This is a genomic window from Amycolatopsis sp. A133, assembly GCF_031082405.1.
In the GTDB taxonomy this organism is placed as follows: domain Bacteria; phylum Actinomycetota; class Actinomycetes; order Mycobacteriales; family Pseudonocardiaceae; genus Amycolatopsis.
Map to the genome: position 1 here is coordinate 1 of NZ_JAVHJU010000046.1, position 56,980 is coordinate 56,980.

53 protein-coding genes (1 of these 53 cut by a window edge) are annotated in these 56,980 nt (G+C 72.4%); 27 read left to right on the forward strand and 26 right to left on the reverse strand.

What is annotated here, in order from left to right; genetic code table 11:
• Positions 1-100 precede the first annotated feature (100 nt).
• From Q5425_RS28525 to Q5425_RS28535, 3 genes are all read right to left on the reverse strand, one after another.
• On the reverse strand, positions 101-889 hold the full coding sequence (locus Q5425_RS28525) for a hypothetical protein (protein ID WP_308675508.1): 789 nt from the start codon (positions 887-889) through the stop codon (positions 101-103).
• A 92-nt stretch (positions 890-981) separates the two neighbouring features.
• On the reverse strand, positions 982-2,490 hold the full coding sequence (locus Q5425_RS28530; protein WP_308675409.1) for a CehA/McbA family metallohydrolase: 1,509 nt from the start codon (positions 2,488-2,490) through the stop codon (positions 982-984).
• A gap of 90 nt (positions 2,491-2,580) precedes the next feature.
• Positions 2,581-2,907, reverse strand: a complete 327-nt coding sequence (locus Q5425_RS28535) for a hypothetical protein (protein ID WP_308675410.1) — start codon at positions 2,905-2,907, stop codon at positions 2,581-2,583.
• 143 nt (positions 2,908-3,050) lie between these two features.
• On the opposite strand from Q5425_RS28535, the gene Q5425_RS28540 reads away from it, so the two are divergent.
• The 4 genes from Q5425_RS28540 (at position 3,051) to Q5425_RS28555 (ending at position 10,845) form a co-directional block, all read left to right on the forward strand.
• Positions 3,051-3,221 (forward strand): hypothetical protein, encoded by a 171-nt coding sequence (locus Q5425_RS28540; RefSeq protein WP_308675411.1) that lies wholly within the window; start codon positions 3,051-3,053, stop codon positions 3,219-3,221.
• 144 nt (positions 3,222-3,365) lie between these two features.
• Positions 3,366-3,605, forward strand: a complete 240-nt coding sequence (locus Q5425_RS28545; RefSeq protein ID WP_308675412.1) for a hypothetical protein — start codon at positions 3,366-3,368, stop codon at positions 3,603-3,605.
• A gap of 246 nt (positions 3,606-3,851) precedes the next feature.
• Complete coding sequence (locus tag Q5425_RS28550; protein WP_308675413.1) at positions 3,852-9,320, forward strand: biotin carboxylase N-terminal domain-containing protein; 5,469 nt, start codon at positions 3,852-3,854, stop codon at positions 9,318-9,320.
• 208 nt (positions 9,321-9,528) lie between these two features.
• Positions 9,529-10,845, forward strand: a complete 1,317-nt coding sequence (locus Q5425_RS28555; RefSeq protein WP_308675414.1) for a M14 family zinc carboxypeptidase — start codon at positions 9,529-9,531, stop codon at positions 10,843-10,845.
• Between the two features lies 1 nt (position 10,846).
• Here Q5425_RS28555 and Q5425_RS28560 read toward each other — a convergent pair whose 3' ends face one another.
• The 4 genes from Q5425_RS28560 to Q5425_RS28575 form a co-directional block, all read right to left on the reverse strand.
• Positions 10,847-11,884: a methyltransferase domain-containing protein gene (locus Q5425_RS28560; protein ID WP_308675415.1), complete on the reverse strand. Its 1,038-nt coding sequence runs from the start codon at positions 11,882-11,884 to the stop codon at positions 10,847-10,849.
• 304 nt (positions 11,885-12,188) lie between these two features.
• Positions 12,189-13,001 (reverse strand): PadR family transcriptional regulator, encoded by an 813-nt coding sequence (locus Q5425_RS28565; protein ID WP_308675416.1) that lies wholly within the window; start codon positions 12,999-13,001, stop codon positions 12,189-12,191.
• 76 nt (positions 13,002-13,077) lie between these two features.
• Positions 13,078-13,326, reverse strand: coding sequence for a hypothetical protein (locus Q5425_RS28570; protein ID WP_308675417.1), 249 nt, complete (start codon positions 13,324-13,326; stop codon positions 13,078-13,080).
• A 42-nt stretch (positions 13,327-13,368) separates the two neighbouring features.
• The gene (locus Q5425_RS28575) at positions 13,369-14,271 is read right to left on the reverse strand and encodes a LysR family transcriptional regulator (RefSeq protein ID WP_308675418.1); all 903 of its coding nucleotides are present in this window, start codon (positions 14,269-14,271) and stop codon (positions 13,369-13,371) included.
• 70 nt (positions 14,272-14,341) lie between these two features.
• On the opposite strand from Q5425_RS28575, the gene Q5425_RS28580 reads away from it, so the two are divergent.
• On the forward strand, positions 14,342-15,310 hold the full coding sequence (locus Q5425_RS28580) for a putative sulfate exporter family transporter (protein ID WP_308675419.1): 969 nt from the start codon (positions 14,342-14,344) through the stop codon (positions 15,308-15,310).
• Between the two features lie 118 nt (positions 15,311-15,428).
• A complete protein-coding gene (locus tag Q5425_RS28585) occupies positions 15,429-16,913 on the forward strand; it encodes a sialidase family protein (RefSeq protein WP_308675420.1) in 1,485 nt (494 codons plus the stop codon).
• Positions 16,914-16,999: 86 nt separating this feature from the next.
• Here Q5425_RS28585 and Q5425_RS28590 read toward each other — a convergent pair whose 3' ends face one another.
• Positions 17,000-17,608: an MmpS family transport accessory protein gene (locus Q5425_RS28590; RefSeq protein WP_308675421.1), complete on the reverse strand. Its 609-nt coding sequence runs from the start codon at positions 17,606-17,608 to the stop codon at positions 17,000-17,002.
• A gap of 167 nt (positions 17,609-17,775) precedes the next feature.
• On the opposite strand from Q5425_RS28590, the gene Q5425_RS28595 reads away from it, so the two are divergent.
• Positions 17,776-18,975 (forward strand): histidine kinase, encoded by a 1,200-nt coding sequence (locus tag Q5425_RS28595; RefSeq protein ID WP_308675423.1) that lies wholly within the window; start codon positions 17,776-17,778, stop codon positions 18,973-18,975.
• A gap of 9 nt (positions 18,976-18,984) precedes the next feature.
• Positions 18,985-19,644 carry a response regulator transcription factor gene (locus Q5425_RS28600; RefSeq protein ID WP_308675424.1) on the forward strand — a complete coding sequence of 220 codons (660 nt, stop codon included), beginning with the start codon at positions 18,985-18,987 and terminating at the stop codon, positions 19,642-19,644.
• 1 nt (position 19,645) lies between these two features.
• On the opposite strand, the gene Q5425_RS28605 is transcribed toward Q5425_RS28600, so the two are convergent.
• The 3 genes from Q5425_RS28605 to Q5425_RS28615 all read right to left on the reverse strand — a co-directional run bounded on the left by Q5425_RS28605 (position 19,646) and on the right by Q5425_RS28615 (position 22,728).
• Complete coding sequence (locus Q5425_RS28605; RefSeq protein ID WP_396135263.1) at positions 19,646-20,944, reverse strand: MFS transporter; 1,299 nt, start codon at positions 20,942-20,944, stop codon at positions 19,646-19,648.
• Between the two features lie 52 nt (positions 20,945-20,996).
• The gene (locus Q5425_RS28610) at positions 20,997-21,503 is read right to left on the reverse strand and encodes a flavodoxin domain-containing protein (protein ID WP_308675425.1); all 507 of its coding nucleotides are present in this window, start codon (positions 21,501-21,503) and stop codon (positions 20,997-20,999) included.
• A gap of 91 nt (positions 21,504-21,594) precedes the next feature.
• Positions 21,595-22,728, reverse strand: a complete 1,134-nt coding sequence (locus Q5425_RS28615; protein ID WP_308675510.1) for a nitric oxide synthase oxygenase — start codon at positions 22,726-22,728, stop codon at positions 21,595-21,597.
• Positions 22,729-23,132: 404 nt separating this feature from the next.
• On the opposite strand from Q5425_RS28615, the gene Q5425_RS28620 reads away from it, so the two are divergent.
• Both Q5425_RS28620 and Q5425_RS28625 read left to right on the forward strand, forming a co-directional pair.
• On the forward strand, positions 23,133-24,164 hold the full coding sequence (locus Q5425_RS28620) for a GTP-binding protein (RefSeq protein ID WP_308675426.1): 1,032 nt from the start codon (positions 23,133-23,135) through the stop codon (positions 24,162-24,164).
• A 68-nt stretch (positions 24,165-24,232) separates the two neighbouring features.
• On the forward strand, positions 24,233-24,487 hold the full coding sequence (locus Q5425_RS28625; RefSeq protein ID WP_308675427.1) for a hypothetical protein: 255 nt from the start codon (positions 24,233-24,235) through the stop codon (positions 24,485-24,487).
• Between the two features lie 5 nt (positions 24,488-24,492).
• Here the strand turns inward: Q5425_RS28625 and Q5425_RS28630 are convergent, their stop codons facing one another.
• The gene (locus Q5425_RS28630) at positions 24,493-25,053 is read right to left on the reverse strand and encodes a TetR/AcrR family transcriptional regulator (RefSeq protein WP_308675428.1); all 561 of its coding nucleotides are present in this window, start codon (positions 25,051-25,053) and stop codon (positions 24,493-24,495) included.
• A 95-nt stretch (positions 25,054-25,148) separates the two neighbouring features.
• On the opposite strand from Q5425_RS28630, the gene Q5425_RS28635 reads away from it, so the two are divergent.
• On the forward strand, positions 25,149-26,294 hold the full coding sequence (locus tag Q5425_RS28635) for an MFS transporter (protein WP_308675429.1): 1,146 nt from the start codon (positions 25,149-25,151) through the stop codon (positions 26,292-26,294).
• On the opposite strand, the gene ligD is transcribed toward Q5425_RS28635, so the two are convergent.
• Both ligD and Q5425_RS28645 read right to left on the reverse strand, forming a co-directional pair.
• Positions 26,295-27,299, reverse strand: a complete 1,005-nt coding sequence (gene ligD, locus Q5425_RS28640; RefSeq protein WP_308675430.1) for a non-homologous end-joining DNA ligase — start codon at positions 27,297-27,299, stop codon at positions 26,295-26,297.
• Positions 27,296-28,414, reverse strand: coding sequence for an ATP-dependent DNA ligase (locus Q5425_RS28645; RefSeq protein ID WP_308675431.1), 1,119 nt, complete (start codon positions 28,412-28,414; stop codon positions 27,296-27,298). Before Q5425_RS28645 ends, ligD begins: the two co-directional genes overlap by 4 nt.
• A 71-nt stretch (positions 28,415-28,485) precedes the next feature.
• Between Q5425_RS28645 and Q5425_RS28650 the strand changes: the two genes are divergently transcribed.
• Positions 28,486-28,992 (forward strand): DinB family protein, encoded by a 507-nt coding sequence (locus Q5425_RS28650; protein ID WP_308675432.1) that lies wholly within the window; start codon positions 28,486-28,488, stop codon positions 28,990-28,992.
• Entirely contained in the window at positions 28,992-29,915 is a 924-nt protein-coding gene (locus Q5425_RS28655; protein ID WP_308675433.1) for a squalene cyclase, read from the forward strand. The genes Q5425_RS28650 and Q5425_RS28655 overlap by 1 nt, the downstream gene beginning before the upstream one ends.
• A 55-nt stretch (positions 29,916-29,970) precedes the next feature.
• On the opposite strand, the gene Q5425_RS28660 is transcribed toward Q5425_RS28655, so the two are convergent.
• Complete coding sequence (locus Q5425_RS28660) at positions 29,971-31,140, reverse strand: DUF1015 family protein (RefSeq protein ID WP_308675434.1); 1,170 nt, start codon at positions 31,138-31,140, stop codon at positions 29,971-29,973.
• Positions 31,141-31,261: 121 nt separating this feature from the next.
• Here Q5425_RS28660 and Q5425_RS28665 point away from each other — a divergent pair, with 121 nt between their 5' ends.
• The 3 genes from Q5425_RS28665 to Q5425_RS28675 are packed head-to-tail and all read left to right on the forward strand — an operon-like array spanning position 31,262 to position 34,853.
• The gene (locus Q5425_RS28665) at positions 31,262-32,776 is read left to right on the forward strand and encodes an MDR family MFS transporter (protein ID WP_308675511.1); all 1,515 of its coding nucleotides are present in this window, start codon (positions 31,262-31,264) and stop codon (positions 32,774-32,776) included.
• The gene (locus tag Q5425_RS28670; RefSeq protein WP_308675435.1) at positions 32,777-33,994 is read left to right on the forward strand and encodes a hypothetical protein; all 1,218 of its coding nucleotides are present in this window, start codon (positions 32,777-32,779) and stop codon (positions 33,992-33,994) included.
• Positions 33,995-34,052: 58 nt separating this feature from the next.
• Complete coding sequence (locus tag Q5425_RS28675; RefSeq protein ID WP_308675436.1) at positions 34,053-34,853, forward strand: hypothetical protein; 801 nt, start codon at positions 34,053-34,055, stop codon at positions 34,851-34,853.
• Between the two features lie 3 nt (positions 34,854-34,856).
• On the opposite strand, the gene Q5425_RS28680 is transcribed toward Q5425_RS28675, so the two are convergent.
• Both Q5425_RS28680 and Q5425_RS28685 read right to left on the reverse strand, forming a co-directional pair.
• Positions 34,857-35,738, reverse strand: coding sequence for a TIGR03854 family LLM class F420-dependent oxidoreductase (locus tag Q5425_RS28680; protein WP_308675437.1), 882 nt, complete (start codon positions 35,736-35,738; stop codon positions 34,857-34,859).
• Positions 35,739-35,791: 53 nt separating this feature from the next.
• Entirely contained in the window at positions 35,792-36,229 is a 438-nt protein-coding gene (locus Q5425_RS28685) for a transcriptional regulator, SarA/Rot family (RefSeq protein WP_308675438.1), read from the reverse strand.
• An 85-nt stretch (positions 36,230-36,314) separates the two neighbouring features.
• Here Q5425_RS28685 and Q5425_RS28690 point away from each other — a divergent pair, with 85 nt between their 5' ends.
• Positions 36,315-36,692: a DUF5313 domain-containing protein gene (locus Q5425_RS28690; protein ID WP_308675512.1), complete on the forward strand. Its 378-nt coding sequence runs from the start codon at positions 36,315-36,317 to the stop codon at positions 36,690-36,692.
• 31 nt (positions 36,693-36,723) lie between these two features.
• A complete protein-coding gene (locus tag Q5425_RS28695) occupies positions 36,724-37,662 on the forward strand; it encodes an RluA family pseudouridine synthase (RefSeq protein ID WP_308675439.1) in 939 nt (312 codons plus the stop codon).
• 21 nt (positions 37,663-37,683) lie between these two features.
• Here the strand turns inward: Q5425_RS28695 and Q5425_RS28700 are convergent, their stop codons facing one another.
• Positions 37,684-38,262, reverse strand: coding sequence for a hypothetical protein (locus tag Q5425_RS28700; protein ID WP_308675513.1), 579 nt, complete (start codon positions 38,260-38,262; stop codon positions 37,684-37,686).
• A gap of 219 nt (positions 38,263-38,481) precedes the next feature.
• On the opposite strand from Q5425_RS28700, the gene Q5425_RS28705 reads away from it, so the two are divergent.
• Positions 38,482-39,057, forward strand: coding sequence for a dihydrofolate reductase family protein (locus Q5425_RS28705; protein WP_308675440.1), 576 nt, complete (start codon positions 38,482-38,484; stop codon positions 39,055-39,057).
• A gap of 81 nt (positions 39,058-39,138) precedes the next feature.
• A complete protein-coding gene (locus Q5425_RS28710; RefSeq protein ID WP_308675441.1) occupies positions 39,139-39,765 on the forward strand; it encodes an alpha-ketoglutarate-dependent dioxygenase AlkB in 627 nt (208 codons plus the stop codon).
• A 234-nt stretch (positions 39,766-39,999) separates the two neighbouring features.
• On the opposite strand, the gene Q5425_RS28715 is transcribed toward Q5425_RS28710, so the two are convergent.
• Genes Q5425_RS28715 through Q5425_RS28725 form a run of 3 tightly spaced genes read right to left on the reverse strand, consistent with a single transcriptional unit; the run spans position 40,000 to position 43,647 of the window.
• Entirely contained in the window at positions 40,000-41,277 is a 1,278-nt protein-coding gene (locus tag Q5425_RS28715) for a cytochrome P450 (protein ID WP_308675442.1), read from the reverse strand.
• Positions 41,278-41,330: 53 nt separating this feature from the next.
• A complete protein-coding gene (locus tag Q5425_RS28720; RefSeq protein ID WP_308675443.1) occupies positions 41,331-41,984 on the reverse strand; it encodes a class I SAM-dependent methyltransferase in 654 nt (217 codons plus the stop codon).
• Position 41,985: 1 nt separating this feature from the next.
• Entirely contained in the window at positions 41,986-43,647 is a 1,662-nt protein-coding gene (locus Q5425_RS28725; protein WP_308675444.1) for a peptide-N4-asparagine amidase, read from the reverse strand.
• 132 nt (positions 43,648-43,779) lie between these two features.
• Between Q5425_RS28725 and Q5425_RS28730 the strand changes: the two genes are divergently transcribed.
• Positions 43,780-44,775, forward strand: coding sequence for a LacI family DNA-binding transcriptional regulator (locus tag Q5425_RS28730; RefSeq protein WP_308675445.1), 996 nt, complete (start codon positions 43,780-43,782; stop codon positions 44,773-44,775).
• A gap of 9 nt (positions 44,776-44,784) precedes the next feature.
• On the opposite strand, the gene Q5425_RS28735 is transcribed toward Q5425_RS28730, so the two are convergent.
• On the reverse strand, positions 44,785-45,402 hold the full coding sequence (locus tag Q5425_RS28735; RefSeq protein ID WP_308675446.1) for a hypothetical protein: 618 nt from the start codon (positions 45,400-45,402) through the stop codon (positions 44,785-44,787).
• A 157-nt stretch (positions 45,403-45,559) separates the two neighbouring features.
• On the opposite strand from Q5425_RS28735, the gene Q5425_RS28740 reads away from it, so the two are divergent.
• Complete coding sequence (locus tag Q5425_RS28740; protein WP_308675447.1) at positions 45,560-46,768, forward strand: MFS transporter; 1,209 nt, start codon at positions 45,560-45,562, stop codon at positions 46,766-46,768.
• A gap of 115 nt (positions 46,769-46,883) precedes the next feature.
• Here the strand turns inward: Q5425_RS28740 and Q5425_RS28745 are convergent, their stop codons facing one another.
• The 3 genes from Q5425_RS28745 to Q5425_RS28755 are packed head-to-tail and all read right to left on the reverse strand — an operon-like array spanning position 46,884 to position 52,056.
• Positions 46,884-47,819 (reverse strand): ROK family protein, encoded by a 936-nt coding sequence (locus Q5425_RS28745; RefSeq protein ID WP_308675448.1) that lies wholly within the window; start codon positions 47,817-47,819, stop codon positions 46,884-46,886.
• The gene (locus Q5425_RS28750) at positions 47,816-50,635 is read right to left on the reverse strand and encodes a glycosyl hydrolase 2 galactose-binding domain-containing protein (protein WP_308675449.1); all 2,820 of its coding nucleotides are present in this window, start codon (positions 50,633-50,635) and stop codon (positions 47,816-47,818) included. The genes Q5425_RS28745 and Q5425_RS28750 overlap by 4 nt, the downstream gene beginning before the upstream one ends.
• Positions 50,632-52,056: an APC family permease gene (locus Q5425_RS28755; RefSeq protein ID WP_308675451.1), complete on the reverse strand. Its 1,425-nt coding sequence runs from the start codon at positions 52,054-52,056 to the stop codon at positions 50,632-50,634. Before Q5425_RS28755 ends, Q5425_RS28750 begins: the two co-directional genes overlap by 4 nt.
• Positions 52,057-52,193: 137 nt before the next feature.
• Between Q5425_RS28755 and Q5425_RS28760 the strand changes: the two genes are divergently transcribed.
• Positions 52,194-53,369, forward strand: a complete 1,176-nt coding sequence (locus tag Q5425_RS28760) for an ROK family protein (RefSeq protein ID WP_308675514.1) — start codon at positions 52,194-52,196, stop codon at positions 53,367-53,369.
• A gap of 295 nt (positions 53,370-53,664) precedes the next feature.
• Here Q5425_RS28760 and Q5425_RS28765 read toward each other — a convergent pair whose 3' ends face one another.
• The gene (locus Q5425_RS28765) at positions 53,665-53,895 is read right to left on the reverse strand and encodes a hypothetical protein (protein ID WP_308675452.1); all 231 of its coding nucleotides are present in this window, start codon (positions 53,893-53,895) and stop codon (positions 53,665-53,667) included.
• 84 nt (positions 53,896-53,979) lie between these two features.
• Here Q5425_RS28765 and Q5425_RS28770 point away from each other — a divergent pair, with 84 nt between their 5' ends.
• From Q5425_RS28770 to Q5425_RS28785, 4 genes are all read left to right on the forward strand, one after another.
• Positions 53,980-55,455, forward strand: a complete 1,476-nt coding sequence (locus tag Q5425_RS28770; protein WP_308675453.1) for an MFS transporter — start codon at positions 53,980-53,982, stop codon at positions 55,453-55,455.
• Positions 55,456-55,457: 2 nt separating this feature from the next.
• On the forward strand, positions 55,458-56,015 hold the full coding sequence (locus Q5425_RS28775; protein ID WP_308675454.1) for a TetR family transcriptional regulator: 558 nt from the start codon (positions 55,458-55,460) through the stop codon (positions 56,013-56,015).
• A gap of 167 nt (positions 56,016-56,182) precedes the next feature.
• Positions 56,183-56,737 carry a snapalysin family zinc-dependent metalloprotease gene (locus Q5425_RS28780; protein WP_308675455.1) on the forward strand — a complete coding sequence of 185 codons (555 nt, stop codon included), beginning with the start codon at positions 56,183-56,185 and terminating at the stop codon, positions 56,735-56,737.
• Between the two features lie 109 nt (positions 56,738-56,846).
• Positions 56,847-56,980 carry the 5' end (the start) of an alpha/beta hydrolase gene (locus Q5425_RS28785; RefSeq protein WP_308675456.1) on the forward strand. 982 nt of this gene lie beyond the right edge of the window, so the window shows 134 of its 1,116 coding nt (coding positions 1-134); its start codon is at positions 56,847-56,849; its stop codon lies beyond the right edge, outside the window.

Sequence of the window (56,980 nt, forward strand, 5' to 3'; positions counted from 1 at the left end):
CGGCCCGACCCCGCCTGAGCGATACCACCCTCCATCACCACAGCCTGACCAGCACAAACCACGATGAAACAACCCCATTGGGGCGTTTGGGTCGGCCGGGCTACCCGCTGACCTGGGCCGCCGGGGTCTGGTGCAACGACAGGTCCTGGCCGGCGGCGGGATCCCCGGCCCACGCGCCCGACTCCGCCGTCCACGTCTGTCCGGCGAAACTCACCTTGTCCACCCCCAGCGCCTCCGCGCGGCCGACGAGCCACGCCGCGTACGTCCAGCCCCGGGCCGCCGGGTGGGGGCCGCTCACGCCCGCCGTGCCCAGCTCCTCCGTGGCCGCTCCGGCGACGTCCGCGGGGGCCGCCAGGGTCAGGTTGCGGCACGTCAGCGCCGCCGGGAACTGGCCGTTGAACGCCGCCGCCATGGCTCGGGACTGGGGCTCCCACTGCGCGTACGCGTCCGGGACGCCGGAGCGCTGGACCGCCTGGGCCGCCTCGGTGATCGGCAGCGTCTCCCAGTTCGGCAGCTTCTCGAGTTTCTCGTAGAACTCCGTTGCCGCGTAAACCGGGTCGCGCAGCTGCGCGATCGTGCCCCAGCCCTGGCTGGGCCGCTGCTGGAACAGCCCGACCGAGTCGCGGTCACCGCCCTCGAGGTTGCGCAGCTTCGACTCCTGCAACGCCGTCGCCAGCGCCACCGTCGCCGCGTGGGCGGGCAGGCCCAGCTTCGTGCCCACCGCGGCGATCGTAGCGGCGTTGTTCATCTGCTCCGGGGTGAACGTGTACGCCGACGCGTCGTCACCCGGCAACGCCACCGTGCACCCCGGCGTCCGCACCGAGCCGCGCGTCAGCGCCACCACCACGACGATCCCCGCGACCAGCACGACGACCGCCCCCAGGACCATGGCCAGCTTGAGGCCACAACCGCGCACCCTGCCTCCCCGTCACCCGTTCGCACCAGTCTCCCAAAAGGAGGACGCGGTGCACCGGGCGAGGTTCAGTGGCCGGTGCCGAGGAAGATCGGGTTGGACATCGCCACCATCGCGTTCGGGACCGTCGTGTTCGGGCCGCCGGACGGGCGGCGGACCTCGACGCGGACCCAGCGGCTGTAGCGGGGGTAGGTCGTCCAGGTGACCGTGGCCGCGCCGGAGTCCCCGATGCTTTCGGTGTGCTCCGGGCCGAGCTGGTCGAGGAACGTCACCGTCGTCCCCGGCACCCCGGCGACGACCGCCTTGACGGTCACGGGTGTTCCGGTGCCCGCGGCGAGCCGGTCGCCGATGCCCGCGCTCGTGCCGCCGCCCGAGACCGTGAAGTCGAGCTGGACCGCCGCCGACTCCGCCAGCCACGACCGGCCCGCCTTCAGCCCGGCCAGGAGCTCTTGGCGGCGCAGCCGGTCGGCGAGCACGACGGTGTGCGGCAGCGCCACGCGCTGGTCCGGGTTGTGCGCGTCGGAGTCGCCGATCGCCGGGATGAAACGGCCGCCGCGCAGCAGGCCGTCCCAGTGGGTGACGCTCGCCTCGTCGTCCTGGGTCCACGGGCCGTTCCACACCTCGACCAGGTCGGCGAGCTCGTAGGCGAATTCGTAGGTGCAGCCGAAGCAGTTGGCGAACGGGTGCGCCGCGGTGACGAGGCCGCCGACGCGGTGCACCTGGTCGGTGAAGCGCCGGAAGTCCCGCGGGTCGGCCGCGCGGTAGCGCCAGTCGATCCACGTGCCGGCGGGCAGGCCGATCGCGGGCCAGTGCCCGGACCGGGTCGTCACCTCTTCGCCGTTGAGGATCAGCAGGTCGTCGGTCGCGTGGTTCCCCCAGATCAGCTGGGAGCTGGCGGTGTTGTGGTCGGTGGAGACGATGAAGTCGAGGCCGGCGGCGCGGGCGTCGGCGACCAGCTGCTCCGGCGTGCGGCGGCCGTCGGAGTGGACGGTGTGCAGGTGGCTGTCGCCCCGGTACCAGGCGCGGCCGCGCTCACGGGCGGGCGCGGCCGGCGGCGCCGGGTTCGGCACGAAGGGTGCGCCGTCCGGGCCGAAGCTGAGCGTGATGTCCACCCGGTAGTTCAAGCCCTGCGGCGCAACGGTGTACGGCCCCAGGACGACGTGCCACCGGCCGGGCCGGATCGGGCCGGCGAGGTAGCCGGGCGTGGCCTCGGACGCGCTGATCGAGAACCGGTCGCGGAAGCCGCCCGACCAGCCGCGGAAGCCGCGCGCGTTGCCCAGGTCGTGGCCTTCGGGGCCGAAGATGCCGATGTCGCACGCGTTCCCGCGGGTGCCGGCGGGCACGGGAGGCCGGTCGTAGGAGTAAACGACGTCGATCTGCCGGACGCCCCGCGGGACGTCGACGGGCAGGTAGTACCAGTCCGGCACGTCCGGCTTCAGGGTGCCGGTGACGGTCCGGGTCTGGCTGCCGGCGCCGCCCGGCTGGTCGGCGAACGCGACGCCGGGCAGCATCCCCGCCGCCGCGGCCACCCCACCGGCGCGCAGCAGCGTCCGGCGGCTGAAGTCCCCAGCATTCATGCGTACCTCCGCATCGAAAGACACTCCGACGCTAGGCGGGCCACGCGGGGCCGGACAAGAAACCGGCGGTGAACTTTCGGCGGTTCCCGCTCAGGCCTTGGTGCGTTTCGCCAGGATCTTCGCGAGCGCGACAACGGTCAAGGCGGCGGCCAGCCCGAGCCGCGTGACGTCGACCGCGGGCACCCAGGTCACCGAGCCGGCCCGCACGACGAAGGCGCCCGCCGGCCGGGCGAGCACCCCGAACCCGGCACCCTCCCGCACCGGCAGCGCACCGGTGTCGTCCGCGCCGCCGCCCCCACCGCCGAAGACGGCCGCGGCCGGGATCACGACGACGCCGTCGCGCTCGACCGGTTCGCCGTAGACCAGCCGGGCGGAAAAGATGTCCCGCGCGGCCGACGCCACCTGCCCCAGTTTCATCCCGCCGTCCTGGCCCGGGCCGGCCCGCGTGCGCACCTCCCGCCGAGCTGTCCACTGTGGCCGGTGCCGCCCGGCCGGTTCGCCGTCCCGCGCAAGAACGTTCACGGAATCGGTGCAGCGATGTATCCGGTTTTTTCACCGCTTTGACGGCCACCGTCCGATCGCTGCATTCTGGCGCCGACGGGGAGGGACTCGACGGCGGCCGGCTACGCGCTGCGCGGCGACGACGGCACCCGGTCGTCCGCCGGACGGTCGAGGTCGACTGCGGCGCGGGGCTCGCGAAGCGGTACGTCCTGGAGGCGCCCCTGCGCTGACCCACCCGGAGCAGCGGGCCGGCACTTCGTCGGGGGGTGCCGGCCCGTCGTTTCGCACGATCGGGTGTAAATACGGGGTATCCGGGGCACCCGTCGGCAACACCTGTGCTCCACGAGGAGCGCGCCGTATGAGGGGAGACCGCGATGACCTTCGACTTTGTCAGCCGCTGGCTGGGCAGGCATCGCGACCGTCCCGGCGTCACCGTGGACCTGGCGTGCGGTGGCCGCGTCACGCTGCGTGAGATCGACGGCCGGCCGGTGCTGGCGGTCACCACCGCGCCCGGGCCGGACGGCCGCTGCGACGTCGCCGCCGTCCCGTTGTCGGAAGCCGAACGCCGCGAGCTGGGCCAGGTCCTCGAGTCGGACGTCCTGCTCGCCTCCTGATCGCCCGCGCGTCACCCGCCGTTCGCGCGTGCTTGGGGTGCTTTGTCGCAGACCTCGCGTGAAAACGGGTCAGCGCGCTGTGGCGCGGGTCGCTTTTTGTCGGGTTCCCACAACTCAGCCGCCCCGGCATGCGCCATCGCGGACATTGGTCCTCCCGCCGTCATCCACCAGGGTGTAAACAGGTGCAGGCGACGTTCCAGGACAGGTACGTCGCCTTCTGCGCGTGGTACTTGGGAGGCTCAGCCGGTGTTCAGTCGTGTCGCCATCGTCAACCGCGGAGAGGCCGCGATGCGGCTCATCCACGCCGTCCGGGATCTGTCGGCGGAAACCGGGACGCGGATCGAGACGGTCGCCCTCTACACCGACGCCGATCGCACCGCCACGTTCGTCCGCGAGGCCGACCTCGCCTACGACCTGGGCCCGGCGTCGGCGCGGCCCTACCTCGACCTGGCCAAGCTGGAGCGGGCACTGGTCGAGACGAAGGCCGACGCCGCGTGGGTCGGCTGGGGCTTCGTCGCCGAGGACCCGGCCTTCGCGGAGCTGTGCGAGAAGGTCGGCGTCACCTTCGTCGGGCCGAGCGCCGACGCGATGCGCAAGCTCGGCGACAAGATCGGCGCGAAGCTGATCGCCGAAGAGGTCGGCGTGCCGGTGGCGCCGTGGAGCCGCGGCGAGGTCGCCACCCTCGAAGACGCGCTGGCGGCCGGCGAGCGGATCGGCTACCCGCTGATGCTCAAGGCCACCGCGGGCGGCGGCGGGCGCGGTATCCGCATGGTCGCCTCCGGCGAGGACCTCGCCGACGCCTACGAACGCACGAGCCAGGAGGCCTTGCGCGCGTTCGGCTCCGGTGTCGTGTTCCTGGAGCGCCTGGTCACCGGCGCCCGGCACGTCGAGGTCCAGGTGATCTCCGACGGCGCGACGGCGTGGGCGCTCGGCGTCCGCGACTGCTCGGTGCAGCGGCGCAACCAGAAGATCATCGAAGAATCGGCGTCGCCGGTCCTCGCGCCGCCGCAGACGGCCGAGCTGAAGGCGTCGGCCGAGCGGCTCGCGGTGGCCGTGGGCTACCGCGGCGCGTGCACCGTCGAGTTCCTGTACCACCCGGGCGAGCGGCTGTTCGCCTTCCTCGAGGTCAACACCCGGCTGCAGGTCGAGCACCCGATCACCGAGATCACCACCGGCACCGACCTGGTCAAGCTGCAGCTGCACGTGGCCGGCGGCGGCAAGCTCGAAGGCGACCAGCCCGCCGAAAGCGGCCACGCCATCGAGGCGCGCCTCAACGCCGAAGACCCCGACCGCGACTTCGCTCCCTCCCCCGGCCGCATCGCGCGCCTGGCCCTGCCCGCCGGCCCCGGCATCCGCGTCGACACCGGCGTCAGCGAGGGCGACACCATCCCGGCCGACTTCGACTCGATGATCGCCAAGATCATCGCCTACGGCCGCGACCGCGACGAGGCGCTCGGCCGCCTGCGCCGCGCGATGGCCGAGACCACCGTGATCATCGAGGGCGGCGCGACCAACAAGAGCTTCGTGCTCGACCTGCTCGCCCAGCCCGAGGTGATCGACGCGAGCGCCGACACCGGCTGGATCGACCGCGTCCGCGCCGAAGGCCGCCTGGTCACCCACCGGCACTCCGCGATCGCGCTCGCCGCGGCCGCCATCGAGGCCTACCAGGACGAAGAAGAAGTTTCGGTCCAGCGGCTGCTGTCCACCGCGCACGGCGGGCGCCCGCAGGTGCAGCACGAGAGCCGCCCGCTCGACCTCAAGCTCCGCGGCGTCGGCTACCGCGTCAGCGTGGCCCGCGCCGGCCGGAGCCGCTTCCGCGTCGGCATCTCGGCGGGCGCGTCGGACGTGCACCACGCCGACATCGAGATCGACCGGTTCGATGCGCACAGCGGTCAGATCGTGGTCAACGGACGGCGGTTCCGCCTGATCTCGGCCACGCACGGCCCGATCCACCTCGTCGAGGTCGACGGCGTCACCCACCGCATCAGCCGCGACGAGGGCGGCGTCGTCCGCTCCCCCGCGCCCGCGCTGGTCGTCGCGACGCCGCTGGCCGTCGGCGACGAGGTCGAGGCGAACGCGCCGATCCTCGTGCTGGAGAGCATGAAGATGGAGACGGTGCTGCGCGCGCCGTTCCGCGCCCGGGTCCGCGAATGCCCGGTGTCGGTCGGCAGCCAGGTCGAGACCGGCGCGCCGCTGATGCGCCTGGAGCCGCTCGCCGACGACGCCGCCGAGGAAGCCGCCGACACGGGCGAGACCGTCGAAATCGAGCTGCCCACGGTGCCGGACGGCGTGTCCGCGGCCGAGCGCGTCGAACGGGGCCTGCAGGACCTGCGGAGCCTGCTGCTCGGCTTCGACGTCGACCCGGCCGAGCGCAAGCGGCTCGTCGCGACCTACCTCGAGGCGCGGGCCGAACTCGGCAACCGGCCGGTCGAGGGCGAACTGGAGCTGCTCACCGTCTTCGCCGACCTGTCCGAGCTCAGCCGCAACACCCCGGGCGGCGAGGACACCGTGCCGAACGGCGCGGTGCACAGCCCGCGCGAGTTCTTCCACAGCTACCTGCAGAGCCTCGACGTCGAACGCGCCGGCGTCACCGAGGGCTTCCAGGCGAAGCTGAAGCGCGTCCTCGCGCACTACGGCGTCGCCGACCTGGAGCGCACGGCGGAGCTCGAGGCCGCGGTCTTCCGGATCTTCCTGGCCCAGCAGCGGATGACGGCCGACGTCGCCGTCGTGTCGGACCTGCTGCGGCAGTGGCTGACCGGCGCCCCGCCCGCCGAGTCGCTGAGCGAGCGCGCCGGGCTCACCCTGGAGCACCTCGTCGCGGCCACGCAGGTGCGCTTCCCCGCGGTGTCCGACCTGGCCCGCGGCGTGGTCTTCCGCTGGTTCGCCCAGCCGCTGCTGCGCCGCAACCGCGCCCGCGTCTACGCCGCCGTCCGCACCGAGCTGAGCTACCTCGACCAGCACCCGGACGCGCCGGACCGCGCCGAGCGGATCCAGGCCATGATCACCGGCTCGCAGCCGCTCGTCCGGCTGATCGGGCAGCGGATCGGGCGGCCGGGCCGCGACCACGCGCCGCTGCTCGAAGTGCTGACCCGCCGCTACTACGGCAACCGCAGGCTCTCCGGGGTCGCCGTGCGCGACGCCGGCGGCCACCGCTGGCTGACCGCCGAGCTGAACGCCCCCGACGGTGTGCTGCCGCTGGTCACCACGGCCGCCGACATCACCGCCCTGCCCGACGCCCTCCGCGCGCTCGGCGAGGTGGCCACCGACGGGGTGGTCGCCGACCTGTACCTGCGCTGGGAGGACCAGCCCGACGTCGACGCGGCCGCCGAGCGGCTCGGCGCGCTGCTGACCGGAAACCCGCTGCCCGCGGGCGTGCGCCGGATCGTGGTCACCGTGGCCGGCACCGGCGGCGCGGTGATGCACCACCACTTCACCTTCGAACGCAGCGGTGCCGGCTTCACCGAGGACAGGCTGATCCGCGGCCTGCACCCGCAGATCGCGCAGCGCCTGCAGCTGCAGCGGCTGCACGAGTTCGACCTCACCCGGCTGCCGTCGGCGGACGAAGAGATCTACCTCTTCAAGGCCGTGGCGAAGACCAACCCGGCCGACGAGCGGCTGATCGCGATGGGCCAGGTCCGCGACCTGACCCCGCTGCGCGAAGCCGACGGGCGCCTGGTCGCGCTGCCGGCGCTCGAGGACGCGGTCACCGCCTGCCTCGACTCGATCCGCAACATCCAGGCGCAGCGGCCGCAGAACAAGCGGTTCGACACGAACCGGATCATGATGTACGTCTGGCCGACGACCGACCTGACCACCGACGAGCTCAACACGCTGGTCCAGCGGATCCTGCCGACCTCGGTGGGGGCCGGGCTGGAGGAGGTCCAGTTCCTGGCGCGGCGGCGCACGGACGCGGGCAAGCTGACCGAGCTCGCCGTCCGGATCGCCTTCGACCCCGGCCACGGCGCGCGGCTGCACGTCGAGCCGCCGTCGACCGAGCCGGTGAAGCCCCTCGACGACTACCGCCTGAAGGTGCTCCGCGCGGCGCGACGCGGGACGGTCTACCCGTACGAGCTGACCGACCTGCTCGCGGGCCCGGGCGGCCGCTTCGCCGAGCACGACCTGGACGACACCGGCGTACTGGTGCCGGTGGACCGGCCGAAGGGCAAGAACAAAGCGGCCATCGTCGCCGGCGTCGTCACGACGCCGACCGAGCGGCACCCCGAAGGCGTCACGCGCGTGGTGCTGCTGGGTGACCCGACGAAGTCGCTGGGTGCGCTGTCGGAGCCGGAGTGCTCGCGGGTCATCGCGGCGCTCGACCTGGCCGAGCGGATGCGCGTGCCGCTGGAATGGTTCGCACTGTCGTCGGGGGCCCGGATCTCGATGACCTCGGGCACCGAGAACATGGACTGGGTCGCCGCGGCGCTCAAGCGGATCGTCACGTTCACCCAGGACGGCGGCGAAATCAACATCGTGGTCAACGGCATCAACGTCGGCGCCCAGCCGTACTGGAACGCCGAAGCCACGATGCTCATGCACACCAAGGGCATCCTGGTGATGACGCCGGACTCGGCGATGGTGCTCACCGGCAAGCAGGCCCTCGATTTCTCCGGCGGCGTGTCGGCCGAGGACAACTACGGCATCGGCGGCTACGACCGCGTGATGGGCCCGAACGGCCAGGCGCAGTACTGGGCGCCGAACCTGCCGGCCGCGCGGGCCGTGCTGATGTCGTACTACGACCACACCTACGTCGTGCCGGGCGAGCCCGGGCCGCGGAAGGTGGGGACGAGCGACCCGATCGACCGCGACGTCTCGGCGTACCCGCACGCGATCGTCGGCAGCGACTTCCGGACCGTCGGGGAGATCTTCTCGGCCGAGCACAACCCGGACCGCAAGAAGCCGTTCGACATCCGCACGGTGATGCGCGCGCTGTCCGACCAGGACCACCCGGTGCTGGAACGCTGGGCGGGCATGGCCGACGCGGACACCTCGGCGGTGCAGGACGTGCACATCGGCGGCCGCCCGGTCTGCCTGGTCGGCATCGAGTCGCGTTCGGTGCCGCGCCGCGGCTTCCCGCCCACCGACGGGCCGGACACCTACACCGCGGGCACGCTGTTCCCGCGGTCGTCGAAGAAGACCGCGCGGGCGATCAACGCGGCGTCGGGCAACCGGCCGCTGGTCGTGCTGGCCAACCTGTCCGGCTTCGACGGCTCGCCGGAGTCGCTGCGGAAGCTGCAGCTGGAGTACGGCGCGGAGATCGGCCGGGCGATCGTCAACTTCAAGGGCCCGATCGTGTTCTGCGTGATCTCGCGCTACCACGGCGGCGCGTTCGTGGTGTTCTCCAAGGCGCTGAACCCGAACATGACGGTGCTGGCCCTGGAGGGCTCGTTCGCCTCGGTGCTGGGCGGTGCCCCGGCGGCGGCAGTGGTGTTCGCCGGCGAAGTGAACAACCGCACGGCGAACGACCCCCGCGTGACCGAGCTGCAGGCCCAGGTCGCGGCGGCGGCCGGCGGCGCTTCCCGTGCGGCGTTGAGCGCCCAGCTGGCGGAGGTCCAGTCGGCCGTCCGCGCGGAGAAGGTCGGCGAGGTGGCCGCGGAGTTCGACCGGGTGCACAGCATTCAGCGCGCGGTCGAGGTCGGCTCGGTGGACGCGATCATCAGCGCGGCCGAGCTGCGCCCCCGCATCATCGAAGCCATCGAACACGGCCTGAAGCGCTGACCTGAGCCGAGCTTTCACGTGAAAGCTCGGCTCACCACGCCCCCGAGGGCGGAGCTTTCACGTGAAAGCTCCGCCCTCGACGTTTCCCGGGGTTCGCGACTTTCGGGGGTATGGCCCCATCGCGGCGGGCGGACACACTGTGCGTGCCGGTACGGTGACCACGGGTTCCGACCGGACCTCCATCCGTGCGGCGTGAGGAGATCCCCCGATGGCGTCAAGGTCCCTGTCCCGGCTCGCCCTCGCGGCGACCGGGGTGCTGCTCACCACCCTGCTCGGCGGCACCGCCACCGCGCAGGCGGCGGACACGCCGGTGTTCTGGCGCGTCCCGGCCACCCCCGCCCAGGCGCAGGCGCTGGCCGCGGCCGGATTCGACGTCGAAGAAGGGGACGCCGGCAGCGTCAACGTCGTCGGCGGCCAGGCCGTCGCCGGGAAGCTGCGGGCGCTCGGCTTCCGGCCCTCGTTCTTCGACACCGTCTACAAGGAACTGCCGGCCCGGACCAACAGCCTGGCCGCGGACACCTACTACGGCGGGTACCGGACCGTCACCGCGCACGAGAACCACCTCGCGCAGGTCGCCTCGGCGCACCCCGACCTGGCCACGAAGTACACGATCGGCCAGTCGTGGAAGAAGACGAAGGGCCAGGGCGGCCACGACATCCAGGCCATCTGCCTGACGAAGAAGCAGGCCGGCGACTGCACGCTGTCGACGACGTCGGCCAAGCCGAAGTTCTTCCTGATGGGCCAGATCCACGCCCGCGAGCTGTCCACCGGCGAGCTCGCCTGGCGCTGGATCGACTACCTCGCCGACGGCTACGCCACCGACGCCACCGCGAAGTCCATTCTGGACACCACCGAGGTGTGGGTGGTGCCGATCGCCAACCCCGACGGCGTCGACATCGTCGCCTCCGGCGGGAACTCGCCGAAGCTGCAGCGCAAGAACGCCAACAACTCCCGGGGCTGCAGTGGCACGAGCATCGGCGTCGACCTCAACCGCAACTCCACGTTCAAGTGGGGCGGCGACTCCAACTCGGCCTGTTCCGAGACCTACCAGGGCGTGAGCGCGGGTTCCGAGCCCGAGGTGCAGGCACTGGAGAAGCTGGCCCGCGCGATCTTCCCGGACCAGCGCGGCACCGGCAACAACGACCCGGCGCCGTCGACGGCCAAGGGCACGATGATCACGCTGCACAGCTACGGCAACGACATCATCATCCCGTGGGGCTTCACCCAGGCCACCTCGCCGAACGACGCGCAGTACCGCCGGCTCGGCGCGAAGTACTCCGCGTCCAACGGCTACCTCGTCGGCACCAACGAGGAGACCGTCGGCTACGACACGACCGGCACCACCGACGACTTCACGTACGGCGAACTCGGCGTCGCCAGCGTGACGTTCGAGGTCGGCAGTTCGAGCGGCACGTGCGGCGGTTTCCTGCCGCGCTACACCTGCGTGGACAGCACCTTCTGGCCGAAGAACAAGGGCGCGTTCATCACCGCCGCCAAGGCCGCGGCGGCGCCGTACCAGCAGTGATTCACGGCCGGCAGGCGTAGATGCAGTTCTGCGGGCGCGGGGAGCCGAGCACTTCGACGTGCCGGAACCCCGCGTCCGCGAGCATTTCCGACGCCGTTTCCGTACCCCACATGGCCCCCAGCGCGGCACCGCCCTCGGCCAGCGACGTCGTCGTGCAGTACATCAGGCTGATCGAGTAGCACAGCGCGGCCAGCGGGTTGCCGACGTTCTTCGCCACGTCGCTGGAGAAGTTGGTGTCGACCATGAAGAACAGGCCGTCCGGCGCCAGCGCACCGCGGATCCGGCGCAGCACGACGTCCGGGCGGTCCTGGTCGTGGATCGCGTCGAACGCGGTGATGACGTCGTAGGGCGGATCGGCGGTGAGCTCGGCGGCGTCTCCGACGGCGAAGCCGGTGTTCGGCAGTCCCGCCGTGGTTTCGCGGGCTTGGTCGACCACGCCCGCGTTGATGTCCAGGCCGGTGAAGCGGGAAGCGGGAAACGCGCGGGCGGCGACGGCGATCGCGTGGCCGGTGCCGCAGCCGAGGTCCAAGACGCGGGCCCCCGCGGTGAGCCGCTCCTTGAGGTCGGGGACCGCGCCGAAGAAGCCGTCCACCAGGTGCTCGCGGTAGACGTGCTTCCAGCTGTCGCCGGTTTTCGCGCCGAGGGTCTCGAGGTAGGGCCCGTAGGCCGACCTCGGGACGCCGCCGCCTTCGGCGAACGCGCGTTCCAGGCCGGGCAGGATGCCGGTGAACGCCGACAGCGTCAGCAGCGACGGCATCAGGTTCGACGCCGTCTCGCCGAGCAGGAACTTCGCGTGCTCCGGCGGGAAGGTGTAGTCCCGGCCGTCGTAGGTGAAGATGCCACCGGTGACCATGGCGCCGAGCCACTCGCGGACGTAGCGCTCCTGGAGCCCGGCGCGTTCGGCGAGGCCCGCGCTGGTGGCGGGCCCGCGGGCGGCCGCGGCGAAGAGGCCGGTGCGGTGCCCGAGGCCGATCAGCATGGTGAGCGCGCTGCCCGTCATGGTCGCGGTCAGGTGCTCGGCGAAGTCCTTCTCCTCCATGTGGGCAGAGCGTACTCCACCGAGGATGAGTGTCCGATGTGGACGGACCGTCGGGCGGGAAGCTGCACGAACGGGCGCAAAACCAGCGCGACCGGGCGTAACCGGCACGGCCCGACGCCAGGCACGGCCAGGCAGCACGGCCCGGCCCCGCCCCGCCCCGGCGCCAGCCGGTACCACCGGCACGACCCACTGCGGCCGCAGCCCTGCCCACCCGGGCAACCACGGCGGCCGCCCAGCAGCCACAGCCCCGGGCGGCCGCGGGCCGGCGAGGTCACCCCGCCCCTGCGGCCGCCCGGGAGTGCCGTCAGGCTTCGTCGTCCTCCAAGCCGGCGTCGGCGAGGACCGCGTAAACGCGGCGGCGTGCGTCGGCGAGGATCTTCTTCACCTCGGCTACCTGCGCGTCCGTTCCGCTGTGGCCGACCTGGGCGGCCGCGCCGGAGAGCTCGCCCAGTGCGTGCCAGAGCGCGGCGAAGCGGTCGGCGCCCGGTTCCTCTTCGGGCTCCTCCCACAGCGCGGCGAACTCCGCCTCGCGCCCGGCGATGTGCTCGCGGCCCGCGTCGGTCAGCTCGGCGACGCGGCGGCCGGCCGTCTCGACCGTGTGGACCAGGCCCTCGTCCTCCAGCTGCTGCAGGATCGGGTACACCGAGCCCGGGCTGGGCCGCCACCGGTCGTGGGTGCGGCGCCGGATCTCCTGCATCAGCTGATAACCGTGCCGGGGTTCCTCGGCCAGCAGCGCCAGCACGGCCGGGCGCACCGGACGCGCCGCCGGGCGGCCGCCGCGGAACTCGCGCACCCGCTGGAAGGGGCCGCCGCCGCCGAACCAGCCGCCCGGCCCGCCGAACGACCCCGGTCCGCCCGGGAATCCGGGAAAACCGGGCGGTTGCGGCGGCTGCGGTGGGTGGGGCGGGAAGCCGCCGGGCGGCCCACCGCGGGCCAGCTCGGGGCCACCGTGCCAGTCCTCGTGCCCCGGCACCCCGTGCGGCGGCACACCGTGCCCTGGCAGACCGTGCGGCGGCCCGCCGTGGCTCGGCATGCCCTGCTCCGGGTGTCCGTGGGGGTGCCCGAAGTGCCCGCCGAACCCGGCGAAGATCCGGCCCGCTCCCGCACTCATCTCCATGATGCCCTCCAAGTCGTATCGGCGACATTCACACGATATATCGCCGCTCGATCGACGCGCAAGGCAAGCCCGGTGATCAGGTGAAGTAGTGCCCGGCTTCCAGGTCTGGCCGCTCGGGCACATTTGACGGCCCGGAGGCAGCGGGGCTCGGGCTGCCCGCGACCTGAGGCGGGGTCGCGGCTCCGGATTCCGGCTCGCCCGCGGCAAGGCCGAAGCACTCCGCCGGGCTCGATTCCGGCTCGCCCGCGGCAAGGCCGAAGCACTCCGCCGAGCTCAGCAGGCTGCGCGCCGGAAACTCGATGCCCAGCCGCACCAAGCCGCCCACCAGCGACCACCTCCAGGCCCGAAACCCGCCGGGCCACCCGGCTCAAGCCGTTCCGGACTTCACCGCCAACGTCAGCAACTCCGCCGCCGGACCCGTCAGCCGCCTCCCGGCCGGCCACACCGCGCGCAGCACCCGGCCCAGCTCCACCCCCTCCACCGGGACCGGCACCAACCGGCGCCCCGCCACTTCGCGCACCACGTCCAGGTCGCTGATCACCGCCGGGCCCGCTCCCGCGATCACCGCGTTGCGGACCGACGAGGCCGAGCCCAGCTCCAGCAACGGCTGCACCGGGCCCGCGCCGGCGCGGCGGAGCGCCGCCTCGACCGTCTCGCGGGTTCCGGAGCCCGGCTCCCGCACCACCAGCGGCGTCGCGGCCAGCTCCGCAGCCGTGAGCGGGCGGCGGCGCCTGGCCCACGGGTGCCCGGCCGGGACCACCACCACGAGCCGGTCCACCGCGACCCGGCGCGTCGCCAGGCCCGGCCACGGGCCCGGGGACTCGACGAACCCCAGGTCCACCCGGCCCCGCGCCACCAGGTCGGCGACCTGCTCGGAGTTCACCACCTCGAGCCCGACGTAGGTGTCCGGCCCGGTCCGCTTGACCTCGCCGATCCACGCGGGCACGAAGTGCTCGGCGAGCGTCATGCTCGCCGCCACCCGCAGCTGCGCGCCGCGCTGGGTGCGCAGTGCCTCCGCGCCCGTGCGCAGTCCGTCCACTTCGGCCAGCACCCGGTGGGCCCAGCCCGCGATCACCCGGCCGTCCGGGGTCAGCGCCGAGCCGCGGCGGGTGCGGTCCACCAGGGACAGTCCCAGCCGGCGTTCCAATGTGGACAGACGTTTGCTCGCCGACGGCTGGGCGATGCCGAGCGCCGCGGCCGCCTGGCCGATGCTGCCGAGGTCGTCGACGAGCACCAGCAGGCGCAGCGAGTCCAGGTCGGGTCCGGTCATAGCTTCAGTCTATGACCTCACCCCGGACTGCCGGCTACCGCGCACGCCCGGCACCGGCGACGCTGGAGGCATGGCACTGACATCGGCGAAAACCTCCGGCCTCGCGATCACCGGGCTCGGGGTCGCCGCGGCGTACGCGCTCAGCTCGGCGTGGCCGGTGGCCGGCGCGCTCACCGTCGCGGTCGTGCTGGGTGTCGTCGCCGGGAGCACGCCCTTCTTGACCGGCGAGCACCGCCGGGCCGTCGCCGCGGTCACCAAGCGCCTGCTGCGCGCGGGCGTCGTCCTGCTCGGCCTCCAGCTCGCCGTCCCGACCGTGCTCGCGCTCGGCCCGGGCACGCTCGCCGCCGTCGTGCTGACGGTCGCGGTCACCTTCCTCGGCACGCTCGGCCTCGCCCGGCTGGTCCGGGTGCCGCGCGGGCTCGCCCTGCTGGTCGCCACCGGGTTTTCGATCTGCGGTGCTTCGGCGATTGCCGCGATGGAAGGCGTGATCGAGCGCGACGACGAAGACGTCGCGACCGCCGTCGCGCTCGTCACCTGCTACGGCAGCTTCACCCTGGCCGCCCTGCCCCTGCTCGCCCGTGCCCTGGGCCTCGACGCCACCCGCACCGGCAGCTGGGCGGGGATTTCGGTGCACGAGGTCGCCCAGGTCGTCGCGGCGGCCGGACCCGCGGGCGCCGCCGCGGTCGGGATCGCCGTTGTGGTGAAGCTGAGCCGCGTCTTCCTGCTCGCCCCGGTGGTCGCACTGGTCGGCGCCGCCGAACGCGGCCGTCGCGACGGGCACGCCCCGCTCGTGCCGCTGTTCGTCCTCGGCTTCCTCGCGATGGTCGCCGTCCGGAGCACCGGGCTCGTTCCCGCGTTCGTGCTCGACGTCGCGAAGACCGCTTCGACGCTCTTGCTCGCGGGCGCGCTGTTCGGCCTCGGCTGCGCCGTCCGGCTCGGTACGTTGCTGCGCGGCGGCGGCCGGGCCCTGCTCCTGGGTCTCCTGTCCACGCTTCTGGTGCTGGGGACCGGGTTCGGCACCCTGGCCGCGTTCACCTGAACTTCCCCTGCCGGTTACGTGTAGTTCGTTATACGCGAAGTTGTACGGGTCTTGTACGGGCCGCGTCGACGCTGGTTGCCGAGACGTAGGACGTAGAACGACCGTAGGGAGTTTCACCGTGAAGATCACCCGACTCGCCCAAGGCCTGCTGGCCGGGCTGCTGGGGTGCGCGGCCGTCGCCGTGCCGGCGGCCGTCGGTTCCGCGACGGCACAGGCCGACGTGGCCAGCACCCTGGTCTTCAACAAGAACACCGACAACCACGACTGCTACCGCATCCCCACCATCGTCAAGGCGAACAACGGTGACCTGCTCGCCTTCGCCGAGGGCCGCAACGAGGGCGCCAGCTTCTGCAACGACCTCGGCAAGATCGACCTCGTGATGAAGCGCTCCACCGACGGCGGCAAGACGTGGGGCGCGCTGAACACCGTCATCACCGCGTTCGGTGACGTGAAGGGAAACCCCGCGCCGATCGTCATCCCGGGCAGCAACCGGATCGTGCTGCTGTCGACCATGCAGTGCTTCACCAGTCCCGACTGCGGCCGGGTCCCGCGCGTGTCCATCAGCGAGGACAACGGGAAGACGTGGGGCGCGCCGAAGACGCTGACCGCGGAACTCGGCTTCTCGGCCGCGCCGGGCTGGCTGGCCACCGGGCCGTCCCACGGGATCGTGCTGACGCGCGGCGCCCACGCGGGCCGGCTCGTCGCCGGGATGAGCTACTCGAACGTCGGCGCGCTGGTCTACAGCGACGACAAGGGCAGCACGTGGCACCTCGGCGCCACCGACAAGCCGGCAACGAGTGCGCTGAACCCGCAGGAGATCAGCGTCACCGAGCTCAACGACGGCCGGGTCTACGCCGCCGCCCGCAACCAGGCGAACGACGGCAACCGGTGCCTGGCCGACGGCACGAACAACCGGGCGTTCGCGATCAGCTCGGACGGCGGCGCGACCTTCAGCTCGAAGTTCGCCTTCGCCACGGACCTCGTCACCCCGGTCGTCGAGGGTTCGACGGCGCGCATGAGCGCCACCGACACCGGCGGCAAGTACAACCGCATCGTCTTCGCCGCACCGTCCACTTGCGACCGCCGCAAGGAACTGCGGGTCCACTCGTCGTTCGACGAGGGCGCCAACTGGACCGGCACCGCAGGCAGCGTGCTCGTGTGGGGGCAGGACGCGTCGTACTCGGACATGGTGCAGCTGTCCCAGTCGTCGGTCGGAGTGGTGTTCGAAGCAGGCCCCGAGGGCCACGCCAACGATTCGATCCGCTACGCCACGGTCACCGAAGCCGCTCTCGGCGCGCCGGCCTGCGGTGGTGGCTACAGCGTGATCGATTCGCGGCCGCTCGGCACGGCGGGCTCGGTCTACCTGTCGTACAACGCTTCCAACGGCAAGAACTGCGTCAGCACGATGAAGAGCGCGTCCACCGGGACGGGCACGGCGACCTCGGCCTACCTGGAGGTCAAGGGCTCGGCACGGGTCACCGACTCCGGCTCGTTCTCCTACTTCGCCGGCCCGGTCTCGGCGGCCGCGGCGGACAAGTGCGTGAAGTGGGGCGGCTCGGCCGGGGGCCAGTCCTTCACCAGCGAGTTCGAGCACTGCAGCTGAGCCGCGAAGGGTGGGACCCGCGCACCGGCCGGGTCCCACCCCTCCCCCGTGCCACCCGGCCCCCTCGCCCGGGTGGCACGGGCAGTTCAGAACCCGGTGCAGCTGGCGACGGCGCCGGGCCCGGCCGCGGTCGCGGTCTTGGCTTCCTTGCCGTCGACGACGACCTTGCAGCCGACCGAGCCGCCGTCCGGCCCGGCGGTCACGGTGAACTGGGCCCCGGCGAGGAAGCCGGTGGCTTCGACGGTCTTGGTCCACGGCACCGATGCCGCCGTCTCGCTGTTGATCAGGATCGTGTCGCGGTCGAAGGTGCTGTAGTCGATGTCGACGGCCTTCGCGTCCCCGCTCACCTCGTAGGTGATGGTGTGGTGCTGGGTGGCCTGCTCGTTCACGTCGCTGATCGCCTTGCCGATCAGCACGACCCACAGGATGCTCACGACCAGGCCGAGCAGGGACACGACGACGCCGGCGATCGAGAGGCCCTTGTTGGTCGCCTTCCCGGCGCGCACTCTGGCGGCACCGACCGCCGACAGGATCAGGCCGAGCACGGACAGGGGCCAGGCGATCACCCCGGCGACCGGGATCGGCGCGACCACCAGCCCGATCAGGCCGAGGACGAACCCGGCCGTGCCCAGGCCGTTGCGGGGCGGCGCCGCCGGCGGGGCCGGGTGCTGCCGGAGCGGGGTGTAGTCGGTCATCGGGGTTCCTTTCGCCTCTGCTTGACGGCGAGAAGGAGACCAGCGGCGCGGTCCCGCCCGCGTCGTCCGCAGGCCTCGACCGGGTACGACAAAAGTCGTCACCGGCCGCCGGACGGACGAGCGGAACGGCTGATGGGGATGCGCTGGCCACCTCGTACGCTGACCCCATGGGACGGTCCGTGCTGGGCGTGGTGTGCACCGTGCTGGCGGTCGCCGCGAGTGTGGTGACGGGCATCGTGAACGTGTCGCTGGAGATCAGCCTGCCCGGTACCGACGAACTGCACGTGACGGCCGCGGCGGTGCTCGGCTGGCTGCTGGGGATCGGCGCGTCGGTCCTGCTGGTCTGGCGGTGGCGCCGGCCCCTGGTCGTGACGGGCGTCGCGGTGGTGCCGCCGCTGCTGCTGGTGGCCGACTCGCTGGCCGCGTTGATCGCCCTCGCCGCGCTCGCGTCCCGTTTCACCGGCTGGTGGCGCTGGAGCGCGGCGGCGCTCGTGTTCGCCGCGACCGGGCTCGCGGTGTGGCGCGACGCGAGCCGGCCCGTGGACATGTCGCTGGCCGAGGCCTGGATCTCGACCGAGACGACCGGGGCCAAGCTGATCGGCGTCGTCGTCACCGCGGCGATCTACACGGCGGTCCCGCTCACCTTGGGGATCGTCCGGTACAGCCTCACCGAGAAGGGGCGCCGGATCGCCGAAGAGGCGGCCCTGCGCGACCAGGTCGCGCGGCGGGAGGAGCAGGCGCGGATCGCCCGCGAGATGCACGACGTCCTCGGGCACCGGCTGTCCCTGCTTTCGCTGCAGGCGGGTGCTTTGGAGGTCACCGCCGCCACGGCGCCGGACGCCGCGGAGGCGGCCAAGACGGTGCGGACCACCGCCCGGCAGTCGCTCGACGACCTGCGTCAGGTGATCGGGGTGCTGCGCGGCGCGGGCTTCGCCGACCGGGCACCCGGCGGCCCCGCGGAGCCGCCCCAGCCGACGCTGGCCGAGATCCCCGACCTGATCACCGGCGCCCGCCAGGCCGGTCTGGCGGTCAACGTGACGATCCTGCTCGACCAGGCGTCGACGGCCCCGGCGCCGCTCGGCACGGCGGCGTACCGGATCCTCCAGGAAGCACTGACCAACGTGCTCCGGCACGCGCCGGGAGCGCCGGCGGAGCTGCTGGTGCGCGGCGGCCCGGGTGCGGGGTTGTCGCTCGAGGTGTTCAACCCGCTGCCGCCGCACCCGGTGCCGTCCCCGGGGTCGGGCACCGGGCTCACCGGTGTCAACGAGCGGATCGCCCTGCTCGGCGGCTCGTTGTCGGCCGGCCCGGTCGACGAGCGGACGTTCGCGCTGCGGGCCTGGCTGCCGTGGGTGGCCCCGGCGCCCTAGCATGGGCGGGTGAGCGTGCGCGTACTGCTCGTCGACGACGACCCGCTGGTCCGCACCGGACTGTCCATGCTCCTGGGCAGCGCGCCGGATTTGCAGGTGGTCGCGGAGGCGGGCGACGGCGACGAAGCGGTCCGGCAGGTCGCCCGGCACGCACCGGACGTGGTGATCATGGACATCCGGATGCGCCGCATGAACGGCCTCGTAGCGACGGCTGCGGTGCTGGCCCAGCCCCGGCCGCCGAAGGTGCTCATCCTGACGACGTTCGACTTGGACGAGTACGTGTTCGAGGCGCTGGCGGCGGGAGCAAGCGGCTTCCTGCTGAAGGAGGGCTCGCCGCAGGAGATCATCGAGGGCGTCCGGGTGGTGGCGAAGGGCGACGCGATGCTGTCACCGCGGACGACAAAACAGCTGATCGGCCAGTTCGTGGCGACGCGGGCGAATCCGCGGAGGAGTTTGGCCCAGGCGAAGCTGGAGCGGCTCAGCGATCGGGAACGGCAGATAGTGACGGCGGTGGCGCAGGGGAAGCCCAACGCGGTGATCGCGGCGGAGCTGTTCCTCAGCGAGGCGACGGTGAAGACGCACATCACGCGGACGTTCGCGAAGCTGGACGTGTCGAACCGGGTGCAGTTGACGATCTTCGCTTATGAAGCGGCGCTTGTGACGCCGTGAGCTACTTCGAACCCGCCGGTGCCGTAGCCACCGCCGACTCGCCGAACTTGATCCCCTTCGCCTCCTTCCCGATCGCCGTCAGCACCGCCACCGCGATCAGTCCCGGCACCACCGTCCACACCAGCGCCGAGGTGTACCCGTGGGACTCCGCGATCGCCTGCTGGATCGGCAGGTTCAACGCCGCCAGCAGATTTCCCAGCTGGTACGTCACTCCCGGGTAGAACCCGCGGATCGCGTCCGGGGACATCTCCGTCAGGTGCGCCGGGATCACGCCCCACGCTCCCTGGACCATGATCTGCATCAGGAACGATCCCAGCGCCAGCATGCCCGCCCCGTGGTCGACCGCGAAGATCGGGACCACCGGGAGCCCCAGCACCGCCGCCGTCACGATGGTGCGGCGGCGGCCCAGCCGCTCCGACAGCGTGCCGAACACACACCCGCCGATGATCGCTCCGATGTTGTACAGCACCGCGATCCACGTGCTCGTCGAGGCACTCAGCCCCGCGCCGCCGTTTTCGTGGGCCTTCAGGAAGCTCGGGTAGACGTCCTGGGTTCCGTGGCTCATCCAGTTGAACGCCGTCATCAGCAGGATGAGGTACCCGAAGCGGCGGATCACCTTCGGGTTCAGCAGGATGTCCTTGACCGACGTCCGCGTCACCTTCAGCTTCTCGCGCGCGGTCTCCCACACCTCCGATTCGCGGACGCGCGCGCGGATCAGCAGGCTGATCAACGCCGGGAAGATGCTCAGCACGAAGATCCAGCGCCACTGCAGGCCGAGCGCCGAATGGAACAGCAGGTACGCCAGCGCCGCCAGCAGGTAGCCGATCGAATAGCCGACCTGCAGCAAGCCCGAGAAGAACCCGCGGCGCTCGACCGGGATCTTCTCCATCGCCAGCGCCGCGCCCAGGCCCCACTCGCCGCCCATGCCGATGCCGTAGACGAACCGGAGCACGAGCAGCACCGGGTAGTTCGGGGCGAACGCGCACAGCAGGCCGGCCACCGAATACAGCAGGACGTCGGCCATCAGCGGGATCCGGCGGCCGACCCGGTCGGCCCACAGGCCGAACAGGAGCGCGCCGACCGGGCGCATCACCAGCGTTGCCGTCGTGATGAACGCCAGCTGCGTCGCCGTCGCGCCGAACGAGGCGTCCTTGGCGATGTCGGCCAGGACGAACACGACGAGGAAGTAGTCGAACGAGTCCATGCTCCAGCCCAGCAGCGCCGCGAGGAACGCGTTGCGCTGGTCCGAGGTAAGCGCTTTCCGATCCGGCACGTTCGCCCCGTTCCGTCGGTTTCCCACCGGAAGACCCCAGGCACGGTCTAGCACCCACCACCCGGGGCGGGCAAGGGGTTCAGAGCGCGACGCGGATGCGGACCCGGCGGCCGACGTCGCGGGCCCACGCCTTGATCCGGTCCCAGTCGCGGAAATCGCCGGCCCGCCGGCCCGACGCCAGCAGCTTCGGGATCAGGCCGTGCACGGTCGCCGGGTCCAGCCGGCCGCCGAAGGTGGCCGTGCGCTCCGCGTCGATGCGCGCGGCCAGCAGGGCGACGTTCGCCGGCAGGCTCACCTGGTGCGTGGCCGCGCCGGGGCCGCACGGTCCGCTGTGGAACAACCACACCGGACGCTCGGCGAGCGCCCGGGCGTTGCGTTCCAGGAACCGGACGGCCTCCGGGCGCCACCGGTGGTAGTACAGGGCACTGCCGACGACGACCGCGCCGTAGTGCTCGACGCCGGCCACGTCGGCGGCGTCGCGCACGTCGACGGTCAGGCCCGCTTCGCCGAGTTCGGCGGCGATGACCTCCGCGATCTGCCGGGTTCCGCCGTGCCGCCCGGCGTAGGCGACGAGGACTGCGGTCATGCGTCCCATTGTCGGCCCTCGCGGACCGGACTGCCCCACGGGTTGCGCACGATCCGCCGAACGGGCGCTTCCACGCTACTCTCCGCGGTTCTCACGGCGGCGGCAGGAACGCGGGTCGCTCCGACGGGTCCGGTTCGTCGTAGTAGCGGTGGAAGACCGCGGTCTGCCCGCCGGACAACGGCGGCACGATCCAGCTCCAGTCCGCGGGACACCGGCGCCCGGCGCGCTCTTCGCGCTCCAGGTGGGACAGGAACCGGTGCGATTCGGTGTGGTGGTCGGCCATCGTGACGCCGGCCGCGTCGAACGAGTGCTGCACCGCCAGCGTCAGCTCCACCAGCGCCCGGTCGCGCCACAGCGTGCGCTCGGACGTGGTGTCCAGGCCCATCAGCTCGGCCACGACCGGCAGCAGGTCGTAGCGCTGGGCGTCGGCCAGGTTCCGGGCGCCGATCTCGGTGCCGAGGTACCAGCCGTTGAACGGCGCGGCCGGGTAGGTGACGCCGCCGATTTCCAGCGGCATGTCGCTGATCGCCGGCACGGCGTGCCAGCGCAGGCCCAGCCCGGCGAACCAGCGGTGGTCGGGGTGGGTCAGCGGGACCTCCACGACGGCATCCGGCGGCAGCGTGAACAGCCGCGGCTCGCCGGGTCCGGCCTCGATCACCAGCGGCAGGACGTCGAAGGATCCCTTTCGCTCCGGCGGCCGCCAGCCGAGTCTTCGCACCTGCTCGGTGAATCCGGTGTACCGCGGGTCGCCGAGCACCGACCCGTCTTCGAAGCGGTACCCCGCGTAGCGGATGAGCTGCTCGTTGCGGATGCGCGGGCCCGGCGCGCCCGGGGTGTCCGGCGCGAAGACGGTGACCGTCGGCCGGATCCGGCCGCCCCGGATGGCCTGGCGGAGGTGGTCGGCGCACTCGCCGGCGATCGCGGCGGGATCGGTGACCCGGCGCCGGTCCCGGATCCGGAGGCTGCGCCAGTACAGCCGGCCGATGCAGCGCGCCGAGTTGCGCCACGCGACGCGCGCGCCGTACGCCAGTTCGGCCGGGGTGTGCCGGTAGGTGCCGGTTTCCCGGATTTCCGCGCGCACCTGCGCCAGCCGGGTCTCGAACCGCTCGCCCTCTTCCGCGGCGCCTTCGGCGAACATCCGGTCGAGGAATTCCTCCGCTTCCGCGAAATCGACGCTCCGCTCTTCCGAGACGCGCTGGGAGTAGCACGGCAGCGCGGCCGTCACCCGCTCGGGGGTAACCGTCACCGCGGTTCCCCACTCTCCGAAATCGCGATCTGCAGCCCGGCAAAAAGGTTCACGGTTCCTCCGAAGGTCGCCGACAACAGGGCCGGCCGGAAGTCCCGCTGCCCTGGGAACTCCGGCCAGGCGGGGGAGGATACCCCACGTTTCGCGGCGCGGGCTCCGCAGTCGCGATTGAAAGAACAACTGCTACCAAGCGTTATTCGAACATGGCACAGCGCATTTTCCGTCAATCGATCACCCGGAACGAAGAAATGCGCGTGATTGTTTCCCGGGCAACCCGCGGCATCTTTTCGTGGGCGTTTACCGAACGGCCTTCACCAGGGGCGGCCACCGGTGTACGCGCGCCCGCGTTAGAGTCGCGGTGATCGGCAGAAGGAGGACGTTTCGTGCACACCAGGCGCATCCCCGTGGTCCTCGTCGCCGGGTTCCTCGGCGCGGGCAAGACGACGCTGCTCAACCACCTGCTCGCCAACCGCGAGGGCGCCCGGATCGGCGTTGTGGTCAACGACTTCGGCCAGGTGAACGTCGACGCGCTCGCCGTCGCCGGCCAGGTCGACACGATGGTCTCCCTCGGCAACGGCTGCCTGTGCTGCGCGGTCGACGCCAGCGGGCTGGACGCGATGCTCACGAAGCTGTCGAGTGCGGAGGCGGGCATCGACGTCATCGTCGTCGAAGCCAGCGGCATCGCCGAGCCCCGCGATCTCATCCGGCTGATGATCGCCAGCGAGAACCCGGACATCCGCTACGGCGGGCTGGCCGAGGTCGTCGACGCTGCCGAGTTCGAGGCCGCCCGCGAGCGCCACCCCGAGCTGGCCGACCACCTGCGGCTGGCCGATCTCGTGGTGCTGAACAAGGCCGACCGGGTGCCCGCCGAAGCGCTCGCGAAGCTCGCCGCGACCGTCGAAGAGCTCGCCCCGGGCCGCCCGCTGCTGGTCACCGAGCACGGGCGGGTCGACCCGCGGCTGTTCTTCGACCCCGAACCCCGCGGCGAGCGGGCCGGTCAGCTGTCGTTCGACGACCTGCGCGAGGACGACCACGACCACGACCACTCGCGGCACCTGCACGCCGAGTACCAGACGGTCACCTTCACCGCCGGGACCCCGCTCGCGCCGCGCGCCTTCGTCGAGTTCCTCGAGCGCCGGCCGGCCGGGCTCTACCGGATGAAGGGCCAGGCCGACTTCGGCCCCACCGGCCCGGAAGCGCGCTTCCACCTGCACACCGTCGGCGGGTTCGTGCAGCTGGACCGGTCGGCCTGGCCGCCGGGCGAGCCGCGGCGGACCGACCTGGTACTGATCGGCGCAGGGATCGACACCGACGCCGTGCTCGCCGACCTGGGCCGCTGCCTCGCCGAGGACCCGGACACCGTGGACGAGCGCGGCCTGCTGCACGTTTTGCGCTACCTGCCCGACGAGGCCTGACCGCCCCGCCACGCCGAAGATCGGCAAATGCGCTCCCGTCGCGGCCACCCCGACGGAGACTGACGGCCATGACGACCACCGCGGTGAGCGCACCACGCTGGTACCTGGTCGGCGTGCTGCCCGAAGACGTCCCCCGGGCCCACCTGATGACCCGCTCCGGCGACCTCCGCTACCGGCGTTCGGCTTGCGGCGAGCGGGAATCCCGCAGCTGGAAGCCGGTCGACCTGGCCACCTCCGAGCTCGCGCCGTGCCCGGTGTGCGTCGCGACGTTGTCCGGCGTCGGCGAAGACCGGGGCCAGCTCGCCCTCGACCTGCAGGTCTAGCCGGTCTAGCCGGTCAAGGTCCGCGCGAGCCGCTTCGCCGTGCCGAACGGCTGCGGGCTCTGCGCGACCACCGACGTGACCGCGGCGCCCTCCAGCAGGAGCATCAGCTCGTCGGCGAGGGCGTCGGCGCGCTCCGGCTCGACCCGCCGGAGCTGCGCCAGGAGGTAGCCGTGCAGCGCGGTCTTGTGGTGGCGGACCACCTCGCGGACCGGGTCGGCCGGGTCGGGGAACTCCGAGGTCGCGTTCAGGAAGGCACACCCGCGGTAGCCGTCGCGCGAGAGCCAGGCTTCGTAGGCGTCGAACACCGCCAGGACGCGCTCGCGCGGATCGGGGTGCTCGGCGGTGATGCGGTCGATCTCCTCCTGCCACCGCCGGTCGCGCTCCCGCAGGTACGCGACGACGAGCCGGCTCTTGGAGCCGAAGTTGCCGTAGAGGGCCGCCTTGGTCACCCCCGCTTCGGCCGCCACCGTGTCGACGCCCACGGCGTGGATGCCGTCGCGGTAGAACAGCGTCGACGCGGCCTTGAGCACCTTGGCGCCCGCATCGCCGGGACGGGTCCGGCCCACAGCACTCCTTCGGACAGCTCGGTATGGTGATCTACCTGCGGAGATCATAGCATCACTTGACACCAGACAGACCTGTCTGTTTGGTGGAGGTCGTGGTGACGCAGGCGAAGACGACGAAGACAGCGGAGACCTGGTGGGCCACGGCGGCGGTCGGCGCGGTCGTGATCGCCCTCTGCTACGGGTTCGCCCGCTACGCGTACGGGCCGTTCGTGCCGCGGTTCAGCGAGACGTTCGGGCTCACGGCGGTCGGCGTCGGCGTCCTCGGGGGCCTGTCCACCGCGGGGTACGGCCTCGGGTTGCTGCTCGCGCCGAGAACGTCCGCGCGGTCGGCGCGCGGCACGGTGCTGCTGGCGGCGGCGGCCGCGACGGCCGGGCTCGCGCTCATGGCACTGGCTCCGCACGTCGTGGTGTTCGGCGCCGGGATCGTCGTCGCGGGCGCCGGCGCGGGCCTCGTCTCCCCGGGCGTCGCCCAGCTGATCGGCGAGACGGTCGGGACGCGCACCCGCGCCCGGGCCCAGACCTGGGCCAACACCGGGACCGGCCTCGGGCTGGCCGCGTCGGCGTTCACTCCCCTGCTGGCCTTCGGCTGGCCGGTGATCTGGTCGGCGTTCGCGGCCCTCGGCGTTGCGGTGACGGCGATCGCCTGGCGGACGTTGCCGCGGCCGCCCGGATCCGGCGGTGTCCCGGCGGCCACCGGTCCGGTCCGCGGGATGGCCCCGCTCGTGGTCAACTCGGTTCTCGTCGGCGCCACGAGCGCGCCGTATTGGACGTTCTCCGCTTCCCGGCTGACCGAGGCGGGGCTGAGCCCGGTGGCCGCGACCTGGTGCTGGTGCACGATCGGCGTGGCCGGGCTGCTCGGCGGCCTGGCCGGGCGCGCGGCCGAGCACGCGGGCCTGCGGACGGTCAACCTGGTGACGTGGACGCTGTCGGCGGCCGGCATCGCCCTGCTGGCCCTGCCGGACCCGGGGGTGCCCCTCGCGCTGCTCTCCAGCGCGTTGTTCGGCAGCACCTACATGGCGCTGACCGGGCTGTGCATCCTCTGGGCGGCCCACCTGTGCCCGGAGCAGCCCGCCCGCGGCATCACGTGGTCGTTCGCGGGGCTCGGTGCCGGCCAGACCGTGGCCTCACCCCTGGCCGGCGCGGCGGCCGCGGGCCTCGGGTCCGCGGCGGTGTTCGGGCTGACCGCGCTGGTGGCGCTCACGGCGTGGAGCCAGCTCCACCGCCGTCTCGCGCCGCCCTGATCACGCCTTCTTCGCGCGGCTGGGCGCGACCCGCGGCGGCTCGTTGGGCATCTTCGGGTACACCGGCGGCCAGGGCGCGTCCATCAGCCCGGCGGCGAGGTCGCGTTCGGACATCTCCAGCAGCGGCTCGATCGACTGCGGCCGCTCCCCCGCGCCCGCCCACGGGTCACCCCGCTCGGCGACCCGGGCGGGCACGGTGCTCAGCGTCAGCGTGCCGGGCTCGACGGTGTCCAGCTCGTCCCAGCCGATCGGGGTGGACACCTGGCCGCCGACGCGCGGGCGCACGCACCAGGTGCCGAACACCGTCTTGTGCGGGGCGTTCTGGTTGAAGTCGACGAACACGCGCGAACCGCGTTCCTCCTTCCACCACTGCGCGGTGATCTTCTCCGGGTGCCGGCGTTCGAGGGCCCGCGCCAGCGCGACCGCCGCGGCCCGCACCTGGAAGCCGTCCCAGCGCGGCTCGAGCATCACGTACAGGTGCAGCCCGCGCGAACCCGACGTCTTCAGGTGGCCCTCGATGCCGTGCTCGGCCAGGAACTCCCGGGTCAGCACGGCGGCCTCGCGCAGCTCGTCGAAGCCGATGCCGGGCGACGGGTCGAGGTCGACGCGCAGCTCGTCGGTGACTTCGGGGCGGTCGGCGAGGTAAGGCCAGACGTGGAAGCCCAGGCAGCCGAGGTTCACCGCCCAGAGGATGTGGGCGAGGTCCTTGGCCACCAGCGCGTCGCTCGTCGTGCCGTTCGGCGTCGAGACGACGGTGGTGGTCAGCCACGGCGGTGTGCCCTTGGGCACGCGTTTCTGGAACCAGTTCTTGCCGCCGGCGCCGTCCGGGTAGCGCTCCAGCAGCAGCGGGCGGCCGCCGAGCCGGGCCAGCAACGGCCCGGAGATCGCCCGGTAGTACTCGACGAGGTCCAGCTTCGTCTCGCCGCGTTCCGGGAAGTAGACCTTGTCCGGGCTGCTGATCTTGACCTCGACACCGTCGACGCCGAGCAGGACCGCCCCGCTCATCGCGCCTCCCCGAACAGCTTCGCGAGCTCGGCGGGCGGTGCCTCGTCGAGCTGGGCGTACGTGCAGGACTCCGGTGTGCGGTCCGGCCGGAACCGGACCAGCCGCCCGCCGTGGCGGAACCGGCCGCCCTGCAGGTGCTCGTAGCGGACCTCGGCCACCCACTCCGGCCGCAGCGGCTCCCAGGAGAGGTCCTTCTGCGGCGCCCACCGGCTGTTCGCACCCGGTTGCCGTCCCGGCTCGGGCTCGTGTCCCGCCGACGTGCTCTCCCCCGCGGAGGCGGCATGAGACTCGGCCCAGGACCGCCACGGGTGGTTCTCGAGGGCGTTCTCGCGCAGCGGCGCCAGCTCCTCGACCAGCTCGGCCCGCCGCGCCTTGGTGAAGCTGCTGGCCACCCCGACGTGGTGCAGGACGCCCCCGTCGTCGAACAGCCCGAGCAGCAGCGAGCCGACGCCGGCGCCGTCCTTGTGCCAGCGGAACCCGGTGACGACGCAGTCGGCGGTGCGCTCGTGCTTGACCTTCAGCATGACGCGCTTGTCCTGCTCGTACGGCAGGTCGGCCGGCTTGGCCATGACGCCGTCGAAGCCCGCGCCCTCGAACCGGGTGAACCAGTCCTCGGCCTGCGCCGGGTCCTCGCTCAGCGGGGTCAGGTGGACGCGCTGCAGCCCTTCGGCGTTCGTGGAGAGCACGCTTTCGAGCTGCTTGCGCCGCTCGCGGAAGGGCTCCCCGGTGAGGTCGGTGTCGCCGAGGGCGAGCAGGTCGAAGGCGATGAAGCTGGCCGGCGTCTCTTCGGCGAGCTTGCGCACGCGCGAAGCCGCCGGGTGCAGCCGCAGCTGCAGCACCTCGAAGTCGAGCCCCTGCGGCGTGACCAGCACGATCTCGCCGTCCACGACGCAGCGGGGCGGCAGCGCGGCGGCCAGCAGCTCCACCAGCTCCGGGAAGTAGCGGGTCAGCGGGCGGTCGTTGCGGGAGCCGAGCTCGATCTCGTCGCCGTCGCGGAACACGACGCAGCGGAAGCCGTCCCACTTGGGCTCGTACAGCAGCCCCGGGTCACGAGGCAGCTCGTGCACGGCTTTCGCGAGCATCGGCCGCACGGGCGGCATCACGGGCAAGTCCACCGCGCGAGCTTAAAACACGGGTACGACATTCTTTGGCGAGAGACACAGCTCGGCGTGATAACACTGTCGGTGTGACCACCGAACGCCCCGCACCGCCCTTGACCGGGGGCGAGCGCGAGATGCTGCGCACGTTCCTCGACTTCCACCGCGCCACCCTCGCGATGAAGTGCGACGGACTGTCCGACGAGGACCTCCGCCGGGCTTCGAGCCCGCCGTCGACGCTTTCCCTGCTGGGCCTGGTCCGGCACATGGCCGAGGTCGAGCGCACCTGGTTCCGGCGGGTGATCAACGCCGAGGACATCCCGCTGCGGTGGTCGCCCGACGGCGACTTCCAGGCCGCCTACGACGCGAGCTCCTCGACGCGCGCGGAAGCCTTCGAAGCGTGGCAGGCCGAGGTCGAACAATCGCGCAAGATCGAAGAAGCGGCCGAGTCCCTGGACGTCACCGGCCACCAGGCCCGCTGGGGCGAGGACGTCTCGCTGCGGCTGGTGATGCTGCACATGATCCACGAGTACGCCCGGCACAACGGCCACGCCGATTTCCTGCGGGAGGCCATCGACGGCGTCACGGGCGCCTAGTGGACGTGCTCGCCTGGTTGCGCGACTCGGATCCGGCCCTGCGCTGGCAGGTGGAGCGCGACCTGGCGGGCGAGCCGCCGCAGGTCTGGGAGGCGACGCGGGCACGGGTCGCGTCGGAGGGGTTCGGTGCCCGGCTGCTGGCCGCACAGGACCCCGACGGCCGGTGGGCGGGCGGGGCCTTCTTCCCGGCGGGGTTCCGCGGTGAGGAAGAGCAGCCGTGGACGGCGACGACGTGGTCGTTGAACGCCCTCCGCGAATGGGGTTGCGACGCCGCGGTGCTGCGCGGCACGGCCGAGCGGCTGGCCCGGCACTGCCGCTGGGAGTACGACGACCTGCCGTACTGGGGCGGCGAAGCCGACTGCTGCATCAACGGCTGGACCTTGGCCAACGGGGTGTGGCTCGGCGCGGACGTCGCCGGGATCGCCGGGTGGTTCGTCGAGCACCGCCTCCCCGACGGCGGCTGGAACTGCGAGTGGGTCGCCGGTGCCACGCGTTCGTCCGTCCATTCGACACTCAACGCGCTCAAGGGGCTGCTCGCGTTCGAAACCGCAACGGGCGGCACACCGGCATCCCGGGCGGCACGCCGCGCGGGCGAGGAGTACCTGCTGGAGCGCGGGCTGTTCCGCCGCCGTTCGTCGGGCGAGCCGATCGGACCGTGGGTGCGCGAGTTCGGCTACCCGTTCCGCTGGCGCTACGACGTGCTCAACGCGGCTTCGTACTTCCGCGACGCGGACCGGCCCGACGACCGGGTGGCCGACGCGATCGCGCTGATCCGCGCGGCCCGGCAGCCGGACGGGACGTGGCTGCAGCAGCGGACGGACTCCGGCCGGGTGTGGTTCGCGGTGGACGTCCCGGCCGGGCAGCCGTCGAAGTGGCTGACGCTGTTCGCCACCCGGGTCCTGCGCTGGTGGGACGGGCGTTAGAGTTCGGCCGGCCGCCGGCCGCCGAAACAGCGGCCGACGTCCCCGGCCTCACGGGTCAGTACGCCTGGAGCTCGGCCAGCACGAGACCGCTGCGCGGCTTGGGCGTGAAGTACGTGGCCTTGCGCGGCATCCGGCGGCCGGCCGCGTGCACCGCCAGGACGTCGGCGTAGCTGACCGGGGCCAGCAGCACCACCGCGTCCGCGTCCGGCGGCAGCGGGCGCCCCGCGGGGAGCGGGCGGACGCACGGGCCGTCGGGGTCGATGCCGAGCGCGCCGGCGAACAGGACCTGCTCGACGATCTCGTGGTCGATCACCGGCCGGGGGCCGTCCGGTTCCGGCAGCGGTACCCGCAGCACCGCCGGACCGGCGCGCACGACCACCTCGCCGGTGACCGGCACGGCGTGCTCGTCGTAGCGGACGTCCAGGCCCGCCGCGCACCAGCGTGACACCAGGTCCTCCGGGCCGAGGCCGGTGCCGGTGAGGACGCGGTGGATCGCGCCGATCTTCAGGGCCGGTCCGGCGGTGACCAGTGCGAGCAGCGCGCCGTGCCCGGCCGCCGCCGCGGCGGCCACGCGGTGGTTGCCGTCGGCGACCAGCAGGTCCGTGCCCGCGACCGCGGCCAGGAGCCGGCTCTGCAGGGGCCCGGCGGGCACCACCCACAGGTCGTGCCGTCGGCCGGCCGCGTCCGAAGTGGACAGATCGGGCAGGCCGAGACCGGCGCAGGCCTGCTCCACCTGCTCGGTCAGCTCCCGGCCGCCGGTGGCCGGGACGAGCAGCGCCGCGCTGGTCGCGCAGCCGAGCCCGGCGAGCACGGCGGCGCGTTCGGCCACGACGTCGGGGTAGACGTCCTCGGTGTGGCGGACGCGCGCGGCGCCGTCGTCGGTCACCGCCGCCGGGTCGACCAGGCAGAGCAGGCCGAGCGCCACCCCGTCCGGCCCTTCCACCCGGTAGGGCGCGACGATGTCGCGCACCGGCCGGTAGAACCGCTTGCGGAGCCGGTCGAGCACGGCGCGGGCGACCGGGACGGCCGCCGCCAGGTCGAGGCCGCGCGCCAAGGCCGCGGGCGTGCGGGCGGGGTGCTGGACGGCCAGGAGGCTGTCCGCGGCGCCGGGCACGGCCAGCGCGGCGATCACGCGGTCGGGTTCGGCGAACTCGTCGACGTCGGGGCCGGGGACCGCGTCGCGGATCACCCAGCCCTGCTCGATCGGCCGGATCCAGTCGCTCATCCTGCCCATCTTGCGCCACCGGGGCCGGGAAATTCGCTGGGGCCGGTACCGCGGGAATGGAATGCTTAGGACTGCAAAGCAGTTGACTTCGGTCATGACCGTCCCGAGGAGCACCCCGCCGATGACGACACCCGCCGCCACCAGCGTGAAGGGGGTCGGCTTCCGGTCGGAACGCGGCCCGGTCCTGATCGCGGTCATGCTCAGCACCGCGCTGGTCGCGCTGGACAGCACCATCATCGCGACCGCCGTGCCGTCGGTGGTGCGCGACCTCGGCGGGTTCGCGCAGTTCCCGTGGCTGTTCTCGATCTACCTGCTCACCCAGGCGGTCACCGTCCCGCTCTACGGCAAGTTCGCCGACGTGCTCGGCCGCCGCCCGGTGATGTTCTTCGGCATCGCGGCGTTCCTGGTCGGCTCGGTGCTGTGCGGCGCCGCGTGGAGCATGCCGGTGCTGATCGCCGCCCGCGCGGTGCAGGGCATCGGGGCGGGCGCGATCCAGCCGATGTCGATGACGATCATCGGCGACCTCTACACCGTGGAGGAACGCGCCAGGGTGCAGGGTTACGTGGCGAGCGTCTGGGGCGCGGCCTCGGTGATCGGCCCGACGCTCGGCGGCCTGTTCGCCGAGTACCTCGACTGGCGGTGGATCTTCTTCATCAACCTGCCGCTGGGCGCGATCGCCGCGCTGATGCTGTTCCGCGGTTTCCGCGAGCGCGTCGAGCGCAAGCCGCACAAGGTCGACTACCTGGGCGCGGCGCTGCTCACCATCGGCTGCTCGCTGGTCATCCTCGGGCTGCTCGAGGGCGGCGTCGCGTGGGGCTGGGGCTCGCTGCCGAGCGTGGCGATCTTCGTGGCGGGGGCGCTGCTGCTGGCGGTGTTCGTCCTGGTGGAGAAGCGCGCGGCCGAGCCGGTGCTGCCGCTGTGGGTGTTCACCCGCCGGGTGCTGGTGGGCGGCAACCTGGTGGCGGTCGTGGTCGGCGCGGTCCTGATGGGGTTGACGTCGTACCTGCCGACGTACGCGCAGGGCGTGCTCGGCGCGGGCGCGCTGGTGGCCGGCTTCGCGGTGGCGGCACTGACGGTCGGCTGGCCGCTTTCGGCGTCCCTGGCGGGCAAGATCTACCTGCGCATCGGTTTCCGCGACACGGCGTTGATCGGCAGCGTGTTCATCATCGCGGGCGGCGTCCTGGTGGCCATGCTGGGCGCGGGTTCGTCGATCTGGGCGGCGGCGTTCGCGGCGTTCGTCCTCGGGGTGGGCCTGGGCCTGGCGGCGAGCCCGACGCTGGTGGCGATCCAGTCGGTGGTCGGTTGGGACCGCCGCGGCGTGGTGACGGCGACGAACCTGTTCAGCCGGTCCCTGGGCAGCGCGGTGGGGGCGGCGGCGTTCGGGGCCATCGCGAACGCAACGCTGGCTTCGCGGTTCGCATCCCCACCGGCGGGGGTGGGGCAGTTGCCGCCATCGGTGGACGCGACGAGCCTGGTGCTGGACGGCCACGCGGACGACTCCCCGGCGGCGGTGTTCGTGCGCGGGGCTTTGGCGGAGGCGACGCACTACGTGTTCCTGGGGCTGGCGGCCGTGGCCGTGCTGTCCGTCGGGGCGCTGCTGCTGATGCCGCGGAAGACGGAACAACTGGAGTTCTAGGTGGCGGCCGCCGGTGGCGACGACCGGCACTGGGCGACCTTGACCGGAAAGTCCGTGCTGGTCCTGGCGCCCCACATCGTCGCACTCGCCCGGCTCGACGACCTCGTCCCGCTCATCGGGACCGATCACCGGACACAGCGGGTGTACGCCGTGCCGGACAACGGCGAGGACCGGCCCGACGTCGCCGAGCACATCCGCGGCCGGGGCGAAGTCCTGCTCTCCATGGAACAAGCCCGCCGGGACGCGCACGGGCTCGTCCTCGCCGGCAGCGACCGCGGCATCGACGACGTGCGGGGGCCGGTCCTCCTCGTTCCCCACGGCGGCGGGCTCGGGCAGTACCGGCCGCAGCGCGCCGCCACCGGCACGGACGGGAAGCCCGTCACCGGGCTCGACCCCACCCGGCTGCTGCGGCACGGCCGCGTCCGCCCCACCCGGATCGTGCTCACCCACGACCGCGAGCTGGACCTTCTCACCCGGATCTGCCCGCAGGCCGTTCCGCACGCCCTCGTCGCCGGGGACATCGCCTTCGACCGCCTCGTGGCCGGCTCCGCCCACCGCGACCGCTACCGGCGCGCCCTCGGCGTCCGGCCCGGCCGGCAGCTCGTCGTCGTCACCTCGACCTGGTCGCCCCGGTCGGGCTTCGGCCACAACCCCCACCTCTTCCGGGACGTCGCCCGCGCGCTCCCGGCGGAGGATTTCCGGGTGGTCGCCTCCCTCCACCCGCAGATCTGGTCGCAGCACGGCACGGCCCAGGTGCTCGGCTGGCTCTCCGAGGGCCTCGAGGCCGGCCTCGAGGTGCTGGCGCCCCGCACCGACTGGCGTGGCGCCGTCACGGCCGCCGACTACCTGATGGGCGACTACACGTCACTCACGACGTTCGCCGCCGGAGCGGGGACGCCGGTCCTGCGCGTCCCCCACGGCCCCCAGCCGCTGCTTCCGGGCACTCCGGCCGCCGTCCTCGCCGCGCACAGCCCCCTCTGGGACACCACCCGGCCGCTCCTCCCCCAGCTCCACGCCGCAGCGGACGCCCAGGGCCGCGGGCTCGGCGCCCGCATCGCCGGCCTGCTGACCTCTCGCCCCGGACAGGCCGCGAAGACCCTCCGGACGCAGATGTACGACCTGCTCGGCCTGAGCGAACCGGCCCGCCCGGCGCTGCTCTCCCCGGCTCCGCCGCCTCGCCTGCTCTCCCGGACCGCAGAGTCGCTGCCGCACTGGTGACGGCGTCCCGACCGGTCCGTCAGAATCGGAGGCCACCCGCAATCAGGAAGGCTCGACCTTGTCCGTCGACGACGTGCTCGCCGAACTCCCGCCCTACCGGGCTCTGCTGGTGGTCGACACCAAGGGCTTCGGCAGCAATCCCGATGCCACCCAGGCGATGGTGTCCGCCGCCATCCCGGACGTGCTCTCCCAGGCCTTCGAGCGGGCCGGGCTGCGGGAGGTCTGGGAAACCGCCCTCTTCCCGCACGGCACCGGTGACGGCTACGGCCTGGGCTTCGACCCGCGGTTCCTGCCCGCGGTCGTGACCCGGTTCTTCGACGAGCTGCAGGCCGTGCTCGCCGAGCGGGATGCGCGGCTGCGGTCGGTGGCGCGGTCGGTGCGGCTGCGGATGCGGGCCAGCCTGAACGTCGGCCCGATCCTCGAGCCCGCTGCGGGCACGACGTCGGCGGCCGCCATCGGCAGTGCCGTGATCACCACCCACCGGCTGCTCGATGCCGCGCCGGTGCGGGCGGTGCTGGAACGCTCGGATCCCGAGCAGACGTTCCTCGCCGTCGCCCTGTCCCAGCGGGTCTTCGAAGACGTGCTGGCCAGCGAATACGCAAAACTGCCCGCGACGAAGGTCGTCCCGGCGGACGTCGGGATCAAGGAGTACCGCGGCACCGTCTACCTCTACATCCCGAATCCGAGCGGGGACCTGCTGCGCCACGGTGCCGGCGACGGCTACACCGACGAGCTGGCCGTGGCCAAGGCCAAGATCGAGCCACCACCGCCGGGCCGCACGACGAACCTCATCAGCGGGCCGGTGAGTGGGACCGCGTTCCAGATCGGCCAGGTGCACGGCGACCTGCACCACCGGTGACGCCTAGTTCTGCAGCGGCACCAGTTCCGTCTGGAACTCCCCCAGGAAACCCGCAAAATCCCCGTGCCCGGGCCGGATCACGAACTTCGACAGCCCCGCCTCGATGTGCTGCTCCACCAGCCGGCGGGCCTCCGGCCAGCTCGTCGCCACCAGGTCCGGCAGCGGGACGCCGGGGCTCCGGCGGGCCGCCACGGCCGCGAGCTCGTCCGGGATGCCCCGGTCCGCCACCACCAGGCTGAGCCCGAAGTGGTCTTCCTCGATCTCGCGCCCCGCCTCCGCCGCGGCCGCCTGGATGGCGAGGCGGGCGTCCCGCGCCTGGGCCGGCGTGTGGAAACTGCCGAGCCAGCCGTCCGCCAGCCGCCCCGCGCGGCGCAGGGCCGCCGGGGCCGCTCCGCCCAGCCAGACGTCCAGGCGCTTCGCCGGGCGCGCGCCGAGCCGGACGCCGTCGACGGCGAAGAACTCGCCGTGGAAGGACACTTCGTCCTCCTCCAGCAGCCGGCGCAGCAGCACGAGCGACTCGTCGAACACCGCGGCGCGGCGCCCCTCCGGCACCGGGAACAGCCCGGCCTCGGCCGCGCGGGCCGGGCGCAGGCCGAACACCGGCAGAACGCGCTTGGGTGCCAGCCCGGCCAGGGTGAGCAGCTGCTTGGCCACCAGGACGGGGTGGCGCCCGGGCAGGATCGCGACCCCGGTGCCGACCTTGAGCTTCGACGTCCGGGCCAGCGCGTGCGCCATGCCGATCATCGGGTCGACTTCGGGCGAATACACCAGCTCGGACAGCCACAGCGAGTCGACGCCGGCTTCTTCGAGCCGCTGCGCCAGCCCGGCGAACTCCGCCGGCCCGGTGCCGGCCGCGGGCGCGACGCCCAGCCTGATCTTCAGCAAGGTTCCTCCCGGAGGCTCTCCCGGGAGCAACGCGCCGGGCCGCCGGGAATTCCTCAGGCCGTCGCGTCGATGACCCGCGTCAGCACGCCGTGCAGTGCCTCCAGCTCGGAAACGTCCATGCCGAGGGTCTCGACCACCCGGTACGGGATCTTCTCCGCCTCCGCCCGCAGCGCCCGGCCCGTTGCGGTCAGCTCGACCGTCAGCCGGCGCTCGTCCGAGCGGCTGCGGTTGCGCGTGACGTAGCCGAGCGCCTCCAGCCGCTTGAGCAGCGGCGAGAGCGTCGCCGGTTCGTGGCGCAAGGCCGCGCCGAGGTCCTTCACCGAGCGCGGCGACCGCTCCCACAGCGCGAGCATCACCAGGTACTGCGGATGGGTCAGGCCGTACGGCTCGAGCAGCGGCCGGTAGATCGCGATCACGCTGCGCGAAGCCACCGACAGCGCGAAGCACACCTGCCGGTCCAGCTTCAGGGGATCCTCACCCAGGTCGATCATGTCCCGATCCTACTGTGTCGTCGATCGCGCTAATGATTAGTGCACTAAATATTAGTGTACTCTCGCCGGTATGGAACGACCGAGTGTGCTCCGCTGGTTCGGCTACGCGGTGGGCGTGCGGCTCCCCCAGCGCTACAACGACTGGGCGTTGCACGACGCGACGTCGAAGCACTGGCGAGCGCGGTACGTGCTCCAGCGGTCGGTCGGCATCGTGCCGCTGTGCGCCGTCTGGCTCCTGCTGCCCGGTTCGATCTGGCTGCGGCTCTCGCTGGTCCTCATGGCCGCGCTAGTGGCGTACTTCTACTCGTGCGCGTACATGGACGAGAGCGTCGAGCACCGGCTCGGCCGGCAGGGCTTTCCCCACCACACCGGACGCCGTCTCCGCGCCGAAGCCGACGAAGCGAAGAACGCCGAAGCGACCGCCCGCTACCTCGCGCGCTACCGGACGCCGTCGAAGGGTTAGCTCCGTCGCGGGTTGTTACAGTCCGGGGACGATGAGACGCAAGCTCCGCCCGCCGATCCCGCCCCGCCACGGGCTGGAGCCCGCCCGGCTCAAACTGCCCGCCGACGGCGAGTGGCCGACGCTGCTGGCGCACCTCGTCGACCGGCTGCCGCGCGTCGCGCCGGACCGCATCGAGCAGATGCTGCGCGAAGAGCGCATCCACGGCGCCGACGGCCCGCTCGGCGTCGACACGCCGTATGCACCCGGCTCGTTCATCTGGTTCCACCGCGACCTGCCGGACGAGGTACCGGTGCCGTTCGCGATCGACGTGGTGCACCGCGACGAGCACCTGCTGGTCGTCGACAAGCCGCACTTCCTGGCGACCATCCCGCGCGGGCAGCACATCCTGGAGACGGCGCTCGTGCGGCTGCGCCGGGAGCTCGACCTGCCGCAGCTGTCCCCCGCGCACCGGCTGGACCGCGTCACCGCGGGGCTGGTGATGTTCGTGATCACGCCGGAGCTGCGCGGCAAGTACCAGACGCTGTTCCGCGACCGCCGGGTGCACAAGGAGTACGAGGCGATCGCGCCGTACGACCCCGGGCTGGAGCTGCCGAGGACCGTCCGCAGCCGGATCGTCAAAGAGCGCGGGGTGCTGGCCGCCCGCGAGGAGCCGGGCGAACCGAACGCCGAGACCTACGTCGACCTGCTCGAACACCGCGACGGGCTGGGCCGGTACCGGCTGGTCCCGTCGACCGGCCGCACCCACCAGCTGCGGGTGCACCTGAGCGGCCTCGGCATCCCGATCCTCGGCGACGACTTCTACCCGGTCCTGCGCGAGAAACCCTTGGGCGACTTCACAAAACCGCTGCAGCTGCTGGCCCGGGTCCTCGACTTCGACGACCCGCTGACCGGCGCGCACCGCCGGTTCACCAGCGGACGGCAGCTCACCGCCTGGAACGACCCCGGCGCCTGGGCGGCGCCCCCGGCGTGACCCGGGAACGCCGCCGCGGTGTCACTTGCGCCAGAACTTGATGCCGCTCCACTGCACCGTGACCGGTCCCGCACCGCTGGCCGTGCGGTAGCTGCCGAACTTGTCGTAGTAGCTGCCGCCCGGGCTCGAGATCGTCTGCTTCAGGGAGCCGTTGAGGTAGACCTTGTGCGAGCTGCCGACCTGGTTGATCGTGTTGACCCGCACCGACGTGCCGACGGTCGCGCCGCTGCCCAGCGTCGCCCCGCCTTCCACCGCGTACATCCGGCCGCCCTTCTCGACGGCCAGCATGAAGTACGGGCCGGCGCCTCCGCCGTCGCGGAACGTCTGCTTGAGGCTGATCCGGGAGCCGGTCATGCTGGTGATCTTGAAGGAGCCCTCGAACTGGTGGGTGCCGCCGGTGTAGGTGGTGTAGCGGCGTTCCGCGCGCTGGTCGCCGCTGCCGGTCGAGCAGGTGAGCTGGAACGTCAGCCCGGAGATCCGGCCGCAGCCCCGCTCCTGCTCGGAGTAGCCCGGCGAGTCCGCGGTCCACGGACCCGTACCGACCTGGGCGTCCGCCACCGGGGTGAGCACCGTGAGCCCCAGCGCCGCCGCCGCGAGCACGCCCGCACCGTGAAGTCTGCGCACCGTCAACCTCCTGTGTCACTCGAGGCGGCGGTGACCGGGCAAAGGTCCAGACCTTTTATCCGACGTGGGAGTGACTGTACGAGCCCGGACCGTCACGGACAAGACCCCGCCCGGATTTTTCGCGCGTCGTGTCGAAACGGGCCGCGCTCGTTCGACAGACTCACGTAGGCCGGCCCAATCACCGAGGAGCACCAAATGCGCACCCTGATCTCCACCTCGTTCGTCTCGCTCGACGGCGTCGTCGAAGCCCCCGGCGGGGAGCCGGGCTACCGCAACGCGGGCTGGACGTTCAAGGACATCGAGTTCGACCCGGCCGCCTACGCGATCAAGGGCACCGAGCAGGAGGAAGCCACCGCGCTGCTGCTCGGCCGGGTCAGCTACGAGGCGTTCGCGCCGGTCTGGCCGGGCATGACCGTGGAGTTCGCCGGGTACAACGCGATGCCGAAGTACGTCGTGTCGACCACCCTCAAGGACTCCGACGTCGTGGACACCTGGGGCGAGATCACCATCCTCCGCTCGCTCGACGAGGTCGCGGCCCTGAAGGCGGCCGAGGGCGGGCCGATCATCGTCAACGGCAGCGCCACCCTGAACCGCGCCCTGGCCGACGCGGGCCTGATCGACCGCTACCACCTGCTGGTCTTCCCCGTCCTGCTCGGGGCGGGCAAGCGGCTGTTCAGCGAGACGGACAAGGACAAGCAGAGCCTGAAGCTCGTCGAGAGCGAGGCGTACGGGAACGGCGTCCAGAAGCTGGTCTACGACGTCGTGCGCTGACGGGTCGCCGGGGTCCGGCCGGTTTCGTTCGCCGATGTTTCGAGTAGAACATCTGTTCGAACATCGTGTACGGTCGGACCCATGACGACCCCGGCACTGCAGGCCTCCCTCTTCGGCGAGGCCGGTCCCGTCACGCTGCACGCCCTGGCGCCGCAACGGACCGAGCTCGACTCCGGCGCGTGGGTCGACGTGCAGCCGGGCTGGCTCGACGGCGCCGACGAGGTGTTCACCGACCTCGTCACCGGCGTCCCGTGGCAGGCGGAGCGGCGCCGGATGTACGACCGGCTCGTCGACGTCCCGCGCCTGCTGTGCTTCTACCGCGAAGCGGCGCCGCTCCCCCACCCCGTGCTGGCGGAAGCCCGCGCCGCGCTGAGCGAGCACTACGCCGGCGAGCTCGGCGAGCCGTTCCGCACCGCGGGCCTGTGCTACTACCGCGACGGCCGGGACAGCGTGGCCTGGCACGGCGACACGATCGGCCGGGGCAGCAGCGAGGACACGATGGTGGCGATCCTCTCGGTCGGCGCGGCCCGCCAGCTGGCCCTGCGCCCCCGCGGCGGCGGCGAGTCCCACCGCTACGCCCTCGGCCACGGCGACCTCATCGTGATGGGCGGCTCGTGCCAGCGCACGTGGGAACACGCCATCCCCAAGACGAACCGTGCGGTGGGGCCGCGGATCAGCATCCAGTTCCGGCCCCGCGGGGTCCGCTGAGACCACGGGACGGACGTGCCCGCTCGGGACGGATGACGCGGGTCTCCACCCGGCTGCGGCCGGCCCGCCGGTCCTGACCGGCGGCTCGCCCGAGCCCTGCGCGCCGAGGGCAAGGAAGTCCCCTCCGCGAACACGGCACTCAGCGACCCTGCACCCCAGCAGCCGACCACGCGCGAACCGGGCGGTGGGGCCGCGGATCAGCATCCAGTTCCGGCCCCGCGGGGTCCGCTGACCTCAGTCGACCAGGACCGGCAGCTCGTCCAAGCCGTACACAATGGACACCTGGCGGAACGACAGCTCCTCGGCCGGCACCGCCAGCCGCAGGTTCGGGAAGCGGCGGATGAGCGCCGGGTACGCCGTGCGCAGCTCCATGCGGGCCAGCTCCGCTCCGATGCAGCGGTGGATGCCGTAGCTGAACGCCAGGTGCGACGCCGGGTCGCGGGTGGCGTCGAACTTCTCCATGTCCGGGCCCAGCTTCGGGTCGCGGTCGGCGGCCGACAGCGAGACCAGGACGATGTCGCCCTCGGCGATGTGCACGCCGCCGATCTCCATGTCCTCCTTGGCGAACCGGGGGAACGCCATCTGCACCACCGTCAGGTAGCGCAGCAGCTCCTCGACGAACCGGTGCACGGCATCGTCGTCGCCGCGGACGGCTTCCCTCGCCTTGTCGTCGCGCAGCAGCACCAGCGCGCCGAGGGCCAGCATGCTCGCCGTCGTCTCCAGGCCGCCGGTGAGCACGCCGTCGGCGAGGCCGGCCAGCTCGCGGTCGTCGATCTCGTCGCCGTGTTCCTTGATCAGCATGCCGAGCAGGCCGTCGCCGGGCTGTTCGCGCTGCTTCTTGACGATGTCGAGCAGGTAGGTCAGCGACTCCGACATCGCGCCGAGCGAGGCACCCGCGCCGCCGAAGAGGTCGAACCGGGCGGTGCTCAGCCGCTGGAAGTCCTCGCGGTCCTCATAGGACACGCCGAGCAGCTCGCAGATGGTCAGCGACGGGATCGGCAGCGCGAACGCCTGCCACAGGTCGACCGGGCCGTCGGCCGCGGCCATCGCGTCGAGCTGCCCGGCGACGATCTCGTCGATGCGCGGGGCCAGCCGGCTCAGCCGCCGCATGGTGAACTCCGGCGTGAGCAGCTTCCGCAGCCGCGTGTGCACCGGCGGGTCCGCGAAGCCGAGGCCGCCCGGGTTCTGGTCGGCGGTCACCCCGGCGTTGCCGACGAGGTTGCCGAAGTCGCTGGAAAACCCGGTCGCCTTGCCGAGCACCGCCTTCGCCTCGTCGTACCCGGTGACCAGCCAGGCGTTCATCCCGAACGGCAGGTCGAGCTTGCCGATCGGCGCCTCGGCGCGGCGCGCGGCCATCTGCGGAACGGGGTCGAGACCGTCCCGTTTCAGCGGCAGCAGCGCCGACTCCGGCAGGAGGGACGACATCTTCTCGAGGTCGAAGCCCTTTTTCGACTGACGGGCGAGGTAGCGCCGGCCGACCCAGCCCAGGACCCGTGAGCGGAGACTCCCCATGGGACCGACAGTACCGTACTAGCCCGATCGGGTGACGGGGAGCGAGACGGGGTTCACCCCGGCTTGCGGGCCAGCAGGCAAGCCTGCGGCGTCTTCTCGAACGGCCCCTGCGGCTCACGGACCAGCCGCGCTTCGACGACCAGCCCGGCGGCGGCGCACAGCTCGGCGACGAAGTCCGGCTGCAACCGGTAGGCGGTCAGGGAAACGTCGTGGCCGTAGCCGTGGGTGACGTGGCGGCGCTCGTCGCCGACCTGGAACCCCGTCAGCAGCCGCCCGCCCGGCGCCAGCACCCGCGCCAGCTCCGCCACCACCGACGCCAGTTCCGCCGGAGGCGTGTGGATCAGCGAGTACCACGCGAGCGCACCCGCCAGGCTGCCGTCTTCGAGGTCCAGCGCGGCCAGCGAACCGACCTCGAAGCGCAGCCCGGGATGCGCCCGGCGGGCCGCCTCGACCATGCCGGGCGAGAGGTCCACGCCGAACACGTCCAGCCCGAGCGAGGCCAGGTACCCCGTCAACCGGCCCGGGCCGCAGCCGAGATCACCGACCGGGCCGGTTCCCCCGGCCAGTTCGGCGAACGTGCTCAGCACCGCCCGGTCCCACGGGCTGGCGTCCAGCAGCTCCCGCAGCTCCTCGGCGTACGAGTCGGCGACGGTGTCGTAGGCGAGCCGGGTCTCGGTCACGAAGTCGGGTTCGGTCACGCACGGCACCCTATCGGGGCGCGGGCAGTTCCCGGTTCTCGGTGATCAGCCCGTGTTCGGTCGCGACGTAGTGGAAGTACGGCCGCCCGGAGTCGTCGGAACCGGTGAACAGCGTCTTCGACCGGCCGTCGGCTTCGGTGTTCACGCCGTTCGTGCGGGCCAGCACGCCGGAGGAGGCCAGCCACTCCCGTGACGCGCGCACCGGCCGCCAGGTCCGGCCGTCGCCGGTCAGGTCGCCGAGGACCTTCGTCATCTCGACCGAGCCCGAGATCCGCAGGTTCTGGTCGTCGGTGATGTTCGCGGTGGCGTCGGTGGTCAGCGGGTAGGACCAGGTGTGCCGGTCCGCCGAGCGCACCCGTCCGTCCACTGTGGACACCGACGTCTGCTGCCCGGAATCGCCCTGCACGACGTGCTGGGTGAAGCCGCCGCCGGTGACGTCGTCGCTGTTGCGGTAGTCGCGCGTGCGCTCGACGCGGGTGAAGACTCGGCCGGCCGAGGTGTCGACGTAGCCCGCCGTCACGTCGTCGCGCTTCGCGGTGACCGTGACGTTCACGCCGCCGGAGATGTCCTTGACCGTCGTCTGCCGGGCCGGCGCGGCCGCGACGTCGCTGCGGGTGAGCGCACCGGACGTCCGGGCCGCCCGGTGGTCGGTGTAGAGCAGCAGCGTCGGGACGACGGTGAATTCGCCGCCGATGTCCGGGAAGGTGAAGGAGAGGTCGTGGGTGCCGCCGTCGACGAGCCGGCCCACGAAGGGTGTGACGTCGTAGGTTTCGGCGTGCAGGCTGAAGGTGTCGATCGCCACGACCGGCCGCCACAGCTGCGGCACGATCCCGCCGGAGTAGATGTGCGGGAAGGTGAACGCGCTCCCGGCGACGGTCCCGTCGATCGCGAAGTTCGCCTCGCGGTAGGGGCCCTTCCCGCAGAGGCCGGCCGCCGGGTACTTCGCCGCGACGGCGTCGGGGACGTCGTCGAACCACTGCTCGTCGCAGGCGTGGCCTTCGAGCGTCACCTCGAGGTAGGCGCGGGTGGTGTTGCGCGGCAGGCCCTGGGCGGTGAAGTGCACGGTGGGCGCGGCGGGGGTCGCGTCGGCGTGCCCGAACCCGGCGACGTGGTCGGGTGTCGCGGGCGCGGGGTGCTTGCGGTCCGCCTGGTAGTAGGTGAGCGTCACGGTCTGCGCGTAGACGCCGGTGTAGATCGCCGAGTTGTAGTTCTCGATGCCGCCGTGGAAGGGCTGCGGGGTCCGCAGCAGCGCGCTGTAGGGCGTGAGGTCCTTGTCGAAGTGGTAGGTGATCGCGCGCCGGCCCTCGCCGCTGGGCTCTTCGGTGGTCCCCCACCAGACCTCGGTGCCGCCGATCCGCAGGTCGCCGATCCGGTCGTACTGCCGCCCGCTCACGGTGACGGTCTGGTCCATGACGACCTTCGCCCACGGCCCGGGACAGGCCTTCGGCGGCGTCAGCGTGCCTTCGTAGAACTGCGGGCTGCCGTCGGCGGCGTTGGAGCGGAAGCCGTCGGCGAGCGTGACGCTGCAGTGCGGCGAGTCCGGCCGCGTGACGCCGGGCGCGGCGGTGACCGGGTTGTCGGTATCGCCTTCCACCACCGGCGAAGCGGAAGCGACCGCCCCGGAGAACACCCACGCCAGCACCAGCGACAGGACGATCGTGAAGATCCGCACCCGGACTCCTCCCAGTGGCAGGCATACCCGGCTCGGAGCCTAGCGGCGCGATCATCCGACCAACGTCGGTAATCGCCGGGCTGAAACGTTTCAGATCGTGCTAGGCTCACCCCTTCTCAGCGAGGGGGTCCGGTGGTCGGCATCAAGGACGTCGCGAAGCGGGCGGGCGTCTCGATCGGCACGGTGTCCAATGTGGTCAACCGGCCGCACGTGGTCGCGGCCGCCACGCGGAGCCGGGTGCTTTCGGTGATCGAGGAGCTCGGCTACGTCCGAGACGAGTCCGCGCGGCAGCTGCGGGCCGGGCGCAGCCGGGTCATGGGGTTGCTCGTGCTCGACCTCGGCAACCCGTTCTTCGTCGACGTCGTCCGCGGCGCCGAGCAGGCCGCGCACGCCGAAGGCCTCAACATCATCACCTGCAACAGCGGGCAGCGGTCCGAGCTGGAAGCGTCGTACCTGGCGATGTTCGCCGAGCAGCGGGTCCGCGGGGTGCTGCTGAGCCCGGTCGCGACGTCCGGCGAAGCGCTGCGGGCGTTCCGGCGCACCGGCACGCCGTACGTTTTCGTCGACCGCAAAGCCCCCGCTTCCGAGGCGAGTTCGGTGTCGGTCGACGACGTCGCCGGCGGTGCGCTCGGCGGACGGCACCTGCTGGAGACCGGGCACCGGCGGATCGCGTTTGTCAACGGCCCCGCCATCCTCGCCCAGTGCCGCGACCGCGAGCAGGGCCTCCGCGACGCGCTGGCCGGCTCCGGCGCGGAACTGACGGTGCTGGAGGCGATCGGCCTCGACGTCTCCTCCGGCCGCGACGCCGGCGCGCGCCTGCTCGGCACGAGCCCACGGCCGACGGCGGTGTTCTGCGCGAACGACCTGCTGGCGCTCGGCGTGCTGCAGGCGATGGTCGGCGCGGGCGTCCGCGTCCCGGAGGAGATGGCGATCGTCGGCTACGACGACATCGAGTTCGCGGGCGCGGCGGCGGTGCCGCTGACGTCGGTCCGCCAGCCCGCCCGCCGCCTCGGCCGCACGGCCGCGGAACTGCTGCTGGCCGAGACGTCGGACACGAAACCGGAACGGCAGGCCGTGGTGTTCACCCCGGAGCTGGTCGTCCGCGAATCGACCCGGGTGCGCCGCTAGGCCGGCGGCTCACGTCGTGGCGAACAGCCGGTAGTTCAGGACGATGTACCCGGTGTGGTCGCCGGCCACCTTCACGTCGTTGCAGCTGACCCAGCCGACCTTGCCTTCGGAGGTCCGCATGCAGAACTGGCTCCCGGCGAACAACACGACCGGTCCGCCCGGGGCCGGCTTGTCGTTGGCCACGGCTTTGGGGCAAGCGGCACTCGCCGCGTTCTCGCCGCCGTTGTAGTAGTACATCGCCGACCGGCCGACCATCAGCCCCGAATCGGCGAAGGACAGGTCGACGTCCCCGTTCGGGCCGCTGGTTTCGACGGCGCGCGGGTCGGCCGCGTCGATGTCGACGCCGGTGCCGGAATCGAGCCGCACCTGGGTGGACACGTCGCTCGCCTGCGCCGCGCCGGTCGACGCGGGCGGGGCGCCGGGCCCGGGCACCGTGGTGGTGACCGTCACCGTCCGGGGCGGGACCGCGGCCGCGCCCTGGTCGCTGCCGACCTTGTAGGCCGCGAACAGACCGCCGATCAACGCGGCGATGACCGTGGCCATGGCGGTGATCAGCGTGCCACGGCGGTTGATGCGCGCTGCCTGGACCGCCGGGTCGACCGGCTCACGTTCGCTTCGCCTGCGCAACTTGTTCCCTTCGGGTAAGGCCGCCTCACCGGTGCCGCCACGGTGGTGAATCTCGGATTCGCGCCACGCCGTTACGACGACGCGATCCGGGACATCCGGCCGCGGCCGCTCGCCAAACCGTTTGGAATTCACGGATCGGTTCGGCAAGCTCGGGATCATGGCAACGAGGTGGGTGCGGCTGCAGGCCGTGGCGGTGTCCGGTTCGTCCGCCGAAGGCTTGATGCTGGCGGCCCTCCCGCTGCTGGCGGTGTCCGTCACCACCGATCCGCGCGAGGTGTCGCTGATCGGCATCGCCGGGCAGGCGCCGTGGCTGCTGCTCTCCCTCTTCGCCGGGGTGCTCATCGACCGGGTGCGCCGGACGACCGTGCTGGCGTGGGCCTACGCCGTGCAGATCGGGGCGGCGCTCGTGCTCGCCGCCGTCGCGTCCGCCGGGCTGCTGAGCCTGCCCGTGCTGCTCGTGGTCGCCTTCGTCGTCACCTCGGCGCAGGTGCTCGGGGACGGCGCCAGCGGCGCGCTGGTCCCGGAACTCGTCGGCCCCGACCGGCTCGCCCACGCCAACGCCCGGCTCACGGTGATCGACCGGGGGGTCGTCCAGTTCGTCGTCCCGCCGCTGACCGGCTTCCTGATCGCGGCCGGGGCCGGCGCACCCGCCTGGCTGGCCGCGGTCTGCGCGCTGGTCGCGCTCGTGCTGGCCCGCCGGATCCCGTCGCAATCGGTCGTGGCGGCGACGACGCACCCGCTGCGGGACCTCTCGGGCGGGCTGCGGCACCTGGTGCGGACGCCGCTGCTGCTGTCGATCACGATCAACGTCGCGCTCGGTTCGTTCGCCGCGAGCGCCGGCAACTCGATGCTCGTGCTCTACGCGACGCAGATCCTGCACGTCGGCCCGGTCGGCTACGGCCTGCTCCTCGCTTGCCTTGCCGTCGGCTGGGTGGCGTCGTCGTTCGTGGTGCAGAAGGTGGTGGACCGGCTCGGCTACTCGTGGTCGATGCGGTTCGCGCAGAGCTTCGGCGCCGTGGCGACGCTGCTGATCGCCCTCGTCCCGCCGTGGCCGCCGCTCGTCGGCGTCGTGCTCGTGTCCCTGACGGCGGCGGTGCTGATCTGGAACGTCTGCTCGCAGTCCAGCCGCCAGCGCTTCACGCCGGCGCCGCTGCTGGGCCGGGTGCTCACCAGCCACCGGGCGCTGGCCTGGGGCCTGACCCCGCTCGGCGCGCTGACCGGCGGCCTGGTCGCCGCGCACTGGAGCCTGCGCGGCGTCTGGGTGGTCGCCGCGGGCATCCAGGCCGTCAGCGCGGTGCTGGTCTGGTTCACCCTGTCCCCCGCCGCGTTCCGCAGGACCGAAGAGCTCGCCGCCGCCCAGGCCTGAACCCGCTGAAGCCGGGTGGTGTGCCGGGTCGGGGCACCGGCACACCACCCGGACGCACTGTGCCGATCGTGACCAATCCGACCACAGCCACGGCCGAATGACTTGGCCGCAATGGTTACGTGCCGTTGTGGGGGCCGGCCTGCTTTTGGCCGGATTGGTCACCGCCGCCCAGGGCCAGCGCCACCGCGCCCAGCAGCGCCGCGTCCTGGTCGAACCGGGCCGCCACCAGCTGCGGCGGGAACGGCACCGCGTGCGCGAGCCGGTCCGCCAGCGCCGGCAGCAGCACGTCCGCCGACCGCACGAGCCCGCCGCCGACCGCGATGCGCTCCGGGTCCAGGGCGATCGCCAGGTTGGCCACGTGCATGGACAGTTCGTCGAGCGCGGCCGTCACCAGCTCCTTGGCCTCGACGTTCTCCTTGGCCAGCGCGAACAGCTCCCCGGCGGTGACCGGGCGGCCGAGCAGTTCGCTCGCCCGGCCGCCCAGCCCACGCCCACCGACGGCTTCCTCGAGCGGCGCCGCTCCGCTCGCGAAACCCTCGGTGTCCTGCGGCGAGAGCAGGTTGTACCCGATCTCGCCGGCAGCTCCGTTGGCGCCGGTCAGCACCCGGCCGCCGATCAGCACCGCCGCCGCGATGCCGGTGCCCAGGGAGAGGAACACCGCGGGGTCGGCCCCGTCCAGGGCGCCCCACCGCCACTCCGCCAGCGCCGCCGCCTTCGCGTCCGTGCCCACCGAAATCGGCACGGCCGGGAACTCCGCGGCCACCAGCTCGCGCAGGTGCAGCTGTTCCCAGCCCGGCACGTTCGGCGCGAGCAGGATGCGGTCCGGCAGCACGATCCCCGGGCTCACGACGCCGATGCACGCGGCCACCGCGCCCTCGTCGGCCAGGAGGGCCCTGGCCGCGGCGAGCGCGCGCACCACCACCTGCTCGGCCCCCGCCTGCGCGTCGGTGTCCAGCCGGCGCGTGGCCAGCAGGGTGCCGTCGCGGTCGGCGAGCCCCAGCGCCACCTTCGTGCCGCCGAAGTCGATCCCGAGAATCCGTTCCTCGCTCACGCGTGCGCCCCTCCTGTCCCCCGCACCACGATCCGGCCGGTGTTGAGCCCGTCGACGCTGATCACCGGCACCGCGCCGCGCAGGTCCGCCGCCCGGTAGGTGACGGTCAGCGTCTGCGACTGGCCCGGCCACAGCGTGATGTCGTTGTCGTCCCAGGTCGCGTTCGCGAGCTGGTTGTCCCCCGGTGCCTCGCGCCCGTCCGGCGTCCCGCGGCGGACGTCGGCCCGCAGGAAGAACGCCGCGCCCGGCGTCTTCGAGGTGTTGGTGACGGTCACCGTGGTGACGAGGCCGCCGCCGTCCGCGCAGGTCGAGGCCACCGCGCTGATCTGCGACTGCGGCAGGTTCTGCAGGGCCTGCAGGTTGCTGTACTGCGACAGCGTCGCCTGCGGGTTGCCGAGCGTCTTGTCCCAGTCGACGACGTCCTTCTGCGTCGACAGCCAGTAGACGTTCCGGTCGACGACCTTCCCGCCGTGGGACACCTGCAGCTCGACGAAGTAGACCTGCGCCGGCGCCGGTGCCTTCGTCTCGGCGGGCACCTTGGGCTTGAGGACGCCGGTCTTGACGCCCTGGCTGCCGAGCGAAAGGCCGCCCACCGTCTGGTCGTCGAGGACCTTGCCCGCGGTGTCGAGCACGCGGGCCCGCACCGAAAGCCCGGACTGCGTCGTGGCACCGAGGTTGTCCAGCGTCACGGATCCGTTGTCGTAGCCGTAGATCGCGTGCAGCGGCTTGTTGGCCTTCTGGGCCCCGAAGTACGCACCCGCCTGGTCGCCGTCGTCGTTGTAGAGCGACCACAGCAGCGTCGGCCAGCCCTTGTTCAGCTGCCAGTAGACGACGCCGGTCGCCGGGTTGGCTTTGTCCGTCGAGTGGTGCAGGAAGGCTTCGAACTGCGAGCGGGTGTTCTCGTAGTTCGCGATGTTCGCCAGGTCCACATAGGACTCCAGCGAGGACCACTTCCCGTACCGCTGCACGATCGACTGGTCGAGGGTGTACAGCGTGCCGAACGCGTAACCGCCGTGACCCGGCTCGAAGTTGGCGTGGTACTGGTTGTACGCCGGGTCCTGCCACAGCTTGGCCTGCTCGGCCGGGGAGAGGAACCGCTTGATCGAGTCGAGCGTCGGCACGGTGTGCCCGGCGCTCTGCTCGCTCGCGAAGCCCCAGGCGCCGCCGGCGTTCGTGCGGGAGGAGTCCTCGGGGTCGAAGTGCGAGCTGTCGTACCAGTACGACGGCGGTACCCAGTCGTACGGGCCTTCCTTCTCCCCGGACTGGCCCAGCGTCGGCGTGCTCTTGTACTCCGCCGAGGCGATCACCGGCACCTGGAAATCGGCTTCCCGGAACGCCTTCAGCGTCTCGGACTCCTGGCGCGGCACCGGCTCGTTGTCGCTCCAGCCGTAGTTGAAGACGCTCGGGTGGTTCCGCTCCATCTGCGCGATCGTGTACGCCGAGTCGTGCATGATCCGGTAGTCGCGCTCGGTCAGCGTCGAGGCGTCCTCCGGCTGCCAGGCGTCACAGCACAGGAACCCGCCGATGACCAGCAGGCCGGCGCGGTCGGCCTGGTCGTAGAAGTCCTGCGGCATGTCGTGGCCTTCGAGCCGGACACCGGAGAGCCCGAGGTTCTTGATCAGGGAAAGCTGGTGCGCGGTGTCGGCGGAGTCGTAGCGCAGGAACAGGTCCGGGGCGAAGCCGCCGCCGCGGAACACGAAGTCCCGCCCGTTGACGGTGAACTGCCGTGCCCCCTCCGGCAGCGGCGCGGACTTCCCGACCAGGCGCGAGGTGACCGTGCGGATGCCGAAGGTGCTCTTCGACGACGTCGACAGCACGCCACCCTGGGCGACCGCGGTGGTCAGCGTGTACAGCGGCTGGTCGCCCATCGAGTACGGCCACCACACCCGCGGGTGCGCGATTTTCACCGGCGCGAAGGTCACGGTCCGCTTGGTGTTCGCGGGAATCGTGACGCGCTGCTTGACGACGATCGGCGCGCCCGACGGCGGGGTGATCGTCGCGGCGACGTCGCCGGTCTGCGGCGTGGCCGCGTTGTTGGTGACGTCCACCTTCACCGTCAGCTTCGAGCTGGACAGGTCGGGCGCGTTGTCCTGTACCACGTGGGCGTTGTCGCCGGTCAGGGCGTCGGACACCTGCAGGGTCGGCGGGAACTGGATGCCGGTGTTGTTGTCCGGCGGGATCTGGCCCCAGTCGACCTGGTCGAGGGTGTACATCTTCGTCGGGTCGTTCGGGTAGACCTTGATCGCCAGGGTGTTGCGGCCCGGCTTCACCAGCGTCGAGACGTCGAAGGTGTGCCCGGCGAACGCGCCGCTCACGACGTCCTTCGTGGCGACGAGCTGCCCGTTCACCCAGACGTCGCCCTCGCCGACGATGCCCGGGATGGTCAGCTTCGCGTGCTGTCCCGGCCGGATGGCCGGGGCGAAGTCGGTGCGGTACCACCACGGGTCGGAGAACGGCTGGGTCACGACGGGCCCGAGCTTGTCGACGTACCCGAAGCACTTGCGCATGTTGTCGGAGTAGAAGACGCCGGGGCACCGGCCGTTCTGGACCAGGGCGGTGATCTCGGTGCCGGGCGCGCCGGCGTCGTCCGGCTTCACCGGCAGCCAGCCGCGGGTGGAGTAGCCGGGCGTGGAGACCCGCTCACCGCCGTCCTTCACCTTCGCGGTCGTGAGGACCTGCCAGCCCTGCAGGCCGATCGTGGTGAGCCCGTGCGGTTTCGCGACGGCCTGGACGTCCTGCGCGGCGGCCGGCCCGGCCACGCCGAGCACGCCGGGCACGAGGATCAGCGCGGCGAGGACCGCGAGCTTCCGGTTCATGCCTGAGCCCCTTCCGTCTCGGTGGCGAAGGCTTCCTTGATCTCCTTGGGGCCGAACGGCCACGTGCGCTCGGCCTTGGCGTAGACGAGGTAGGCGAGCGCGCCGACGGCGATCCAGCCCAGCGACAGCCCGATCGAGAGCCAGGTCGCGGAGACGTAGATGTAGACCCAGCCGACCAGCGCGACGAGCGTCGGCACCGGGTAGAGCCACTGCCGGTACGGCCGCTTGAGGTCCGGCTGGCGGCGGCGCAGTGTCACGATCGCGGCGACCTGGGCCAGCGACTGGATGATGACGAGCGTCGCGACGGCCGCGTTGATGACGTCGGTCAGCGTGAACAGCGAGCCGATGATCGTGATCGCGCCCATGGTGAGCACGCCCGCGGTGGGCAGGTGCAGCTTCGGGTGCAGCTTGCCGAACATCGGCAGGAACACCTTGTCCCGCGCGGCTTCGAACGGCACGCGGGAGCCGCCGAGCAGGCCGGCGAAAACCGAGCCGACGGCCGCGACGACGATGAAGACGGTGACGACCTTCGCCGTCACCGTGCCCCACGCCTGTTCGAGCACGGTGGAGGCGACCGAGGTGGCGGTCTTGAGCTCTTCGAGGGGCACCGAGCCGAGCACGCCGACCTGGAGCAGGAAGTACAGGCTCATGATGCCCACGATCGAGAAGAGGATCGACCGCGGGAGCGTTCGGCCCGGGTTGCGCACCTCGCCGCCGAGGTAGGCCGTCGTGTTGTAGCCGAGGTAGTCGTAGATGGCGATGATCAGGCCGGCGCCGAGGCCGCCCCAGAACGTGCCCTCGCCGGCCGAGCTGAACGCACCGGGGGTGAACGCGAACGCCTGGGCGCCGCTGAAGTGGGTGAACGCCGCGACGACGGTGGTGAGCACCGCGATCAGCATGACCACGAACAGCACGGTGGTGAGCTTGCCGATCTGGCCGATCTTGCGGAACAGCGCGGCGATGATGACGAGCGTGATGGCGACGCCGATGAGCTTGCCCAGCGGCGTGGTGCCGTCTTCGCCGGTGACGCCGGGGATCAGGTAGCCCAGGTACTGCACGAGGCCGATGATGCCGGTCGACATGATCAGCGGGATGAACAGCACCGCGCTCCAGACGAACAGGAACGGCATCAGGCGGCCGGTGCGGTACTGGAACGCTTCGCGCAGGTAGAGGTAGGTGCCGCCGGCACCCGGCATGGCGGCACCGAGTTCGGCCCAGATCAGCCCGTCGGCCAGCGCGACGATCGCCCCGATGATCCAGCCGAACATCGCCTGCGGGCCGCCCATGGTGGCGACCATGGCGGGGATCGTGACGAACGGGCCGATACCGCACATCTGGGTCATGTTGATCGCGGTGGCCTGCAGCGGGCCGATCTTGCGCTCAAGGGCGGGCGGTTCCCCTGAACGAGTGGGTGAACTCACGACGTGCCTCCGACTCGTAGTTAGTAAAGTTTCTTAACATAGAACGCCGGGGGCCGGAAGGGTTCCGCGGATAAACTTGCGGCAACTCAGGAGGACGCGTGGGACGAAACGGGCCGCAGGTGGGAACCCCGGCGAGCATGCGGGCCCTCAACCAGCGCCTGGTGCTGGACCGGCTGCGCGCCCACGGCGAAGCGACGCGGCCCCGCATCGCGGCCGACACGGGACTGTCGAAACCCACGGTGGGCCAGGCACTGCTCGACCTGGAGCAGCACGGACTGGTCCGGACCACCGGGCGCAGCCTGGCCGGGCCGGGCCGCGCGGCGGTCGTCTACCGGGCCGCGCCGGACGCCGGGCACGTCGTGGGCGTCGACATCGGCCGGCGCGTGCTCCGGATCGCCGTCGCCGACCTCGAAGGCAGCATCGTCGCGCGGCTGGACGAGCCCAACCGGTGCCGGTCGGCGAGCGCTTTGGTGCGCACGGTGAGCGAATCCGCCGAGCGCGCGGTTTCTTCGGCCGGGCTGAGCCCGCACGAAGTCGTGTCGACGGTGGTCGGCACCCCCGGCGTCCCCGACCCGGCGACCGGCACGGTGCACCGCGCGCCCAACCTGCCGGGCTGGGAACGGCGGGGACTGCTGCACGAGCTCGTCGCCGCGCTGGCCGTCGCGGGCTCGGACGTGGTGGTGGAGAACGACGCGAACCTGTGCGCGGTCGGCGAGCACGCACTCGGCGCGGCGCTCGGGGTCGACGTGCTGGTGTGCCTCACCGTCGGCACCGGAATCGGCATGGGCCTGCTGGTGGACGGAAAGCTCTTCCGCGGCGCGCACGGCGCGGCGGGCGAGATCGCGGACCTCCCGTTTGGTCCCCGGCTCAACCGGGGCCCGGGCGCGCGGCGGCCGGGCCCGGTGGAGACGGCGGCGGCGGGCCAGGCGGTGGTGGCCGCGGCCCGGTCGGCCGGGCTGACGAAGGCGCGTTCGGCGAAGGACGTGTTCCGCCTGGCCCGCGCGGGCGACGAGCGCGCGCTGCGGGTGGTCGAGGAGGAAGCGGAGAAGCTGGCGTACGTGGTTTCGGCGGTGACGGCGGTCCTGGACCCGCGGTTGATCGTGCTGGGCGGCGGCATCGGCGGCAACACGGACCTGCTGGCGGAGCCGATGCGGCGGGCCCTGGCCGCGACGACCCCGGCGGTCCCGGAGATCGTGGCCGGTCAGCTGGGCGAGGACGCGGTGCTGGCGGGAGCGATCGCAACCGCGCTGGGCACGGCCCGCGAGCTGGTGTTCGACCGCCGGGGGTTGAGCCGCGCGGCGGGGGACGCGTGACGGCGGCCGGGGCGGGGCCGCCCGGTGTCACCGCCGGCGTACGGGGGACGCCTGACGGCGGTCGGACGGGGCCGCCCGGTGCCATCGCTATCGCGCGCGGGACGCCTGACGGCGGCCGGGGCAGGGCCGCACAGTGCCATCGCTATCGCCGGCGCTCGGGGGACGCCTGACGGCAGTCGGAGCGGGGCCGCCCGGTGTCACCACCATCGCCGGCGCGCGCGGGACGCCTGACCGGCCGGGCCGGCACCTTCGGCGTCCGCCGGGTCGATCCCGCCCCGCGGTCGTCCACAGTGGACTAGTCCGACGGCCCGCGCAGGGTGAGCACCACCCGCAGCACGTACTCCACCGCCGTCGGGAAGGCGGCGCCGCGCAACTCGCCTCGATCGGCGAGGTTGCGGGCGGCGAACTCCAGGGCCCGCTCCGGGCCGCCCCGCCGGACGACGAGCGCGGCGATCTCCTCGAAGTCGAGGTCCGGGTGGTCCAGGCGCGTCAGGGCGAATTCGATCATCAGGTCCTCGGCTGTCACGACCGCCCCCTTCCGTTGCCTCCAGCCTACGCGTGAGCGGTCTCACCAGAGTTACTGTACCGTCCAGACGGTATAGTAACCCTCATGACCTCCCTCCGGCCGTTGAGCACGCGGCGCCGCTGGGCCGCGCTGGGCGTGCTCGTCGGCGCCGTGCTCCTGCTCGCCGTCGACGGCACCGTCCTGTACCTGGCCGTGCCGTCGCTCACCCGCGAACTCGCGCCCAGCGCGACCGAAATCCTGTGGATCGGGGACGTCTACTCGCTCGCCCTCGCCGGTCTGCTCGTCACGGCCGGGAACCTCGCCGATCGCTTCGGGCGCAAGAAGGTGCTGCTCATCGGGACCGCGGCGTTCGGGCTCGCCTCCGCGCTGGCCGCCTTCTCCCCCACCGCCGGCGTGCTGGTCGTCGCGCGGCTGCTGCTCGGCGTCGCCGGTGCGACGATCATGCCGTCGACGCTGTCGCTCATCCGGACCCTGTTCACCGACCCGCGCGAGCGCACCCGCGCCATCGCGATCTGGTCGGCGGGCTCGGGCGGCGGCATCGCGCTGGGCCCGCTGGTCGGCGGGACGCTGCTCGAACACTACTGGTGGGGCTCGGTGTTCCTGATCAACGTGCCGATCGTCGTCGTCTTCCTGGCCGCGGGCGCGTGGCTGCTGCCGGAGTCGCGCGATCCCGATCCCGGCCGGTTCGACCTGCTCTCGGCCGGGCTGTCGCTGGCCGCGATCGTCCCGCTGGTCTACGCGGTCAAGCACGTCGTCAGCGCGGGTTTCGACGGGCAGGTGGCCGTCGCCGCCGGGCTCGGGGTGGTCTCCGGTGTCCTGTTCGTCCGGCGCCAGCGGCGGGCGGCCGCGCCCTTGATCGACGTGACGCTGTTCCGCAACGGCGCCTTCAGCGGCGCCGTCCTCGCGAACTTCATCGCGGTCTTCGCGCTGATGGGCCTGCTGTTCTTCTTCTCGCAGTACCTGCAGCTCGTCCGCGGGTTTTCACCGCTGCAGGCGGGGTTCGCCGAGATGCCGGCGACGCTCGCCTCGATCGTCGTCGTGGCCGCCGTCGGCGTGGTCGCCGGGCGGCTCGGCCGGGGCCGGGCCGTCGCGGCCGGGCTCGCCGTCGCCGCGCTGGGCCTCGCCTTGGTCGCGGTCGCCGAGCGGGCGCCGCAGTACTGGTGGCTGGGCCTGACGCTGGTGCCGGTCGGGCTCGGCGTCGGGCTGGCGCTGACGCTGACCGTCGACTCGGTGCTGTCCGCCGTCCCGCGGGACAAGGCCGGCTCGGCGTCGGCGATTTCCGAGACCGCCTACGAACTCGGGGCGGCGCTGGGCATCGCGATCCTCGGTTCGGTGGTCAACGTGGTCTACCGCGCGTTCCTGCCGGTGGGCCCGGTGCCCGGCGAGGTCCGCGATTCGCTCGCCGGAGCCGCGAGCGTGCTGGACCCGGCGTCGGAACTGGCCCAGGCGGCGCGGGCCGCCTTCACCGGCGCCATGCAGGTGACGTCGGTCGCGGCGGCCGCCGTCACCGCCGTCGCCGCGCTGATCGCCTGGCGTACCATTCCGTCCGGAAGGGACTGAGCATGCCTCGCAAAGCCGGGCGCAGCCCGGAGGAAACGCGCCGGGCCCTGCTCGACGCCGCCGCCTCGGTCATCCGCACCCGCGGCGTGTCGGCTTCCCTCGACGACATCGCCCGGGCGGCGGGCGTGTCGAAGGGCGGGCTGCTGTACCACTTCCCCGCCAAGGACGCGCTGGTGCGCACGCTCGCCCAGGACCTGCTGGACGGCTTCCGCGCCGAGGTCCAGGCGGCACTGGACCCCGCCGACACGGCCCCGGGCCGGCTGACGCGCGCCTACGTCCGGGCGTCACTGGACACCTCCCACGACGAGGTCGCCGTCCGCGAGACCATCGCCCTGATCGCCCAGCTGATCTCGATCCCCGAAATCGCCGAGCTCGCCCGCGCGGACGCCCAGAGGTGGGAGCGCGAACTCCACGCCGACGGCCTCCCGGACCACGTGGTGACCCTGGTGGTCGCGGCGGCCGACGGAGCGAGCACGGCGCCGCTGTGGGGCGTGGGCATCAACGTGGCGGCGGCCCGGAAGCTGGAACAGCAGCTCCTCGACCTGACCCGGGGCGCCTGACCGCGGGCGGGCCCCGCCGGGCGGTTTGTCAACCCGACTTTGGTGTTGGTAAATCACCACTTCCCCGCCCTACGTTAGTCGGCTCCCGGGACGGCGTCTTGCGGGTAAATTCTCGACAGCGCGCGCAATTCCGGCAAATCCCCGTCCCCTTTACGAGGAGTCTTCCGATGTCGAGGAAGTTCGCCCTGGCCGGCGCCGTCGCGCTCGCCTTGACCGTGACCCCGCTCGCCGCGGGCACCGCGTCGGCCGCCACCGAGCAGGAAGCCGCCGTCACCACGGTCTACTACAGCACCGCGAGCGCGCCGACGTTCCGCTCGGTCATCAACGCCGGTGCCGCCAACTGGAACCGCAGCGTCACCAACGTCCGGCTGGTCGAGCGCAACTCCGGTGCGAGCCTGCGCTACACCGAAGGCAACGACCCCCGCGGCTCCTACGCCTCGACCAACGGGCACGGCAGCGGCACCATCTTCATCGACTACACCCAGGCCCGCCAGTACAACCCGACCCGCATCGCCGCGCACGAGACCGGGCACGCCCTCGGGCTGCCCGACCACTACTCGGGCCCGTGCTCGGAGCTGATGTCGGGCGGCGGCCCCGGCCCGTCCTGCACCAACGCGGTGCCCAACTCCGCCGAGCGCAGCCGGGTGAACCAGCTGTGGGCGAACGGGCTCGTCGCGGCCAACGCCGAGCAGCGGGTGTACGAAACCGTGTACGGCTTCTGAGCCCAGCGGGGTGGTGGCCCGGGCCCGGTGCCCGGGCCACCACCCTGACCGGGTCGGTCTCGGTGATCGTCCCGATGTGCCGCGACCGGACCGTCAATACGGTCAAAGCATGCGAAAACCCTTTGTCGCCGGCCTGGCCGGCGTCCTGTTCCTGACCGCGCTCCCCGCCTCCGCGGCCGCGGCCACCCGGCTCGCTTTGCCCGCCCCCACCGGGCCGTACGCCGTCGGCAGCGTCGATCTGCA

Excerpts from the sequence above, each read along its gene's own strand:
- Q5425_RS28525 (WP_308675508.1), bottom strand. The coding sequence starts at position 889 with ATGGTCCTGGGGGCGGTCGTCGTGCTGGTCGCGGGGATCGTCGTGGTG.
- Q5425_RS28530 (WP_308675409.1), bottom strand. The coding sequence starts at position 2,490 with ATGAATGCTGGGGACTTCAGCCGCCGGACGCTGCTGCGCGCCGGTGGG.
- Q5425_RS28535 (WP_308675410.1), bottom strand. The coding sequence starts at position 2,907 with ATGAAACTGGGGCAGGTGGCGTCGGCCGCGCGGGACATCTTTTCCGCC.
- Q5425_RS28545 (WP_308675412.1), top strand. The coding sequence starts at position 3,366 with ATGACCTTCGACTTTGTCAGCCGCTGGCTGGGCAGGCATCGCGACCGT.
- Q5425_RS28555 (WP_308675414.1), top strand. The coding sequence starts at position 9,529 with ATGGCGTCAAGGTCCCTGTCCCGGCTCGCCCTCGCGGCGACCGGGGTG.
- Q5425_RS28560 (WP_308675415.1), bottom strand. The coding sequence starts at position 11,884 with ATGGAGGAGAAGGACTTCGCCGAGCACCTGACCGCGACCATGACGGGC.
- Q5425_RS28565 (WP_308675416.1), bottom strand. The coding sequence starts at position 13,001 with ATGGAGATGAGTGCGGGAGCGGGCCGGATCTTCGCCGGGTTCGGCGGG.
- Q5425_RS28575 (WP_308675418.1), bottom strand. The coding sequence starts at position 14,271 with ATGACCGGACCCGACCTGGACTCGCTGCGCCTGCTGGTGCTCGTCGAC.
- Q5425_RS28580 (WP_308675419.1), top strand. The coding sequence starts at position 14,342 with ATGGCACTGACATCGGCGAAAACCTCCGGCCTCGCGATCACCGGGCTC.
- Q5425_RS28590 (WP_308675421.1), bottom strand. The coding sequence starts at position 17,608 with ATGACCGACTACACCCCGCTCCGGCAGCACCCGGCCCCGCCGGCGGCG.
- Q5425_RS28595 (WP_308675423.1), top strand. The coding sequence starts at position 17,776 with ATGGGACGGTCCGTGCTGGGCGTGGTGTGCACCGTGCTGGCGGTCGCC.
- Q5425_RS28610 (WP_308675425.1), bottom strand. The coding sequence starts at position 21,503 with ATGACCGCAGTCCTCGTCGCCTACGCCGGGCGGCACGGCGGAACCCGG.
- Q5425_RS28625 (WP_308675427.1), top strand. The coding sequence starts at position 24,233 with ATGACGACCACCGCGGTGAGCGCACCACGCTGGTACCTGGTCGGCGTG.
- ligD (WP_308675430.1), bottom strand. The coding sequence starts at position 27,299 with ATGAGCGGGGCGGTCCTGCTCGGCGTCGACGGTGTCGAGGTCAAGATC.
- Q5425_RS28660 (WP_308675434.1), bottom strand. The coding sequence starts at position 31,140 with ATGAGCGACTGGATCCGGCCGATCGAGCAGGGCTGGGTGATCCGCGAC.
- Q5425_RS28665 (WP_308675511.1), top strand. The coding sequence starts at position 31,262 with ATGACGACACCCGCCGCCACCAGCGTGAAGGGGGTCGGCTTCCGGTCG.
- Q5425_RS28685 (WP_308675438.1), bottom strand. The coding sequence starts at position 36,229 with ATGATCGACCTGGGTGAGGATCCCCTGAAGCTGGACCGGCAGGTGTGC.
- Q5425_RS28695 (WP_308675439.1), top strand. The coding sequence starts at position 36,724 with ATGAGACGCAAGCTCCGCCCGCCGATCCCGCCCCGCCACGGGCTGGAG.
- Q5425_RS28705 (WP_308675440.1), top strand. The coding sequence starts at position 38,482 with ATGCGCACCCTGATCTCCACCTCGTTCGTCTCGCTCGACGGCGTCGTC.
- Q5425_RS28710 (WP_308675441.1), top strand. The coding sequence starts at position 39,139 with ATGACGACCCCGGCACTGCAGGCCTCCCTCTTCGGCGAGGCCGGTCCC.
- Q5425_RS28715 (WP_308675442.1), bottom strand. The coding sequence starts at position 41,277 with ATGGGGAGTCTCCGCTCACGGGTCCTGGGCTGGGTCGGCCGGCGCTAC.
- Q5425_RS28740 (WP_308675447.1), top strand. The coding sequence starts at position 45,560 with ATGGCAACGAGGTGGGTGCGGCTGCAGGCCGTGGCGGTGTCCGGTTCG.
- Q5425_RS28750 (WP_308675449.1), bottom strand. The coding sequence starts at position 50,635 with ATGAACCGGAAGCTCGCGGTCCTCGCCGCGCTGATCCTCGTGCCCGGC.
- Q5425_RS28760 (WP_308675514.1), top strand. The coding sequence starts at position 52,194 with ATGCGGGCCCTCAACCAGCGCCTGGTGCTGGACCGGCTGCGCGCCCAC.
- Q5425_RS28770 (WP_308675453.1), top strand. The coding sequence starts at position 53,980 with ATGACCTCCCTCCGGCCGTTGAGCACGCGGCGCCGCTGGGCCGCGCTG.
- Q5425_RS28775 (WP_308675454.1), top strand. The coding sequence starts at position 55,458 with ATGCCTCGCAAAGCCGGGCGCAGCCCGGAGGAAACGCGCCGGGCCCTG.
- Q5425_RS28780 (WP_308675455.1), top strand. The coding sequence starts at position 56,183 with ATGTCGAGGAAGTTCGCCCTGGCCGGCGCCGTCGCGCTCGCCTTGACC.